Source organism: Alteraurantiacibacter palmitatis (assembly GCF_037154115.1).
Classification (GTDB): Bacteria; Pseudomonadota; Alphaproteobacteria; order Sphingomonadales; family Sphingomonadaceae; genus Alteraurantiacibacter; species Alteraurantiacibacter palmitatis.
In genome coordinates, this window is record NZ_JBANRO010000003.1 from 223,671 (window position 1) to 279,741 (window position 56,071).

The window sequence follows — 56,071 nt, forward strand, 5'->3', positions numbered from 1 at the left end:
GTGCCGGTCGAAACGCTCACCCCGCAGCCTGCACCAAACCCGCCCGGAACCCCGCAGCCATGAGCAACCCGGTCTATCTCGCGCTCGATCTGCCGCGCCTGGACGCGGCAAAGGCATTGGCCGAAAAAGTGCGCGGCCATGTCGGCGGCTTCAAGCTGGGGCTGGAATTCTTCTGCGCCCACGGCCACCACGGCGTGCACGATATTGCACAGGTTGGCCTGCCGATCTTCCTCGACCTCAAACTGCACGATATTCCCAATACCGTGGCAGGCGCAATGCAGGCGATCCATGTGCTCGAACCCGCCATCGTCACCGTCCACGCCAGCGGCGGGCGCGCGATGATGGAGGATGCGAAGGCCGCCGCGGGCGAGAATTGCAAGGTCGTCGCCGTCACCATGCTCACCAGTCTGGACGAGCGTGATCTGGCGCGCACCGGCGTCGCGGGCAGCGCGCATGACCATGTGCTGCGGCTGGCGGAACTGGCTGAGGCGGCCGGGCTGGACGGCATCGTGTGTTCGGGTCACGAGGTTGGCGAGGTGCACCGCCAGTGGAAGAAGGGCTATTTCGTCGTCCCCGGCCTCAGGCCCGCAGGCAGCGCCGTGGGCGATCAGAAGCGCGTCGTTACGCCCCGGCAGGCGCGCGATGACGGGGCAAGCGTGCTGGTGATCGGCCGCCCCATCAGCCGCGCCGAAGACCCGGTTGCCGCCGCCCGCGCGATTGAGGCGACGCTGTAGCCTTGGCCTCTTTGCCTTCGCGTCGTCCCACTTCGTTACCCCGGGCTTGACCCGGGGGCCAGCTTGGCCGAACGCACACGCCATGCCCACCCCGCTCATCAAGATCTGCGGCCTGTCCACGCCTGAAAGCATTGCCGCTGCCGCTGATGCGGGGGCAAGCCATGTGGGGCTGGTGCATTACGCCCCCTCCCCCCGCCATGTGGACATCGCGCGGGCTGCCGCATTGCGCCGCGCGGTGCCTTCCCATGTGAAAGCCGTGCTGCTGGTGGTGAACATGGCCGCAGATGCGCTGGCGCAGGCAGTCGAGGCCATACGGCCCGATGTGGTGCAATTCCACGGGCGCGAAACGCCGCGGGAATGCGCCGCCTTCCGCGCCGCCACCGGGCTGGAAGTGTGGAAGGCCAAGGGCATCAAGACACCGGCCGATCTGGCGCAGGCACAGGATTATGCGGGAGCAGTCGACCGCCTGCTTTACGATGCGCCTGCGGGCAAGCTGCCCGGCGGGCAAGGCATCGCGCTCGACTGGTCGCTTCTCGCCAGTTACCGCCACACAATCGCATGGGGGCTGGCCGGCGGGCTGAATGCCGAAAATGTGGCGCGGGCCGTGCGCCAGACCAAAGCCCCGCTTGTCGATACCTCCTCCGGCGTCGAAAGCGCACCGGGCATCAAGGATGTGGACAGGATTAAGGCCTTCTGCCAAGCCGCACTGCAAATCTGACACTTTCGCTCACCCTGAGCCTGTCGAAGGGTGAAAAGCGCAACAACCATGCTTCGACAAGCTCAGCATGAGCGGATTATCTGATGAACACGCAAACTGGTCAAAATTCCTTCCGCAACCAGCCTGACGAGCGCGGCCATTTCGGCGCGTTCGGCGGCCGCTATGTCGCCGAAACGCTGATGCCGCTGATCCTTGACTTGGAAGCGCATTACAAGGCGGCCAAGGAAGACCCCGCCTTCCATGCCGAGTTCGAGGATCTGCTGACGCATTATGTCGGCCGCCCCAGCCCGATGTATTTTGCGCCCCGGTTGACCGAGGAACTGGGCGGTGCGCAGATATGGTTCAAGCGGGACGAGCTGAACCACACCGGCGCGCACAAGATCAACAATTGCATCGGTCAGATCCTGCTCGCCATCCGCATGGGCAAGACAAAGATCATTGCCGAAACCGGCGCGGGCCAGCATGGCGTTGCCACCGCCACGGTCTGCGCGCGCTTCGGCCTGCCCTGCACCATTTTCATGGGCGCGACCGACGTGGCGCGGCAGGCGCCCAATGTGTTCCGTATGAAGCTGCTGGGCGCAGAAGTCGTCCCCGTCACCAGCGGGGCGGCCACGCTGAAGGATGCGATGAACGAGGCGCTGCGCCACTGGGTCGCCAATGTGCATGACACCTTCTACATCATTGGCACGGCGGCAGGCCCGCATCCCTACCCCGAACTGGTGCGCGATTTCCAAAGCGTGATCGGCAAGGAAGCGCGCGAACAATTGCTGGAGAGGACGGGCCGCCTGCCCGATCTGCTGGTGGCGGCGATTGGTGGCGGCTCCAACGCCATCGGCCTGTTCCACCCCTTCCTTGACGATCCCACGGTGAAGATGCTGGGCGTGGAGGCAGCCGGCCACGGCCTCGACAAGCAGCACGCGGCGTCGCTGGCAGGCGGCTTCCCCGGCGTGCTCCATGGCAACAAGACCTATCTGTTGCAGGACGAGGACGGCCAGATTGCCGAGGCGCATTCGATTTCCGCCGGTCTCGATTACCCCGGCATCGGCCCCGAACACGCCTGGCTGAAGGAAACCGGCCGCGTGGATTATACCGCCGTGACGGATGACGAGGCGCTGGAAGGCTTCAAGCTGCTCTGCCGCACCGAAGGCATCATCCCCGCGCTGGAACCCAGCCACGCCATTGCGGCGGTGGCGAAGGTCGCGCCCACCATGCCCAAGGACGCAATCATCTGCGCCAATCTGTGCGGCCGCGGCGACAAGGACATCTTCACCGTGGCCGAGGCGCTGGGAGTGGAGATGTGATCTAACGCGCTCTCACCTTCAGGGGAGAGGGTTGGAAGAGGGGCCATGCGCGACGCAGAACTCACCAAGCGAGCTCGCGACAATCGCAAGGTGATGACCGAGCCCGAAACCCGGCTTTGGCTGGCCCTGCGGGCGAAGCGTTCTGAGGCCTTCAAATCTCGACGCCAGAAGGTGACTGGCCAATTCATTGTCGACTTTGCTGCCAATGATCCCAGACTGGTTATCGAGATCGACGGGGATAGCCATTCGGCACAGGCGCAATATGACGCGGCAAGGACTCGCTTTCTGGAGCAACACGGCTATGCGGTGCTGCGATTTACCAATACGGATGTGATGACGAATATGGATGGGGTTTTGAGCAGGATCTTCGAGGTTGTGGCCGGGCTGCGATCCGCGCCCCCTCTCCCAACCCTCTCCCCTAAAGGTGAGAGGGCTTAAGGCATGACCCGCTTCCAATCCGCCTTTTCCAAACCGCACCCGGCCCTCGTCTGCTTCATCACTGCGGGCGATGGGGACACCGCCGCCAATCTCGACGCGCTGGTCGAAGGCGGCGCGGATGTGATCGAGCTAGGAATGCCGTTCACCGATCCGATGGCGGATGGCCCGGCGATTCAGGCGGCCAATCTGCGCTCCCTCGCCGCCGGCACCAGGACCGCTGATGTCCTGCGCATGGCCGAGGATTTCCGCGAGCGGCATCCGGATGTGCCGCTGGTGCTGATGGGTTATGCCAATCCGATGATTCGTCGCGGGCCGGAATGGTTTGCCGATGCCGCCTCTGCCGCAGGCGTTGACGGGGTGATCTGCGTGGACCTCGCGCCGGAGGAGGACGAGGATCTTGGCCCGGCCCTGCGCGCGCGTGGCATCTGCCCCATCCGGCTTGCCACCCCCACCACCGATGAAGCGCGCCTGCCGCGCGTGCTCGATGGCTCTGCCGGGTTCCTCTATTACGTCAGCGTGGCGGGCATCACCGGCAAGCAGCAGGCGGCCATCGAATCGATCGAAGCGAACGTGTCCCGCATCAAGCAGCATACCGATCTGCCCGTGGCGGTCGGCTTCGGTGTCCGCACGCCGCAGCAGGCGGCCGCGATTGCCAAGGTTGCGGACGGCGTGGTGGTCGGCTCTGCCCTCATCGATCTGGTCGCCGAACACGGCAACCACGCGCCCGATTATCTGCGCGAACTCACCGCGAGCCTTGCCAAAGCCGTGCATGATGCGCGAAAGGCTTCGGCATGAGCTGGCTATCCCGTGTCCGCAACGCCCTGCCCTTTGGCAACAAGCGCGAAACCCCCGACAATCTGTGGGTCAAGTGCCCGCGATGTCAGGAAATGCTGTTCACCAAGGAGTATGAGGCGAACCTTTCGGTCTGCACGCGCTGCGACCATCACGGGCGAATCGGCGCCGATGCGCGGCTCGATCAACTGCTCGATCCCGGCTTCACCCTGCTGCCCGATCCGGTGGTGGCGGAAGATCCGCTCAAGTTCCGCGATACCAAGCGCTATGCCGACCGTCTGAAGGCCGCGCGCGCCAATTCCACGCACAGCGATGCCTTCACCGCCGCATTGGGCAAGATCGAAGGCTACAAGGCCGTGGTCGGCGTGCAGGATTTCACCTTCATGGGCGGATCGATGGGCATGGCGGTGGGCAATGCCTTCTGCGCCGCCGCCCAGCGCGCGCTGAACGAACGCTGCGCCTTCATCTGCGTAACTGCTGCGGGCGGCGCGCGGATGCAGGAAGGTATCCTGTCCCTCATGCAGATGCCGCGTGCCACGGTGATGACGCGCCGCCTGAAGGAAGCGGGCCTCCCCTATATCGTGGTGCTGACTGATCCCACAACGGGCGGTGTGACCGCCAGCTATGCCATGCTGGGCGATGTGCATATTGCCGAACCCGGCGCACTGATCGGCTTCGCGGGGCAGCGGGTGATTCAGGAAACGATCCGCGAAAAGCTGCCCGAAGGGTTCCAGCGCGCCGAATATCTGCACAAGCACGGCATGGTCGACATGGTGGTTCACCGCCGCGACCTGCGCGAAACGCTGGCCCGCCTGCTCGGCTATCTCAGCCCGGCCAAGGCCGCCTGATCCCCGGCGGCGCACCGCGATGAAGGATTTCGCGTCATCGGGCGATCCCAAGGTGCAGGCCCAGCTTGATCGGCTGTCCGCCCTGTCGCTCCCGCAGGGGCGCATCGGGCTGGAGGTGATCCACACCATCCTCGAACGCCTCGGCAATCCGGAGCGCACATTGCCGCCCGTGTTTCATGTGGCGGGCACCAATGGCAAGGGGTCTACCTGCGCTTACCTGCGTGCCATGCTGGAGGCGCAGGGGCTGACCATCCATGTCGCCACCAAGCCGCATCTGGTACGTTACAACGAACGCATCCGCGTGGCGGGCAGGCTGATCGAGGACGATCTGCTGGCCGATCTGCTGAAAGAGGTGCTCGACCTGTCCGAGGATCTCGGCCCCAGCTTCTTTGAAGTCACCACCGCCGCTACCCTCCTCGCCTTTGCCCGCATCCCGGCCGATGCCTGCGTGATCGAAGTGGGGCTTGGCGGGCGGCTGGATGCGACCAATGTGATGGTGAGGCCCGCCGCCTGCGGTATCGCCAGCCTTGGCGTGGATCACGAAAGCTTCCTGCTGAACCCGGAAGAAGGCGCCCCCGATCCCGCCAACCCGATGGTGCGCATCGCGTTTGAAAAGGCAGGCATCCGCCGCGCCGGTTCGCCCATGGTCACGCAAGCTTACCGTGCGGACATGGAAGCCATGATCGAAGCGCTGTGCGCCCAAGCCGGCGCGCCGCTGTTCATGCGCGGGCGGGCGTGGGAGGCCGATGTGTCCGACACCGGCATCGCCTATCGCGACGCGCACGGCACCCTCACCCTGCCATTGCCGCAAATGCCGGGCCGCCATCAGGGCGACAACGCCGCGCTTGCCGTGGCGATGCTGCGCCATCAGGACGAGGTATTCGTCTCGCCTGAAGCCATGGCGACAGGTATCCGCACCGCGCACTGGCCCGCGCGCCTGCAACGGCTGGGCGACGGCCCGCTGACCCGCCTCATCCCCGGCGCGATGTTCCTGCTGGATGGCGGGCACAATCCCGATGCCGCGCTGGCCATGGCAAAGTTCCTTGAAACGCGCGCGGCAAAGCCCGTGCACGCGGTGGTCGGGATGCTCAGCGCCAAGGATGCGCGCACGACGCTCGCCACCATCGCCCCGCACCTTGCCAGCCTGACCGCGATACCGATCAGCGGCAGCGAGCATCACCCGCTGCTGGACCTTGCCATGATGGCGCAAGAGGCAGGCGTGCCGACAGTCCACACCTCGCCCGATGGGCTGGAGGCGGCGATCACCTGGATAGAACAGCGGCTCCGCCCCGGAGAGGAGGGCACAATCCTCATCACCGGCTCGCTCTATCTGGCGGGGCAGGTGCTGAAGGCGAATGACGAGATTCCGGACTAACCGCAGCTAGGCCGGCGGATCGCCCTTGCCCACCGAACCCGCGCTGCCCATGGCGGCATCGACCAGCCCGCTTTTCATCATCCACCAGAACAGCACGATGCCCGGCACGGCAGCGATTGTCGTCAGCACATAGAAGTTGAAATAGCCGATCGCCTCGATCAGCGCGCCCGCTGTTGTGCCGGTGAGAAACCGCCCCACAATGCTCGCACTTGCCGAAATCAGGGCATATTGCGCGGCGGTAAAGCGCAGGTCGCACAGCGCCGAGAAATAGGCCACCACCACCACGCCACCATATCCGCTGGCGAAGTTTTCGAAGCCGATGGCTGCCGCCATGCCCAGATTGCTCTTCCCCGCCGCCGCCAGGAAGGCAAAGCTGAGATTGGATACCGCCATCAGCACCAGGCTGATGAACACCGATTTCTTCAGCCCCAGCCGGGCATAGATCACCCCGCCGACGAACACGCCGATGATCAGCGCCCAGAAGCCGACGCCAATATCGTAAATGGCGATCTCGTCATTGGTGTAGCCCAGATCGTCGAACAGCAGGCGGAAGGTCAGATTGGCCAGCGTGTCGCCGATCTTGTGCACCAGGATGAACAGCAGCACGATCAATGCACCCGCCCGCGTGAAGAACTCGGCAAACGGCCCGGCGATGGAGGCCCACATTTCGGCCATTCCCTTGCGCGCGATTTCCACCTTGCGGCGCGGCGGTTCGCCCAGGATCAGCGCGGTCAGCATGGCCGGCAAGGCAAAAGCGGCGCAGGCCATGTAGGCGGCCTCCCAGCCGTAACGCGCCGCCACCACCAGCGCGAGCGCGCCCGCGCCCGCCGCGCCAATGCGCCAGCCATACTGGCTCATCCCCGATCCAGTGCCGAGTTGATAGGGCTTGAGCGTCTCGATGCGGTAGGCGTCGATCACAATGTCGAAAGTGGCACCTGCAATGCCCACCAGCACGGCAGCCGTCGCGGTCCACACGATATCCTCCGCCGGACGGGCAAGCGCCAGATTGATGACCGCGGCGATAACGAACACGCCGGTCACCAGCATCCACGAGACGCGCTGGCCGAGCCGGCCCAGCACGGGAATTCGCACGCCGTCGACAATCCAGGCCCACAGGAATTTCAGGTTATACACGAGGAAAGCCAGGCTGAAGGCCGTGACGGTGCTTTTCTGGATGCCGTCCTGCGCCAACCGCGTGGTCAGCGTGGCGGCGATCATCGCAAAGGGAAAGCCGGATGAAATCCCCAGAAACAGCGCCGCCAGCGATTCCTTTTCCAGATACGGGCGCACCGATTGCCACAGATCGCGCCGCGCGCCGGAACCCGCATCACCGGGATTGGCATTGCTTTCAACCATTTAGGATATTTCCTGCCTGCAAGAGGGAAAATTCACACAATCGACCCAAAACCACGTATAAATACCTATACACCAAAAGGCTTTCGGGGAACGGATGCGCTGAAACCGGCAAATTGGCGGAGAATGCTAGATGCTGGGAACACTGCTTTGCGCCATAATTGGACATAAAATCAACCGTCACCGTGTGTGGCATGACGGGCGCGATTTTCGTAGCCGATGCCGGCGCTGCAAGTCCGACATGATCCGGACCCGCGAAGGCTGGGAACGGTTCCGACCGGATATACACGGCACCGACCGCAAGATGGAACATCACGAAGGCGAAGGCTGAAGGCTTTCGTCCCCAGCCCAAGGGCGCTAAGGCGCGGGGCATGGGCCAGTCCGACAATCAGTCATCCGCCGAAAAGGGCGACCGCATCGCCAAGCTGCTGGCGCGCGCAGGCATTGCCAGCCGCCGCGAGGTTGAGCGCATGATCGAGGCCGGGCGCATCAAGCTGAACGGGCAATTGGTCACCACGCCGGCCACCATCCTGACCTCCCTGCGCGGCGTAACCGTGGACGACAAGCCGGTGGCCGCGCCCGAACGCACGCGCCTGTTCGCCTTTCACAAGCCGGCGGGCCTGCTGACGGCGGAGCGGGATTTTTCCGGCCGCCCCACCATCTACACCGCGCTGCGCAACGCCTTGCCGCAGGGCACGCCGCGCGTGATGCCGGTCGGCCGGCTCGACCTCAATACCGAAGGGCTGCTGCTGCTCACCAACGATGGCGAGCTGAAGCGAGCGATGGAACTGCCTTCCAGCGGGATCGAGCGCACCTATCGCGCCCGCACCTTTGGCGACATCAGCCAGAGCCAGTTGGAGGAACTGATCCACGGGATCACCATCGACGGCGTGCGCTATGGCAAGATCGACGCCAATCTGGAACGGCGCACAGGCCGCAACCAGTGGGTCGAAATGACGCTGACCGAAGGCAAGAACCGCGAGGTTCGCAATGTGCTCGAACATCTGGGCCTCGAAGTCAGCCGCCTGCTGCGCACCCGTTATGGCCCGTTTGAACTGGGCGATCTGGCGCGGGGCCAAGCGGTGGAAATCCGCAAGGAGCAGGTCGAACGATTCCGCGCCAGCCTGAAGCCCGGCAAATGAGGATCATTGCCGGCGAATGGAAGCGCCGCCCGCTGCGCGCGCCCGAAGGTGACGCCACGCGCCCCACCGCCGACCGGGTGCGCGAAACCTTGTTTTCCATGCTGGTCAGCCGTCTGGGCGATTTGGACGGGCTGAAAGTGGCCGATCTGTTTGCCGGTTCGGGCGCGCTGGGGCTGGAGGCGCTGTCGCGCGGGGCGGCAAGCTGCCTGTTTGTGGAGCAGGACGCCGCCGCGATCCGCGCGCTGCGCACCAATATCGCCGCCTTGCAGGCCGGGCCGCGCTGCGACGTGCGCGCCCAGTCGGTGATGCAAGTGGGGCCGGCGAAAGAGCCGCTCGACCTCCTCCTGCTCGATCCGCCCTATGGCACCGGTGCCGGGCAAGTCGCGCTCGACAAGCTGGCGCGGCTGGGCTGGATCGGCCCGCACAGCTGGATCAGCCTGGAAACCGGGCCGGGTGAAGAGGTGAACCTCAAGCGGTTCTCGATCGACACGGTGCGCCCGGTGGGCAAGGCGCGGCTGCACCTGCTGCGGCTGGCGGCGGAGTGACCCCGCACGCTTGCGCCAACGCGCTTTGTTCCCTAACTGTTCACTTGTGACCGACCACCCCCTCCCCGCCGCCGCCGTGCCCAACTGGCTCTCCCGGCTGAACGCGCCGCAGCGCGAAGCCGTGCTGACGACCGAAGGCCCGGTGCTGATGCTGGCAGGGGCTGGCACGGGCAAGACCGCCGCCCTCACCCACCGTCTTGCCCACCTCATCCGCGAACGGCGCGCCTGGCCCAGCGAGATCCTCTGCGTCACCTTCACCAACAAGGCCGCGCGCGAGATGCGGCACCGCGTGGGGCAATTGATCGGCGAGGCGGTGGAAGGGATGCCGTGGCTCGGCACCTTCCATTCCATCTGCGCCAGGATGTTGCGCCGCCATGCCGAACTGGTGGGCCTGCAATCCAGCTTCACCATCATCGATACGGACGACCAGCTGCGCGTGCTGAAAGCGCTGATCCAGGATCAGGGGCTGGACGAAAAGCGCTGGCCGCCGCGGCAATTGGCGGGCCTGATCGACGGGTGGAAGAACCGTGGCCTCAACCCCGATGATCTGACGCCCATCGATAACGAAGCCTATGCCAATGGACGCGGGCAGCAGATGTATCGCCTGTATCAGGACCGGCTCAAAGCCCTGAACGCCTGCGATTTTGGTGACCTGCTGCTGCATATGCTGAACATATTCCGCACCGATCGGAGCGTGCTGGAACAATATCAGAATCGCTTCAAATATGTGATGGTGGACGAATATCAGGACACCAACGCGGTGCAGTATCTGTGGCTGCGGCTGCTGGCGCAGACGCGCAAGAACATCTGCGTGGTGGGCGATGACGACCAGTCGATCTATTCATGGCGCGGCGCAGAAGTGGCCAATATCCTGCGGTTTGAAAAGGATTTTCCGGGCGCGAAAGTGATCCGGCTGGAACAGAATTACCGCTCCACCCCGCAAATCCTTGCCGCCGCATCAGGCCTTATCGCGGCCAACAGCCAGCGGCTGGGCAAGACGCTGTGGACCGAGCTCAATGCGGGCGAGAAAGTCCGCGTGATCGGCGTGTGGGACGCGCCCGAAGAAGCGCGCCGCGTGGGCGAGGAGATCGAACGGCTCGAACGCGAAGGCGCGCCGCTGGACGAGATCGCCATCCTGGTGCGCGCGCAATACCAGACGCGCGAGTTCGAGGACCGCTTCATCCAGATCGGCCTCAATTACCGCATCGTGGGCGGTTTCCGATTCTACGAACGCGCCGAAATCCGCGATGCGCTGGCTTATCTGCGCGTGATTGCGCAGCCGGCGGATGATCTGGCGTTTGAACGCATCTATAACCAGCCCAAGCGCGGGCTTGGTGCCAAGGCGCTGGAAGCCATGCACCGCCATGCGCGGCGCATGGGGATGCCGCTGGCCGCCGCCGCGCTCGACATTGCCGACAGCGACGAATTGCCCGCCCGCGCCCGCAACACCATCGGCGCGCTGATGGCCGATTTCCTGCGCTGGCGCGACATGGCCGAAAGCGTCACCCCGTCCGAATTGCTGCGCACCGTTCTGGCCGAAAGCGGCTATGACGCGATGTTGAAGGCCGATCGCAGCGCGGAAAGCGCCGGGCGCGCCGACAACCTTGTCGAACTGGCCCGCGCGATGGAGGATTACGCAACTCTACCCGATTTTCTGGAGCACGTGGCGCTGGTGATGGACAACGAAAACGCCAATGAGGGCGAGAAAGTCACCATCATGACGATGCACGCGGCGAAGGGGCTGGAATTCAACCATGTGTTCCTGCCGGGCTGGGAGGAAGGCGTGTTCCCCAGCCAGCGTTCGCTCGACGAAGGCGGCCTTGCATCGCTGGAGGAGGAGCGCCGCCTCGCCTATGTCGGCATCACCCGCGCGCGGCGGCGCTGCACGATCCTCCACGCGGCCAACCGGCGCATTTATGGCCAGTGGACCAGTTCCATCCCGAGCCGCTTCATCGAGGAATTGCCGGAAGAGACGATTGCGGTCGAAACCACGCTGACCGGCGGAGCCAGCCTGTGGCGCGCCAACTGGAGCGAGAGCGAAGACCCCTTCGCCCATGTCGCGCGCGACCGGCCCGACCGCAGCCAGCAACGCGGCCCCGGCTGGCAGCGCGCCCTGTCCACCGGTTACGAGACAAAGCCCGCGCGCGTGGCCGAAAGCACCCGCAGCGCGGCCAGCTTCGCCGCCAAACCGCGCACCGACATTACCGTTGGCGCCCGCGTCTTTCACGACAAGTTCGGTTATGGCGAAGTGGTGGCGCAGGAAGGCAACAAGCTGGAAATCGCCTTTGAACAGGCGGGCACAAAGCGCGTGATCGACAGCTTCGTGAAGCTGGCCTAGCGCTGCTTCCCTAGCGCTTCTTTTTGGTCAGGGTGGCGGTGAAATCGGGATCCTTGTTCGCCACCCAATCGACGAACTTCTTCACCGCCGGATTATCCAGCAGCACAGACGCATCCAAGCCGGCGCGCTGAAGCTCGGAATTGGTGAAATTGGCGATTACCGTTTGCTGGCAGATCGGATGCATCGGCACCACATCGCGCCCGCCCCGGCTCTTGGGCACCGGATGATGCCAGACGGTCGTCTCCCCCAAAGGCCTGCCGCAAAGCCAGCACGGCTCCCTTGGCGCGGCGTCCTCTTCATTCGGATCGCCTGCGTCGGGCCAGGGGCCGCCCTTGGGATGCTTGCGCGCCAAGGGCCTTAATCGAAGCCGACGGTGAGGAAAGACGGCATCGGGCCGTTCCATTCGCCCGGCTTGGTGGGCGGGTCGTTGTCCTGATAGCGCGGGCGCCGGTCATCACGCGGAGTGCGTTCGGCCCGTTCCGGGCGCCGCTCGCGGCGGGGGGTTTCTACGCGCTCCTCGGTCACCTCGGCAACCTCTTCGCGCTCTTCTCTCCGGGGGCGACGTTCGCGCTTGGGACGTTCTTCGCGCGCTTCGGGGCGCGCTTCCTCTGCCGGGGCTTCCACAGGCACCACCGCGCTCCAGTCGAAGGGGGGAACCTTGAACTTGGTCAGCTTCTCGACATTCTCCATTGCCTCGGCATCGGCGGGCGTCACCAGCGTGATGGAGCGGCCCTTGGCCCCGGCACGGCCCGTGCGGCCCACGCGGTGGACATAATCATCCGGATGCCACGGCGTATCGTAATTGAACACATGGCTCACGCCCTTAATGTCGAGCCCGCGCGCGGCAACGTCGCTGGCGACGAGGATGTTGATCGTGCCCGCCTTGAACAGTTCCAGTTCGGCAATGCGGCTGGACTGGTCCATGTCGCCGTGAATCTCGCCGCTGCGGAAACCGGCGCGGCGCAGCTTCTGGTTCAGCTCGCGCACCGTGGTCTTGCGGTTGGCGAAGATGATCGCGGTCTGCACATTGTCGACTTCAAGCAGGTATTTGAGCGCATCGAACTTCTTCTTCGCGCTGATTTCCACCTTGAACTGGGCGATATTCTCGTTGCGGCTGGCGGCGCGGGCCACTTCCAGCTGCTTGGGATTGGACAGAAACTTGTCCGCCAGCTTCTTGATCGGCGGAGGCATGGTGGCCGAAAACAGCAAGGTCTGGCGCTGCGCGGGCAGCTTTTCGCAGATGAACTCGATATCGGGAATGAAGCCCATGTCGAGCATCCGGTCCGCCTCGTCGATCACCAGCAGATCGCAGCCCGTCAGAAGGATCTTGCCGCGTTCGAACAGGTCCATCAGACGGCCCGGCGTGGCGATAAGCACATCCACCCCCGCTTCCAGCGCCTTAACCTGATCGCCCATCTGCACGCCGCCAATCAGCAGCGCCATCTTGAGATCGTGGTTCTTGCCGTATTTCTCGAAATTCTCGGCCACCTGCATCGCCAGTTCGCGGGTGGGTTCAAGTATGAGGCTGCGCGGCATCCGCGCGCGGCGGCGCCCATTGGCGAGGATGTCGATCATGGGCAGCACGAAGCTGGCGGTTTTGCCCGTCCCCGTCTGCGCGATGGCGATCAGGTCGCGCATCATCAGCACCTGGGGGATCGCCTCGGCCTGGATCGCGGTCGGCTCGGTATAGCCGGCGTCAGAGACGGCCCGCAGCAATTCTTCGGATAGGCCGAGATCGGCAAATGTCATAGGCTGTTGAATGTCCGGTAAGTGGCCCGGCTTGTGGCTGGGCGGTGAATGGGGCCTGCAAAGGCTTGCCACAACTCGCCGCGCCCCTTGCACCGCACGGCGAAAAAGTCAAGGAAAGGCGGCAGGGCGCGCCCGTTAATCGCCCGCGGGAACCAGCCGGGTCAACTGCTCCATCGCGCAGGATGCGCCAGCGCGCGATTGCAGATGGTCACGCCGCACGCACAGACGCCCATCGCTGGCCCGCTCAACATAAAAGCCCGAATAGAAAGCCTGCGCCGCGCAGGCCCGATCAAGTTCCGCCGCCAGCACATTGCGGTTTTCCATAAACAGCAGCAGGCGGTTGTCGCCTGTCGGCTGAACGCCCACGATATTGTCCACCCGCACGCATCCGTCATGCGGCACTTCGCGGTAGGGTGGGGATTGCGGAGTAGGCGTGGACTGGCGCGCCCGAAGCGCGGCAAAGCGCTCCTCCTCTGCCCGCGTGCTGGGCGCAATGCGCACGATCACGCGCTGCTGGATGCGCACCTGACCGAGCGGGGAAGGGTCGCGGGCATCTTCCAGCACCCGCAGGGGCGGCGTGGCAATCCCATCGAGCGAAAGCACGGGGCCGCCCCGTCCCTCGCGCGCCATCAGGGGCCCGCCCCCCGCCACCAGGCCGAGCGCAAGCGCGGTTCCTAAAAGGGTTGTCAGTAGCCGTTGTTTCACAGGTGCAGTGCTCGCAGTACCGCCAGCCCCTCATGACCAGCGGATGTCCCAGCCATAGTGGCACAGGTTGAATAGCGGCTTAACCCCGGCGGAGTTTGCGGCAATACCGCCCAATTGCCCTTTGCAAGCGCGCAGGCGTGCTGGCATTAGCGCAGGCCATGAGCAGGAACGACGATTTTTGCGCCGCTGCCCGCAGCCTTCTGGGCGAACGCGGCTTCACCACCGATCCCGAACTTGTCGATCCCTGGCTGACCGACTGGCGCGGGCGCTACACCGGTCGGGCCATTGGCATGGCCTCGCCTGCCTCCACGGCGGAAGTCGCGGCCTTGGTCAAGCTGGCGCGTGAACAGGGCGTGCCGATTGTGCCGCAGGGCGGCAATTCGGGAATGTCGGGCGGGGCCACGCCCGATGCCAGCGGCGATGCGCTGGTGCTGTCGCTCAGGCGGATGAACCGGATCACCCGGCTCGACCCCGATGCGCGCGAGGCGGTGTGCGAAGCAGGCGTGATCCTGCAGACGCTGCACGAAGCGGTGGCGCCGCACGGCCTGCGCTTCCCGCTGACGCTGGGCGGCAAGGGATCGGCCACGATCGGCGGGCTGATTGCCACCAATGCCGGCGGCACGCAGGTGCTGCGGCACGGATCGATGCGTGCGCAGGTGCTGGGGCTGGAGGCGGTGCTGGCCGACGGTTCGGTGTTTGATGCGCTGGTTCCGCTGAAGAAGGACAATCGCGGCTTTGACCTCAAGCAGTTGCTGATCGGTTCGGAAGGCACTCTGGGCATCGTGACCGGCGCGACGCTGCGCCTGCTGCCCGCGCTGGCCGACCGGGTAGTGATGTGGGCGGGCCTGCCCGATGTGCGCACCGCACGCCGCCTGCTGATCCATGCCGAAAAAATGGCGGGCGATGCGCTGGAAGGCTTCGAGGTCATGCCGCGCCACTCGCTGAATGCCGTGCTCGCCCACAATCCGCGCGCCCGCGCACCGCTGGCGCAGCCGCATGAATGGAACGCGCTGATCGAACTGGTGGCTGACAGCGCCACCGCCGCGACGCTGGCAGACCGCGCGCAGGCCGTGCTGGAAAGTGCATTCGAAGCGGGGCTGGTGGAGGACGCCGCCATCGCCATGAACGATGCGCAGGCCGAAGAATTCTGGGCGCTGCGCGACGAGATCGCGCCCGCCGAACGCGCCATCGGCCCGGCGATGCAGCATGACATTTCGGTGCCTGTTGCCAGCATGGCGGATTTCGTGGCCGAAACACTGCCGCTGGTCGAGGCGCGCTTTCCGGGCTGCACGGCGGTCGCCTTCGGTCATTTGGGCGATGGCAATGTGCATTACCACGTGCTTGCGCCAGCGGGCGCCCCGCGCGGCGAATGGGAAGCCACACAAGGCAAGGAAATCAGCCAGTTCGTACACGATCTGGTCACGCAATGGGGCGGGTCGATCAGCGCCGAACACGGCATCGGCCAGATGAAGGTTGGCGAACTGGCGCGGCTGGGCGATCCGGTGCATCTGGCGATCCTGCGCAATGTAAAGCAGGCGCTGGATCCGCAAGGTCTGCTCAATCCGGGCAAGCTGGTGCCGCTTGCGCCCGCGCCCGCCAGCCACTAAAGCCCCCGCGCAGCACGGCGGCACTTTCGGCCTCCGATCACAAAGACGACCTGTTTTGGAGGGATGAAGAATGGCCAGCGCGCCGAAACCCGGTTTGCCCATCATGTATAACGACCTTGCCCCGCTCAACAGCACCGAGCACGGCAATTGGAAGGCCATTTCGGTGGACAAGGCCAGCTGGGTCGCCGGCGTCAACGCCATTCCGCTGACGGTGGAGGAATTCCCGCAGGCGCAGCGCCATTTCCCCATCGTGTTCTCCACCGGCGACAACCCTGTTCCGCTGGCGCTGATGGGTCTGAACGAAGGCGTGAACGTCTTTTTCGACGATGAAGGCGCGCCAACCGAAGCGGCCTATGTCCCCGCCTATATCCGCCGTTACCCCTTCCTGCTGGTCAAGCTGGAGCAGAACACGGACAATCTGTCCTTGTGCTTTGATCCCACCAGCAATCTGGTTGGCCCCTTCGACGAAGGCCAGCCGCTGTTTACCGCCGACGGCCAGCCGAGCCAGCACACGCAGCAATTGCTCGATTTCTGCCAGAAGTTCGAGGAAGCCGGGCTCAAGACGCGCACCTTCATGGATGAACTCGCCAAGGCGGATCTGCTGATGGACGGCGAAGTCGCCATCAATCGTCTGGATGGCAGCGGCCAGCCCTTCGTCTATCGCGGCTTCAAGATGGTGAACCAGGAAAAGCTGCGCGAACTGCGCGGCGATCAGCTGCGCAAATGGAACGAGAGCGGTCTTTTGCCGCTGCTCTATTCGCATCTGCTGTCGCTTGACCTCATGCGCGATATCTTCGCCAAGCAGGGTGCGCTGGGCAAAGGCCCGGCTCCGGCCGAAATGTTCAACACGGCCGCGGTGCAGGCGTAATCAATCGAAATTGAATGATGGGAAGGCCGTTCCGGGCATCCGGAGCGGCCTTTTTCATATGCCGGTGGCAAGGCAGGTGCGAAGGCCTTGAAACCGGTTAAGGTTTTGCCTACCTATTAGGTGTCGGGCAGGCTCCCCTCATGGCTTGCCGGGCAGGTGCACAACTCGTGCACTTCCTCCCTGAACCTTGGCCGCCTCGTGCCGTAAAGCGCGAGGCGGCATTTTTTAAGCTATTCCGCCGCTTGCGCAAATCCGCGCGGCATGGGGGTCAGATCGGCTGCCAGACGCTGCACCATGGCAGCCAGCGAAACCGCCACCGCATCGAAGCCCTCGCCCGGATCCTGCAATTGCGCATCGAGATAGACCGCGCGGCAGACTTCCACCTGCATGGCATGGATGCCCCGTTGCGGCGCCGCGTGACGATCCAGCACATATCCGCCGGCATAGGGCCTGTTATGCGCCGCGCGCCAGCCCGCATGGCCCAGATGCCCCAGCGCCGCATGGCTGAGATGCGCAGCGCAGGATGCGCCAAACCTGTCACCCACGACAAAATCCGCCGCCGCCTCTGGCCCGGTCTTGGGACCAAGCGGAGGCATCGAATGGAGATCCACCAGCAGCGCCGCGCCCCACGTGTCACGCAAGGTTTCCAGCGTCCGCGCCAGTGCGGCGTGATAGGGCGTGTGCACCGCGCTAATCCGCGCATCGAGTTCCTCGCGCGGGAGCCGGGCGTGCCAAAGCTCCCCCAATCCAGCCAACCGGCGCGGCACCAGACCCAGGCCAGTGCGCGCGCGCCGTCCTGCGCCCAGCCGGGCAAAGGGGCGCGTCCCTCCGTCCGCCACCATGTCCCAGTCCATATCGTCAGGCGCGCGGTTCAGATCGATCATTGCGCGCGGCGCATGAGCCACCAGCAGTGCTGCCCCGGTCGCATCGGCCAGGCGCGCGGCGATCTGGTCCACCAGCCGATCCTCCAGCCGCAAAGGGGCATCTGCGGGATGGCGCAGGGCAGAAAGCAGCCCGGCGGGGTAGGCGCGTCCGGCATGGGGCACGCTGATCAGCACGGGAATCGCGGCGGCCGCGGCATTGGTAAGCGTGAAGGCAGGCGTTTCAGGCAGGCCGGGGACATATCCGCCCTGCTGTGCCCGGCCCCTTGCCCGGTTCGTGCCCCGATTCGCCGTCCGACTCGGGCCTCCGCCCTGCCCTGTGCTGCCTTTCATGTGCCCTTGCTGGCCGCAAGCGTGCACGAAGTCAAAGACTGGTGTTTCAAACGGGGCCACTGCGAAAACGGCACGAGATATTTACGCCTTTCTGGTTTAGGGCACGGCCAAGCAAACCAAAAAAGGGGGCACTCCATGATCCGAATCCTGCTGGCCGAAGATGATGCAGCCATGCGCGGCTACATCACGCGCGCGCTGGAAAATGCAGGCTATTCGGTTGTCGCCGTGTCCAGCGGCGAGGAAGCGCTGCCTCATCTCAAGACCGAGATCTTCGACCTGCTGCTGTCGGATATCGTGATGCCCGAAATGGACGGGATCGAACTGGCGCAGCACTGCAACGAGATCAGCCCGTCCACCAAGGTGATGTTCATTACCGGCTTTGCCGCCGTCACGCTGCGCGCCAGCCGCGATGCGCCGCACGCCAAGATGCTGTCCAAGCCCTTCCACCTGCGCGACCTCGTGCTGGAAGTGGAACGCATTTTCGAAGACGCCGCCGCCGTCCGCGTTTGAGCTTCTGCCAAGGGACTTGCAAGGATCGGGTCGCGGCGCTATCTGGCGCCCCTGCCTCGCGGATCACTCTGCAAGGGCAAGCCGGATGGTGCGGGCGTATAGCTCAGTGGTAGAGCACTATGTTGACATCGTAGGGGTCGCAAGTTCAATCCTTGCTACGCCCACCACCGGCCTTCTTCCCCGCCTCTGACGCCAGCCGCTGTCGCGCTTGGACATCGGGGAAACTACCGCCCTTTAGGAACTATCGCCGCTTTCGTGGCTTGCTATGCTGCAACCATGGCAGCATCGCGCCCTATCCCGCGCATCGCAGCGCTCGCCACGGCGCTGCCTTCCGGCCCGATCGAAGGGCATTACCGCCTGTGGGCCGAGGCGCAGATCACCGATCCGCACCAGCGCGACCTGTTCCGGCGGATGGCCGACAGGGCGGGAATCACGCAGCGCCACAGCGTGCTGGACGGGGCGGAGGGGCGCCCCGATGCGGGGCAGTTCTACGATCGTCCACCCTTTCCCTCCACCGCCGCACGCATGGCCCTGTTTGCACAGACCGCGCCCGGCCTTGCCTTGCAGGCCATTCATGGCTTGCCGGAATTGGGAGCGATTACGCATCTGGTGCTGGCCTGCTGCACCGGTTTCATGGCCCCCGGCCTCGATCAGGTGATTGCCCGGCGGTTGGGGCTGGCGGCGGATGTGGAGCGGATCTCGCTCGGCTTCATGGGTTGCTATGCCGGGGTCACGGCGCTGCGCAGCGCGGGCCATATCGTCCGCTCCCTGCCGCAGGCGCGCGTTCTGGTGGTGACGGTGGAATTGTGCACGCTGCACCTGCAACAGACCGGTGATCTGGAGGCGCTGCTGGCAATGCGCCAGTTTGCCGATGGCGCCGCGGCGGCCCTTGTGACAGCCGAGGGCCCAGGCCTTGCGCTGGGTGATGGCCTGTCGCGCGTGCTGGATGACAGCGGCGAACTGATCACCTGGACGATTGGCGACACGGGCTTTGCCATGCACCTCTCCGGCGCGGTTCCGGCACGGCTGGCGGCGGCGCTGGAACAGCGCGATATCGTCGCCAGCATATCCAACGGTGCCCCGCCAAGCGCCGTGGCGGCATGGGCCGTGCATCCCGGCGGGCGCTCCATTCTCGACGCGGTGGAGCGCGGGCTGGGCCTGCAAGGCGGCATACTGGATGCCTCGCGCGGCGTGCTGGCGGATTGCGGCAATATGTCGTCCGCAACGGTCATGTTCGTGCTGCAACGCCTGTGGGATGCGCGCCCACCCAGCGGCATGGCGCTCGCCTTTGGCCCCGGCCTTGCGCTGGAAGGGCTGCGGTTTGGCTGGATTGACGGCGATGCTGGCTGAACGGCGCATCACCGAGGAACTGATGGATGACCCGGCCCTGCCGGAAGCGACCTATCGCGCGGTGCTGGCCGATCTGGCGCGGGTGAACGCGGCAACGCTGGCGGCGCGTCCCACCCTCGCCTTTCTGGATCGCGCGCTGGCCGGGCGCGACAGCTTCGCGCTGCTGGATGTGGGATTCGGCCATGGCGATATGCTTCGCCGCATTGCCCGCTGGGCTGCCGCGCAGGGAAAACAGGCGCGACTGGTGGGCGTGGACCTCAATCCGCGCAGCCTGCCCTGCGCTCTTGCCGCGACCGATCCGGCGCTGCCGATCACTTATGTCACGGGCGATTATGCCGATCTGGCCGGTGAAGGGTTCGATTGCGTTGTGTCCAGTCTGGTGGCGCACCATATGACGGGCGATCAGCTGGCGGCCTTCCTGCGATTCATGGATGCAGAGGCGCAAGCCGGCTGGCTGGTCAACGATCTGCACCGGCACACCTTCAGCTATCTTGGCTATCCGCTGCTGGCCCGCCTTCTGGGCGCGCATCCCATCGTGCGCAAAGACGGGCAGACATCGATCGCCCGCGCCTTCCGCCCCGCCGAATGGCACTCCATGCTGGATATGGCAGACATCCAAGGCGCCCGAGTCCAGCGCTTCTTCCCCTACCGGCTATGCGTATCGAAGATCCGCTGATTCTGGGCGCCGGGCCTGCCGGATGCGCTGCGGCGATCGTGCTGGCGCAGGGCGGCGCACAGCCTGTGCTGCTGGACCGGCAGGCAGAGGTGAGCGATACGATCTGCGGCGGATTCCTCAGCTGGCGCACCGCAGCGCAGCTGCTGGCGCTGGGAATCGATCTGCCAGCGCTGGATGCCCACCCTGTCACGCGGCTGCGGCTGATTGCCGGAAGCCGCATCGCGGAGGTGAACCTGCCCGGCACGGCCTGGGGCCTGTCGCGCCGCACCCTCGACACCGCCATGCGTAAGCGGGCAGTAGAAGCGGGGGCAGTGCTGGAAATTGACACGATCCGCAATCTGGCTGGGACACTCGCAGTGGGCCAGCGGCAGGAATGGCACGGCTCCGCGCTGTTCCTGGCGAGTGGCAAGCACGATGTGCGCCGCGCCCCGCGCCCACGCTCCGCCGCTGATCCGGCCATGGGCTTGCGGCTGCGCACCCGCCCCTCGCCTGCACTGGCACAGGAACTGGCGGCGACTATCGAACTGCATCTGTTTGCAGGTGGCTATGCCGGGATCGTGATGCAGGAGGACGGGACGGCCAATATCTGCCTTGCCCTCAGAAAATCGCTGCTGACCGGGGCCGGGGGCGATCCGCGGCAACTGCTGGAACAATTGAGCACGGCCAATCCGGCACTTGCCCGGCGGCTGGAGCCCGGCTGGCACGCGGCGCGCATCGATTGCATCGCCGCCGTGCCCTACGGCTGGATTGCGCGCGAAACACAGCACGGCCTCTTCCGGCTGGGCGATCAGGCGGCGGTCATCCCCTCTCTGGCAGGAGAAGGCATGGGCATTGCGATTGCCAGCGGCACGGCGGCAGCCGCCCGCTTCCTTGCCTCCGGCCCAGCCGCCGCGCCCGCTTTCCAGCAGGCCTTTGCCAGCGCCGCTGTTCGCCCGGTGCAGATGGCGCGCCTCGCCCGAAGACTTGCCGAAAGCCCGCTGGGCCAGCGCGCCGGGCTGGCGCTGGCAGCCGCTCTGCCAGCCTTTGCCGGCCTGCTAATGGACAGCACGCGCATTGCCCTGCCCGAAACGAAGCCCCCGCTCTCTTGCACCTGACCATTCCCCTGCTAAGACCCCGGCAAGCGCCTGCAAGGGTAACCACTCAGCCAAAGGAATGCCGGGATGGCCAAGATCAAAGTATTGAACCCGATTGTCGAAATCGACGGCGACGAGATGACGCGGATCATCTGGGAATGGATTCGCGAGCGGCTGATTCTTCCCTATCTCGATGTCGATCTGAAGTATTACGACCTCTCGGTGCAGAAGCGCGACGAGACGGACGACCAGATCACCGTCGATGCCGCCAACGCCATCAAGCAGTATGGCGTGGGCGTGAAATGCGCCACCATTACGCCTGACGAGGCGCGCGTTGCCGAATTCGGCCTGAAGCAGATGTGGAAGAGCCCCAACGGCACGATCCGCAACATCCTGGGCGGCACGATCTTCCGCGAACCGATCGTGATTTCCAACGTGCCGCGCCTCGTGCCCGGCTGGACGCACCCAATCGTGGTGGGCCGCCATGCCTTTGGCGACCAGTATCGCGCCACCGATTTCCTGGTGCCGGGGCCAGGCACTTTGCGCCTCGTCTTTGAGGGCGAGGACGGCAAGGTGATCGACCGCGAGGTCTATCAGTTCAAGGCGCCGGGCGTTGCCATGTCGATGTACAATCTCGACGATTCGATCCGCGATTTCGCCCGCGCCAGCTTCAATTACGGCATTGACCGCGGCTGGCCGGTCTACCTGTCGACCAAGAACACGATCATCAAGGCCTATGATGGCCGCTTCAAGGATCTGTTCGAGGAAGTGTTCAACACCGAAGGCTTCAAGGAGAAGTTCGAGGAGCTGGGCATCATCTACGAACACCGTCTGATCGACGACATGGTGGCGTCCGCGCTCAAGTGGAGCGGCAAGTTCGTGTGGGCCTGCAAGAATTACGACGGCGATGTGCAGTCGGACGTGGTGGCGCAGGGCTTCGGCAGCCTTGGCCTGATGACCTCGGTTCTGATGACGCCCGACGGAAAGACGGTGGAAGCCGAAGCCGCGCACGGCACCGTTACCCGCCATTACCGCCAGCACCAGCAGGGCAAGGCAACCAGCACCAACCCCATCGCCAGCATCTTCGCCTGGACGCGCGGCCTGATCTATCGCGGCCGGTTTGACAACACACCCGATGTGGTCGCCTTTGCCGAAACGCTGGAACGCGTCTGCATCAAATGCGTGGAAGACGGCAAGATGACCAAGGATCTGGCGCTGCTCATCGGCCCGGATCAGGCCTGGATGACCACTGAACAGTTCTTCGAGGCCATCCGCGTGGCGCTGGAAGAAGAAATGGCCGCGCAGGGCCTTGGCTGATCGCAGTGTCTGATTGAGGATTTCGGACGGGGCTGGCAGCGATGCCGGCCCCGTTCTGCATGAGGCCTCCTGTTGGGCAGCCGGGTTAATTGTGCACTGCGCAACAAACAGGATTGCCGCCGCGCGCAAGGCTCTGACATACCTTGCTCATGCACGGAGCCCCGCTTTCGCCTCTGATGGCCGATGCCCTGGTGATTCTGGGGGCGGCAGGAATTGTCATTCCGCTGTTCGCCCGGTTCCGCATCACCCCGATCATCGGTTTCATCATGGTGGGCCTGCTGGTTGGGCCCTATGGGCTGGGGCGGCTGGTCGATGCGCAGCCATGGCTTGCCCATGTCACCATTACCGATGCCGAAAGCCTTACGCCCTTTGCCGAATTCGGCATTGTGTTGCTGCTGTTCACCATTGGCCTTGAACTCAGCTTCAACCGCCTGTGGGATTTGCGGCGGCTGGTATTCGGCCTGGGCGCGCTGGAACTGATCGTGATTGGCGGGTTGCTGGCGGCAATCCTCAACCTGACAGGAATGTCCTCAACCGGCGCGGTGGCGCTGGGGCTGGCGCTGGCCTTTTCCTCCACCGCGCTGGTTCTGCCGATTGCCGGCACCACCACGCCGGTAGGCCGCGCGGCGCTGTCGATGCTGTTGTTCGAGGATATCATGATCGTGCCGATCATCTTTATCCTCGCGGCGCTTGCCCCCTATGCCCAGGCGGATGGGTGGACCGGCCTGTTCGACACGTTGTGGCAGGGCGCGCTGGTAATCGCAGTGATGATGGTGGGCGGGCGCTATGCGCTGCCGCGTCTGTTTGCCCTCGCCGCCCGCGCAAAGAGCCCGGAACTCTTCCTCGCCGCCAGCCTGCTGGTCGTCATCGGGGCCAGCCTGGCCACCACGGCCGTGGGCCTCTCGCCCATTGTCGGTGCGCTGGTCGCAGGCCTGCTGATCGCGGAGACCGAATACCATACCGAGGTGGAAGCCATCATCTCCCCGTTCAAGGGGCTGGCACTGGGTGTGTTCCTCATCACCATCGGGATGGGGATCGATCTGGGCAGCATCTGGGCCAATCTGTGGGCCATAACCGGCGCGGTGATCGGCGTTCTGCTGCTGAAGGCAGTTGTTACAGGCGTATTGTTGCGGCTGATGGGCGCACGGCGCGGCACCGCTACCGAAACCGGCATCATGATGGCGAGTCCATCGGAAACCACGCTGATCGTGCTTGCCGCCGCCACCCAGGCCATGCTGGTGGATACGGCCACCGCGCAATTCTGGCAGATCGTCACCGCCATCGGGCTTACCGTCACCCCGCTGCTGGCCAAGATCGGCAATATGATGGGTCGCCGGGTGGAGCCGGCCCCGCCGCCGGACGAAACGGGTGAAAAGGACGATATTCCCCGCGTGATCGTGATCGGGCTTGGCCGTGTGGGACGGCTGGTGGCGCAGATGCTCGACCGGCACGGGCAAGCCTATATTGCCATCGATTCGGATTCCGACATGGTGGAGAAGGCACGGCGCGAAGGATACAAGGCGCTGTTCGCCAATGCCGCGCGCGGCGATGTGCTCGACCGGTTGGTGATGCCGGGTTGCCCCGCCGTAATCCTGACGATGGACGAACACGTTCTTGCCCAGCGCATCGTGCGCCGCCTGCGCGCCGCCAATCCGGACCTGCCCATTATCGCCCGCGCACGGGACAGCGTGCACGCCGCCGAGCTCTATCGCAACGGTGCCAGCGTGGCGGTGCCCGAAACGCTGGAAAGCAGCCTGCAACTCTCCGAAGCCGCGCTGACCGAACTCGGCGTGGCGATGGGCCCGGTGATCGCCAGCATCCACGAGAAGCGCGACGAAATGCGCGAGCGGATCATGCGCGAAGGCGGTCTGGATGAAAAGCCGCGCCTGCGCAGCCTGTCAGTCAAGCCAGAGGGTTGAATGCGGGCCTTGGACGGGCACGATTGCGCCTCTCGCGCATTGGTTAGGGGAAGGAGACGCAATATGAGCAATCCCGCCAACACCAATCGACAGCCCGCCAAGAGCAAGGCTGATTTGCGCGATGTGGCCAATGCCGGGCCGGACAAGGGCCGCAAAAGCCGCGATATGCAGAACACGGCGCGCGGCAGCGAAGGCGATATCCGCCGCGCTTCGGGCATGAAGCGCTAGGCAGTTATTCGGCCAGCACCCACCGCGTTGCAAAAGCAAAGGGGCGGCTGTCGGGCGGATTGGAAAGCCGCGCGACCCGCCGCACTTCGTAACAGGTTTCATAGGCAAGACGCGCGGTGTTGTCGGAGCGGATCGGGCGGCACGTTTCCACGCGCCCGGCTTGGTTGAAGGTAATCAGGACCTCCACCCGCCCCTCCGGCCCCTCGCGAAGGGCCGCGGTGGGATATTCCAGGCCCGCCAACTGCACATCGGAGAGGGAAATACCCTCCTCCACCGGCGGCAGATCGATCAGGCCGAACCGCACCGCCAAGCCCTGATAGGGAAAGCCGGTGCTTGCATGGAATTCCGGTGCTCCGGCTCGTGCGCGGTCGCTGCTGCGGCGCACCGTCAGGCGATAGGTCGCAGCCGTGTAATCGAGAACCAGCACGGGGTTCGGTGCAAAGCGTCCGTTCGCCAGGGCATGGGCGCACAAAGCCTGCCCCGCCAGTGCAAGCCGGGGCGGGCCATGCACGGCACAGCCAATCACCTTTCCTGCAGCATCGACCGTCAATTCCAGCGGCAGCCGCTCCAGCCCATCGTCAAAATCGCGGCGGAACGGCGCCAGCACCGTGTCCAGTTCACCCAGATCAAGCGCCCCTGCCCCGGTCACATCGAACAGGTCTTGCACGAAAAGCAGCGATTGCGGCGCAGCCGGAGGCGGCGGAGATGGCCGTGAAATGAGGGGAGCCTTCGCAGCCCGCTCCTGCGCCTGCGCGAAAGAGGCAAGACAGGAGATGACCGCCCCCGCCGCCATAGCGAGCGCGGCCAAGCGCCTCACCCCAACAAGGCCTTTGCCGCGGCAATCGCCGCTTCGGCCTTGTCGCCATCGGGCCCGCCGCCCTGCGCCATGTCAGGCCGGCCGCCGCCGCCCTTGCCGCCCAGCACGGCAACGCCCGCGCGCACCAGATCGACGGCGGAAAATCGCCCTGTCAGATCGTCGGTAACGGCAGCGGCAAAGGCCGCCTTGCCATCGTTCACCGCGCAGATCGCGGCGACCCCGCTGCCCATGCGCTTCTTGGCTTCGTCGAGCAGGCCGCGCAGCTCCTTGGGATCGAGCCCATGCAGGACCTGACCCGAGAACTTGACCCCGCCAATTTCCTCGTCCGCTGCCGGGGCCGCACCGCCGCCGCCACCCAGCGCCAGCGCCTTCTTCGCCTCGGCCAGTTCGCGTTCCAGATTGCGCCGTTCGTCCACAAGAGCGGCAACGCGCTCCAGCACCTCGTCGGGCGCAGTGCGCAGCGTGGCGGCAACCGCCTTCAGCGTTTCCTCGCGGCCCACGACCCACTGCCGTGCAGCCTCTCCGGTCAGCGCCTCGATACGGCGCACGCCGCTCGACACCGCGCTTTCGGACACGATGCGCAGCAGGCCGATATCGCCGGTGGCGCGCACATGGGTGCCGCCGCACAGTTCGACCGAATAATGCCGCCCGCTGCCAGCGCTACCCATGCTGAGCACGCGCACTTCCTCGCCATATTTCTCGCCAAACAGCGCCATGGCGCCTGCGGCAATCGCATCGTCCGGGCTCATCAGGCGGGTGGTGACTTCGGCATTATGGCGGATTTCGGCGTTCACTTCGGCTTCGATCGCTGCGATGTCTTCCGCCGTCAGTGGCTTGGGATGGCTGAAATCGAACCGCAGCCGGTCATCCGCGACAAGGCTGCCCTTCTGCGTCACATGATCGCCCAGCCGGTTGCGCAAAGCGGCGTGCAGCAGGTGCGTGGCGGAGTGGTTGGCGCGGATGCGGTCACGCCGTTCGGCATCGACCTTCAGGTGCACCGTATCGCCCACTTCCACCGATCCGGCGACAATACGCCCGTGATGCGCGTGCAGGCGGCCAAGCGGCTTGGAAGTGTCCACCACATCCATTTCCAGCCGCCTGTCACCCGTGATGCGCCCGGCATCGCCGGTCTGCCCGCCGCTTTCCCCGTAAAACGGCGTCTGGTTGGTGATGACGATCACATCCTGCCCGCTATCTGCGCGGGTTACTTCCTTGCCGTCCACCACCAGAGCCACCACGCGGCCCTCGCCTTCGGTGCTGGCATAGCCTGTGAATTCGGTCGCGCCTTCGCGCTCTGCAATATCGAACCACACTTCCCCGTCGGCAGCGGCCCCGCTGCCCTTCCACGCGGCGCGAGCGGCAGCCTTCTGCTGCGCCATGGCGGCATCGAAACCGGCCTTGTCAACGCCAATGCCCCGCGCGCGCAGCGCATCTTCGGTCAGGTCGTAAGGGAAACCGAACGTGTCGTAGAGCTTGAAGGCGGTTTCACCCGGCAGGCTGTCGCCTTCGCCAAGGCTGGCGGTTTCCTCGTCCAGCAGGCGCAGGCCCTTGTCGAGCGTCTGGCGGAAGCGGGTTTCCTCGCGCTCCAGCACTTCCTGGATCAGCGCCTGGGCGCGCGGCAATTCAGGGTAGGCCTGCCCCATTTCCTGCACCAGCGCGGGCACCAGACGGTGCATCAACGGCTCCGCCGCACCCAGCAGATGCGCATGGCGCATGGCGCGGCGCATGATCCGGCGCAGCACATAACCACGGCCTTCATTGCTGGGCAGAACGCCATCGGCAATCAGGAAGCTGGTGGAACGCAGATGATCGGCAATCACGCGGTGGCTGGCGGCCTTGTCACCCTCGGCCTTGGCGCCGCTCTTGTCCTCGCTCGCAGCGATCAATGCGCGGAATGTATCGGTCTCGAATACCGAATGCACGCCCTGCATCACCGTGGCGATGCGTTCCAGCCCCATGCCGGTATCGATGCTGGGGCGCGGCAGATCGCTCACGATTTGGTCGGCTTCCTGCAAATGCTGCATGAAGACGAGGTTCCAGATCTCGACAAAGCGGTCGCCATCCTCGTCCGGCGAACCGGGAGGGCCACCGGCAATTGCGGGGCCGTGATCCCAGAAGATTTCCGAACACGGGCCGCACGGGCCATCCGCACCCATCGCCCAGAAATTGTCCTTGGTGGCGATGCGGATAATGCGATCATCCGGCAGGCCCGCGATCTTCTTCCAGAACCCTGCCGCCTCGTCATCGGTATGGTAGACGGTAACGCACAGGCGATCCTTGTCCAGCCCAAGTTCCTTGGTCACCATGCCCCAGGCAAGCTCGATCGCGCGTTCCTTGAAATAGTCGCCGAAGCTGAAATTGCCGAGCATTTCGAACAGCGTCAGGTGACGCGCAGTATAGCCCACATTGTCCAGATCGTTGTGCTTGCCCCCGGCGCGCACGCATTTCTGGCTGCTGGCGGCGCGCGGTGCGGGCGGGGTTTCCAGCCCCGTGAACACGTTCTTGAACGGCACCATGCCCGCATTCACGAACATGAGCGTGGGGTCATTATACGGCACCAGCGGAGCCGAAGGCATGACCTGGTGATCGTTGGCCGCGAAATAATCGAGAAAGGCCCGGCGGATGTCGTTGGTGGATTGCATGGCAGTTGCGATTAGTTTGTGCGCGCGCGCGGGACAAGCGGATTAAGATGCGCTCTGTGATCGGGCGGGTGCATGACTGGCGTTCTCTCGGCTCCGCTGCGGCTCAGGCCTTGCGCGCCGAAACGATCCACCCGGCTGCGGGCATGGCAACGAGCCCATCGGCAAGGTTGGCACGGGCAAGTTGGCCCACCCGGTTGAAGAAGGCGGCGCGTTCCTCGTCCGTCATGGCCTGCGCCGCCTTGGCTGCCGGGCCGATATTGGCAAAGTAATCCACCGCATCGCTGACAGGATCATCGCCCGCGCCGACAATCATCGGAAAATCGAACGGATCGATGGCCACCGCCTCCCAGCCCGCGGTTTGCAGAATACCCGCCACCCGCGCCCGATCAGCGAAGGCAAAGGGGCCAGGTGCTTCGGGAGGTGCAGGCGGCAGAGGTTGCGGCAGCAGGCGCGCAATATCAGCGAAAAAGGGATTCTCTGCCGGAGAGCGGAAGCAGGAAAACAGGAGATGCGCGCCGCTGTCGGCAAGTGCGGCCAGATGACGGAAGGCGGCCACAGGATCCTCAAAGAACATGACCCCATGGCGCGACATCAGCAATTGCGGGGCAAAGCCCTGCGGCGCCTCCCACTGCGCTGCGTCGGCCAGTTCAAAAGAGGCATTGGCAAGGTTTGCGCCGCGATCGCGTGCCGCTCCCACCAGTTGAGGCGAGATATCCACGCCGATCACCCGCACCGGGGCCCGCCCGCGCGCTACCGCCAGCGCCAGTTCGCCGGCGCCGCATCCGATATCCAGCACCTGCGCAAAGGCCAATCCGCGAAGACGCTGAAGCAGCTTTTCGGTGACGGCGGTAAAGCTGCGGTCGGTCCGCCGCCATTCCGCAGCCCAGGTCTGCCCCTGCCCGCCTTGCCAATCGCTCTTGTCCATCCCCGCCCCCGTGCTGATTTTGCCGTTATCGGTTTGAGGAGATAGGGACCACGTAGCGGCACGGCAAGCGCGCCGGCAAAGCCCCGAACCATGCAAAAGGCCGGCACTCCGCGAGGAGCGCCAGCCCTTTGTCTGCAGAAGCGCTGCAAATGGCAGCGCGGCAGATCAATCCTCCGAAATGTCATCCTCGGCATCGGGGCCGGTCATCATTTCCTCGGCCACCTTGTCGGTGCGGGTACGGATGGCAGCTTCCAGACGATCGCAGACTTCGGGATTATCCTTCAGGAACTGCTTGGCGTTTTCCCGGCCCTGCCCGATGCGGATCGAATCGTAGCTGAACCACGAGCCGGACTTCTCCACCAGGCCCGCCTTCACGCCCAGATCGAGAATCTCGCCAATCTTGGAAATGCCTTCGCCATACATGATGTCGAATTCGACCTGCTTGAACGGCGGCGCGACCTTGTTCTTCACCACTTTCACACGGGTGGTGTTGCCAATGATATCGTCGCGGTCCTTGATCTGGCCGGTGCGGCGGATGTCGAGACGCACCGATGCGTAGAACTTGAGCGCATTGCCGCCGGTAGTGGTTTCCGGATTGCCATACATCACGCCGATCTTCATGCGCAGCTGGTTGATGAAGATTACCATGCACTTGGACCGGCTGATCGAACCGGTCAGCTTGCGCAGGCTCTGGCTCATCAAACGGGCCTGCAGGCCAACATGGCTGTCGCCCATTTCGCCTTCGATTTCCGCGCGAGGGACGAGCGCGGCGACCGAATCAACCACCAGCACATCGATGGCGTTGGACCGCACCAGCGTATCGGTGATTTCGAGCGCCTGTTCGCCCGTATCGGGCTGCGAGACGATCAATTCGTCAATGTTTACGCCCAGCTTCTTGGCATAAACGGGATCAAGCGCGTGTTCGGCATCAACAAAGGCCGCGGTGCCGCCGGCCTTCTGCGCCTCGGCAATGACGTGCAGGGCCAGCGTGGTCTTGCCGGAGCTTTCCGGGCCATACACCTCGATCACGCGGCCCTTGGGCAGGCCGCCCACGCCCAGCGCGATGTCGAGGCCCAGCGAGCCGGTGGAAATCGCTTCCACCTGCATCGCTTCCTTCTGGCCCAGCCGCATGGCCGACCCCTTGCCAAATGCGCGGTCAATCTGCGCGAGAGCTGCGTCCAGAGCCTTCTGACGGTCCACCTTGGATTCCTCTACCAGTTTCAGACTTGCAGCCATGACACGGCCCCCTTCCGGTTAACAAGAGTTGCGATCAACTTTCCAACTGGAATGCGTTGTATCTGCTTTGTTCTACAAGAACAAGGGGGGAACACGATTTTATCGGAGAGGCCGGAAACCCGCAGAAACCGGCGCTAACGCGCTGTTGCGGGGCGCATTTCCCATTCCACCGTGCGCGTCCCGTTGGCCGGAACGGTGACTTCGGTGATTCGCTCGCCATCCTTCAAGCTTCCATCCCCACCGCGATAGGCCCATTCCGCAGGGGCACCCTGTTGCAGCCGCACGGTAACGGGATGCGGATTGGCATTGGTGAGCGCGGCGCGCATCCGCGTCCAACCGCCCTTTTCGTCATGCGGATCGTGCGCGGTCAAGCGGGTGCACTGGTGCAGCACCTGCGCGGATGACCCGACGGAAAATTCCACATCCTGCCCGCTGGCATAATCGCGGAGGTTCTCCTCGCCCACCAGCAGGTCGCCGCCCGCTGCCGGTTCGAAAAGCGCGAGGGGGCCGGACGGCAAGGCCACACCAAGCCCGTGCGCACGATCATTCACGGTGGAAAACCGGATCAGCGTTTCGCCAAAACCGCTCGTCTCGCCCCATGGCCGACAGGACACTTCATAGACATAGCGACCCCGCACCTCCCCCCGGTCGAGGAAAGCGATCTGCTTCAGCCCTTGGGCCGCCACGGTGACCTGTCCGGGCACACGGTAGAGTTTGAGATCGCCCAATTGCTCCTCTGTGGCCAGAATCCCGATGTCTTGCGCCGTGATGCTGTCCACGAACGTCGCTTCCATCCGCATCATCATCAGCTCGGGGGGCCGTGACGGAAGCGCGACCCCGCCGTCGCTGTCATAGGATGGCACAGGTGAACCCGCCGCCGTGCTGCCGAGCGGATAGCAGGTCAGTTGCAGCGGCTGCGCTTCGGGCGGCTCGCTCAATTCTTCAAAGTCGCTCACCACGTTCAGCGTGCCGGCCACCGCCATCAGTTCCGCGTTTTCAAAACCTTGCGCGTTATCATTGAGGATTGTCAGCCAGCTCATCAACCGCAGCCGCACATCATCGCTACCGCGACCCTGTTGCAAGGTGGCAACGTAATTGGCCTGCCAGTCAAACCCCCAGGCAAGGTAAGTGAGCGTGACGGTGTAGGTTCCCCCCGCCTCGTCACGCGTATCGATCGAAAATACAGGCTGCGCCGACAGTCCCGCAGGCGCGCGGTCGAAGGACAGGCGTTCGGGCAGGCCGGCACAGCGCACCGCTTCGAAGCCCTGTTCCGTTTGCAGCACCAGCCCGCCATCGGCACGGGTGCGGATCACGGCGGTTTCGGCTACCTCCTCCCCGGTGGCCGGATTGGTGCGGGTGATGCGCACACGATTGCCCAGCGTCCCGTCCACCAAAGCGGCAGGGCTGAGCAAATTGGCGTTGCGGTTCTTCTCGATCGTGCCGCCGGGAAGGCCGGTGACGATGGCGGATACGGCCACCATCCCTTCGGCCACCCCTTCAAAGCGGATCGTCGATTCACCCGGTGGCAGGGTGACTGTGCGGGTTTCGGAAATCATCGCGAAGCCTTCGGGCCAATTGCGATACATCGCCCGCCCTTCACCCCTGTTGGGGTCGCGGTAGACGGTGACGGCCAGCGCCTGCGGGGCGGAGGCATCCACGGAAGCGCGCTGCTGCGCGGCGGCGGGGTTAACCAAGAGGGCAAGAAGCAGCCCCACCCCCAGCCCCTCCCGCAGACAGGAGGGGAGTTTGTCACGCTTCATTTTCCCTTCCCCCTGCGGAAGGGGGTGGGGACGAGTGGGCAGCACGACCACCGGCCGCGCTCTCAATACTTTGTCTGATAGGTGACGCGCACCACGCGGCTGCCATTCGCGGGCACGCTGACGCGGTAGAGGCGATCGCCCGCGTTAAGCTGTTCGCCCGGCACATCTTCCGCCGTCACGCGGAAATCGCGTGCCCACCAGCCGTAATCGAGACCGCCCTGCGTCAATTCCACCTCGACCGCTTCGGGTTTGGCATTGGTGAAAGTATAACGCATCGTCGTCTGGTAATAATCGACAGCGCGCTCGACCTCGACTTCGCGCGTGACCTCGCCAGCAGTGAGGACGCGGAAACGCGCGCTGCGTTCATATTCGGCAGCGGTGATGCGGTTGCGGCTTTCGACCTCTGCCTGCACCAACACATCGAAGGCGTCGCCGGTGCGAAGCGAGAGCAGGCTGCCCATCGGCGTGTGGCCGATCTGGTTCTCGCCCACGAATTGCGGATTGCCCTGTGTGTCGCGCTGGTAAAAGCGCACCGTGCCTGCAGGCAGCGCATCGCCCAGTCCGCCTTCGCGGCTGGTCGAAAAGCTGATCGCGGCAGAGGCGTTGACCGGATTCGAATCGCTCACCAGCCAGCTGACCGCGCGCGAATAGACCCGCCGGGCCGGCACGGCCTGCACATCGAGAAAGCTGACCTGCTTGGTCTGGTTGTTGGCAATCGTGGTGCGGCCGGCGATGGGATACAGGTAAAAATCGCCCAGCCGTTCGCGATCCGCCGTCTCTGTGCCGGGGGCCACCATGTCGCGCCGGGGTTGCGGCGAATAGGATGGCTGCGCGAAGCCCCGGTTGGGATTGCCGGCCACCAGCAGCGTGTTCGCCTGATGGAAAGTGGTGCCGGTGGTGTTGGTCAGCGTCACCCAGCCCTGCATATCCACCGCGCCGCTCTGTTCGTTGAACAGCGCGACATAGTCGGCCGACCAGCTCAGCCCTTCGGTCAGATAGCGGATCGAAGCCGGGCGCGTGCCGCCGCGCGTGCTGTCGAGCGTGACCGAAAGCGTGGGCCGCGCGCGCAGATTGGCGGGAATCCGGTCGAAGATCACCCGCACGGGGAGGCCATCGTCGCGCAGCACCTCGATCCGGCCGTTCACGCGGATAACGACCCCGCCCATGACCGAAAGCACTTCGGCACGGCTGGTGGTTTCTGCGCCGGTCGCCGGATTGGTGCGGATAAGCGTGACTTCCTGCCCCACCGCCTTTTCCATCAGCTTTTGCGGGGTGAGCAGATCGAAATCGAAATTCTGCTCCACAATGCCGGTATTGGGAGCGTTGAAGCTGAGCGTTTCGGGGCGGATCATGGCCGAAACATCGGGAAAAGGCACGACCGAACGGCCAGCCGCAATGTTCAATTGGCGCACATCCTGCACCAGACTCTGCCCGTTATTGTAAATCGTAACCGCGACATCGCCCTGCGCGGTTTGCTCCACCCCGGGATCGGCAAGGGTGGCGTCCTGCGCCCCTGCCTGCACCGCCAGTGCGCCGGTTGCAGCTGCGGCAAAAGCCAGCTTTCGAAGCATCATAATCCCATTTCCCCTCAACCCTTTAGCGCCTTCTTCGTATCCTATCATGACGCCTTACTGACTGGCAGATGAATGGCCCTGCCTCCATCATCCAGACGGAGTCAGCCGCCGCGGGCCTTGCCTGCCAGAATGCCTGCCACCTTGTCGGCGATTTGCTGCACGCTGAAGGGCTTGGGCATGAAATGCATCGCCTCGATATCAATCTGGTTGCGCAATTGCTCCTCGGCATAGCCGGACATGAACAGGATCGGCAGGCGCGGCTGCAATTTGCGGATCTCGCGCGCCATGGCGGGGCCATCCATCGCGGGCATCACCACATCGCTGACCACCAGGTCGAACTTCGCGCCGCCGCGCACCAGTTCCAGCCCTTCATCGCCGTCGGACGCGGTGACGATATCATAGCCTTGCCGCGCCAATGCGCGTTCGGCCACGGCGCGCACCATGTCCTCATCCTCGACCAGCAGGATGCGCCCGCCGCCCGACCAGTTGCGCGCCTCCTCCTCGATCTCGGCCCTTGCCAGCTCGTCCTCGGTCACATTGTGCACTGGCAGGTAGATGGTGAAGCGCGCACCCTTTACCTGCCCATCGGGCGCCTTGGCGTTGCTGGCAAAGATGAAACCGCCCGATTGCTTCACGATGCCATAAACCGTGGACAGGCCAAGGCCCGTGCCTTTGCCCACTTCCTTGGTGGTGAAGAAGGGCTCGAAAATCTTGCTCATCACCGCCGGCGGAATGCCGCCACCGGTATCCTCCGCCACCAGCACGGTGTAATCGCCCGCAGGCACGATCTCGCTGCCCATGCGGCGGATATCCTGCGCCGCCACCCGGCGCGTGCTAAATGTCAGCGTGCCGTTCGCGCCTTCGCCGCCGCCATTGGCCTGAATCGCATCGCGCGCATTGACGGCAAGGTTGATGATGACCTGTTCCAGTTGCCGCGGATCGGCGCGCACCGGGCCCAGATTGCGATCGTGATGCACCTTCAGCGTGATCTTCGCGCCCAGCAGCCGCTTGAGCAATTGCGACACTTCGGACAGGATATCGGGCAGTTGCAGCGTTTCGGGCTGCAAGGTCTGCTGGCGGCTGAAGGCCAGCAATTGCCGCGTCAGGCTGGCCGCGCGGTTTGAATTGGCCTTGATCTGCTGGATATCGTCATAGTCGCTGTCGCCCGGCGTGTGGCGCAGCAACATCAGGTCGCAATAGCCGATGATGGCGGTGAGCACATTGTTGAAATCATGCGCAACGCCGCCTGCCAGCTGGCCCACCGCCTGCATCTTGGTTGCCTGCGCGACCTGCCGCCTGAGGCGCGTTTCCTCGCTGGTGTCGGCCAGGCTGAGCAACACCGCCGCCTCGCCCAGCCCGCGAACCCCGGCAAGGCCGAGGCTGACAGGCTCGTCCGGTTCGCTGCGCAGGCGCACGGCAATATCGCCGCTATTGGCCGGCCCCTGCCCAAAACGGCGCACCGCATCGGACATCGCCGTCTTGTCGCGCGCAATGACCAGATCGGACGGGTAAGGCGGCAATGGCCTTCCTTCGATGCCTGCCGCGCGCATGAAGGCCGGGTTGGCGAACAGGAAATGCCCGTCGCGGTCGGTCATGGCGAGGCCGAGCGGCAATTGTTCGAGCAGGGCTTCGAGCTGCGGCGCCTGCCCGCCCTTGTCCCCGGCCAGCCCGCCCAGCGCGGTTCCCGCATCAAGAAGCAGCATCAGCACGGGTTCCTGCGTCGCCGCCTCGCTGCCGGGTGCAAATTCCTGCGGATCGGCCAAGGGCACGTGGATGAGAGTCTGCGCGGCCCCCTTTCGGCCCTCGCGGGCGTAATAGATGCGGTCGCGCTCATCCGTCAGCAACAGCGCGGCAAAGTCCATCCCCACCATACTGGCGCCATCGTCGCCCCCCGCCCGCCGGGCGAAGGCAGGATTGGCCGCCCGGACGGCACCATCGGCCCCCACCAGCGCAGCGGCGATCCCGGCAGCGCTCAGCATACGGCCAAAGGCGCCGGTCAGCTGCCGCGTGATCGCCAGCAGCGGTTCGTGCCGCAGGATCGCGGTAAAGCGCCAGATCAGGTAATCATCCGCCCGGCCGCTGCGCACCGCTTCGGCTGTCCACGAACGGTCCTCGGCAGTCAGCGTGGCGACTTCGCCGCTGCTCCCGTCGCGCCAGGCCGCGCGCGCCATGCGGGCCAGCAGTTCGGTAGACGGGGCATCGACCGGCAGGCGCGGCGGCGCAAAGGCGGATCCGAACCAGCTTTCATAGGCGGCATTGGCGCAGACAAGCCGGTTGGCGCGGTCGGTTATCGCCACGGCCACGCCCGGCTGCTCGATCGCGGCCACGGTAACGGTCCAATCGGGCACAGCCGGTTCGATCTGTGCGGATGGCATCGCCTGAAAGCGCGAGGCGGCAAAGACGATCAGCCCCAGCACAGTCAACCCGCCGGCAAAAGCCAGCGTCACCACCGGACTGCCGCTGACCAGCTGAATCGCGGCGATGCTGGCAAGCACGGCAGCGGCAACCGACAGCGAATCAGTCAGCGAGCTGGCGTTCGGCCGCGCACGGTTTGCGGATTTCGGGCCGTTCATTGCGTCGCCCCGTTGTGATGGTTCATTCGCTGCCGTCCGCTCATTCAGCGGGCTTTAGCACTTTCGTCCGCCCCGGTCGCCTGGTCCATTTGCGCGCCACCAGAAAACGCCACAGCACGCCGGACAGGAAGTAACCCAGCGCTGCGCTCACGATCGACAGCACGACAAAGCCGAACGCGGTGGCGCCCACGCCTTCGAGCACCTGGAACCAGCCAAAATCGCGCCAGCGGCCGCTGGAGATCTCTGCCGTGGCCGTGCCACCCGCCGCCGCATCCAGCTTGAGCATGAAGCGGCCGACCTTGTTGGCGATCACCAGCCAGAATGGCAGAGTGAAGGGGTTGGTCACAAAGGTGATGAGGGCTGCGACCGGCACATTGGCACGCAGCGGCAGGGCCAGAAAGGCGGCAAGAAAAATCTGCCCCAGCGGAATGATGAAGCCGGCAAACAGGCCAAGCGCCACCCCGCGCGGCACCGACCGGCGGGTGAAACGCCACAATTCCGAATGACCAAAGCGGTGGGCGATCGGCGCAAGATATTTGTTGCGCACCATCTCCTCGCGCGTCGGCATCTTCGGCCGCTGGCCCTTCAGCCATGTCTTGAGCTTGCCTGTCGCCATTAACCCTGTCGCCGCCTCGGGGCCGTCACATACACCTTTTGCGCCGCCAATATAGTGACGAATAGCGTCAGATCGACGAACAGGCGCTTAACAGCGGCCAGAGTGATTTGCCGTCCTGATTTTCCCGGCTGGAGCCTGCCGGCAGATTTTCAGAATTCAGGACTTTTCGCGCATCAGCCGCGCCTTGTCGCGCTTCCAGTCGCGCTCCTTGATGCTGGCGCGCTTGTCGTGCGTCTGCTTGCCCTTGGCCAGCGCCAGTTCCACTTTCGCCCGCCCGCGCGAATTGAAGTAGACCGACAGCGGCACCAGCGTCATGCCCTTGCGCTCCACAGCGCCCAGCATCTTGTCGATCTCACGCTCGTGGAGCAGCAGCTTGCGCATCCGCTTGGGTTCGTGATTCAGGCGGTTGCCGTGGCTGTATTCGGGGATATTGGCGTTGATAAGCCACACCTGCCCGTCGCGCACTTCGGCATAGCTTTCGGCAATCGTGCCCTCGCCGCCGCGCAGGCTCTTCACCTCGGTTCCGGTCAGCGCCAGCCCTGCCTCGAACACATCCTCGATCGTGTAGTTGAACCGCGCCTTGCGGTTTTCCGCGACGATCTTCTTCTTGTCGAATGTGACGGGTTTGGGGCGAGCCATGGTGGCGGGCGATGTAGGCGTTCTGCGCGCAAATGCAAATCGCGGTGACTAGACCAGCCCCAGCCCCTCCATCGCCGCATCCACAGCCGCCTTCGCGGCGTCTGAACAGGCGACGAGCGGCAGGCGCACTTCGGGCGAAAACCAGTCGTGCAGTCGGCTGAGCGCATATTTGGCCGGCGCAGGGCTGGCATCGGCAAACATCGCACGGTGCAGCGGATAGAGCCGCTCGTTCAGCTCTCGCGCGGTTTCGTAATCGCCCGCCAGCGCGGCAGCGTGGAAATCGGCGCACAGGCGCGGCGCGACATTGGCCGTCACCGAAATGCAGCCGCGCTGCCCCAGCACATAGCCTGCCAGCGCCAGCGGATCATCACCGGAAAGCTGATTGAAATCCGGCCCTGCTCCCATGCGGTGCGTCACCACGCGGCTCAGATCGCCGCTCGCATCCTTGATGCTGACGATGCGGTCCGGAAAGCGGCGGTGCAGTTCGATCACCGTATCGGGCAGCAGATCGGTCACCGTGCGGCCCGGCACGTTATAAAGCACGATCGGCAATTCGCTGCGTTCGGCCAGATAGCTGTAATGCGCCAGCAACCCCGCCTGGCTGGGCCGGTTGTAATAAGGTGCGACCAGCAGCACCGCATCCGCGCCCGCGATCTGCGCTTCCTTGATGTGCCACAGCGCGGTTTGCGTATCATTGCTGCCCGCGCCGGCAATCACCGGCACGCGGCCGGCGGCGGCTTGCGCACAGGCGCGGATGATCGCGTGATGCTCGTCATTGTCGATTGTGGCGGATTCACCCGTCGTGCCGCAGGGAACCAGCGCAGAAGAGCCATTTTCGATCTGCCAGTCGACAAAGCGGCGAAACGCCTCCTCGTCAAACGCTCCGTCGCGAAAAGGAGTCGCCAAAGCGGGAATCGAGCCTGAGAACATGGTCATACCTCTTGCAATGTCCCGGCAAAAACGGGACTCATGGGCGGGCCGGTGCGATTGCGCCCACCGCGTTCAGGGCCTGATAAGGAGGAGGCCGCCAGAATGTCCAGCATGACTCGTGCCCCTTTCCTTGCTTTTGCACCCGTTCTCGTCCTGGTCGGCGCAGCCGCGCTGCCCGCAGCAGCAGGCGCGCAGGATGCGGCCGAGTGGGACAATGCCCGCGCCAGCCTGGTGGCACAGGGGCCGGGGCCGATGGCGGGGGAAATCAATCGCTGGCAGGCGCTTTACGAGGATCGCAGCGCGCAATTGCCGTTCGAACGCTATTCCAGCTTCCTGCGCGCCAATCCCGGCTTTCCGGATGAAACCACGCTGCGCACCCGCGCCGAACAGCGCCTTATGCGCGAATTCGTGAGCAATGAGGCGCTGCTGGCCTATTTCGACCGTTTTCCGCCGCTGGGCAATTTCGCCAAGGCGCATTACGCGCTGGCGTTGGCCGGGCGCGATGCGGAGAGCGCGGCCAATCTGGCGCGCGAGGCGTGGCGCGGCGGGGAAATGAGCGAAGTGGCCGAGGCCACCATCGCAGCTACCTATGGGCAGAATTTCACGCCCGACGATCAGGATGCGCGGATGGATGCGCTGCTCTGGCAACGTGATGCCGCTGCCGCTGCGCGCCAGATCGCGCGCACCAGTGATGCACGGCGCGGCGTATTCCAGGTGCGGCTGGCGATTCTTCAGGGCGGTGACGGAGCGACTGGCGATCCGGCAGCGCTGACCGATCCGGGCTATCTCTACAACCGTTCGCGTGAACTGCGGCAAAAGGGCCGGCAGGGCGAAGCGATTGCGCTGCTCGCCAACCGCGCACCGCTGGCCGCGCGCCCGCGCGATCCTGCCGCCTGGGTGGGGGAACTCCTCGCCGTGGCGCGGCTGGCCGACAACCGCAATGCGGTGCGGATTGCAGCAAGCGTGGACGATGCCTTCGCGCCGGACGAGGATATCTCGCAAGGTTCGTTCCGCCTGCGTGATGACTACACCTCGCTGATGTGGCTGGGCGGCACCAAGGCGCTGTGGGAACAGGGCGATGCCGCCCGCGCCGCGCCGCTGTTCTACCGCTATGGTGCGGCCGCGCGGACGCCGCAGACCCGGTCCAAGGGCTTTTGGTGGGCCGCCCATGCCGCCGCTCGCGCCGGGGACAGCGCCGGGGCCACCCGCTATTATGAAATGGCCGCGCAATATGCGGACCGCTTCTATGGCCAGTTGGCGCTGGAGGCGCTGGGTCGTCCCATGCCCACTTTCGCCGCCATGCCCGAAGCCGCGATTTCGGACGAGGCGCGCGCCGCGTTCCGTGCGCAGCCGATCACCCGCGCCGTGGCCGAAGTGGCGCGCGATGCGCCGTGGAGCGTGGGCATCCGTTTCTACCGCGCCATTGCCGAACAGGCCGAAGGGGTGGAAGGCCACCTGCTGGTGGCAGAATTGGCGCGCGAAATCGGCCGCCGTGATCTGGCGGTAAACCTTGCCGATGCCGCCGGTGCGGACGGGCTGGACGGATTTACCGCGATCGGCTTCCCCCGCCTGCAACATCCGCCGGGTACCTATTTCACCATGATCCACGCCATCGCGCGGCAGGAAAGCCAGTTTGCCCAGAACGCGATCAGCCATGCCGGCGCAAGGGGCCTCATGCAGTTCATGCCTGCTACCGCGCAGGAGGAATCGCGCCGCGCCAATTTGTCCTATTCGGCCAGCCGGTTGATCGACGATCCAACCTATTCGATGCAGATCGGATCGAACCATATCGAGCGGCTCTTGCGCACCTATAACGGATCCTACCCGCTCGCGGCGGCGGCCTATAATGCCGGGCCGGGCAATGTGAACCGCTGGCTGCGCGAGAACGGCGATCCGCGCACCGGGGCGATCAGCTGGGTCGAATGGATCGAGAAGATCGGCTTTTCCGAAACGCGCACCTATGTGCACCGGGTGCTGGAAAACGCGGTGGTGTACGAGCATCTCTACCCCGACCAGTCGAACGGGCGCAGCCGCCGCATCAACCAGTTCCTGCGCTGATCGCCGCTGCATGACCTTTACCCTTTCGGCCTTTCGCGATTCGCCAGACAGGGGGCGCGGTCTGGCACGCGATATGCGCGTGCGCTGGGCGCTGGAAGAGCTGGAATTGCCGTATGAAGAGCGGCTGCTGACCTTTGCTGAACTGGAAAAGAATGCGCATCTGGAGCGCAACCCCTTTGGCCAGATTCCCACGTTGGAATGCGATGGCGGCCTGGTGCTGTTTGAATCGGGCGCAATCGTGCTGCATCTGGCAAGCGAAAGGCCCGGCTTGCTGCCCGCAGACGCGGACGCCCGCGCCCGAGCAATCGCGTGGATGTTTGCTGCGCTGAACACGGTGGAACCGCCTATCTGGGAACGCGCCATGGCGCAGATGACCGAAGCGGGCGAACCATGGCACACGGCACGGCTTCCCATGCTGACTGAACGCGTGCGCCGGCGGCTTCGCCAGCTTGCCGCCCATTTGGACGCGAAAGTCTGGCTTGATGGCGCTTTTAGCGCAGGTGACCTGTTGATGGTGTCGGTGCTTATGCGGATTGAAGGGTCAGACCTGCTCGACGCCGAACCGGCGCTTGCCGCTTATCTGGCGCGCGGAAAGGCACGTCCCGCCTTCCAGCGGGCATTCGCCGCGCAATATGCGGTGTTCGAACAATCGCGCAGCGGCTAGAACCCGGCCATGTCCTCTGATGCCAAAACCAACCCGATCACGCCCGCCGGCCTTGCCGCGCTGAAGGCGCGGTATGACCACCTGCTTGGCACCGAACGCCCCGCAATCGTCGAAATCGTCAGCTGGGCGGCGGGCAATGGCGACCGCAGCGAGAACGGCGATTACCTCTATGGCCGCAAGCGGATGCGGGAGATTGATCGCGAACTGGCGCATCTGGCGCGCCGGATGAAAGCGGCCAAGGTGATCGACCCCGCCGCGCAAGTCGACCGCAGCCGCGTCTGGTTCGGCGCCACGGTGACGCTGGCGGACGAGGACGACAACCAGCGCCAGATCACGCTGGTGGGCGATGACGAGCAGGATGCTTCTGCCGACCGCATCGGCTGGAGCGCGCCGATTGCGCGCGCGTTGCGCGGCGCAGGCGTGGGCGATCTGCGCACGGTGCGCCTGCCCGGCGGCGAGAAGGAATGGGAAGTGGTCGCCATCACCTACCCCGAAAGGGTGCCCGCCTGATGGCCGAAGTGGTCAATCTGCGTCTCGCCCGCAAGGCAAAGGCCCGCGCCGACAAGGCCCGCTCGGCAGAGGCCAACCGCGCGTCCCACGGTGAAACCAAGGCGGCCAAATCCGCGCGATTAGCCGATGCGAAGCGCACCGCCGCGCTGCTGGATGGCGCGAAAAGGGAGCGCGACTGATGCGCAGCACCTACGCCGAGGCGAGCGTGCGGCTCTATTTTCTCGACAGCGAAGCCGAGGGTGGCGGCGCGCATACGCTGTTCTACGGCCCGCTGTCCGAAGCCATGCGCTTGGCCGAGCAGCAGCCCGAAGAGGTGCAGGCCGGCCTGTTCCTTGCCACCGACAACGATGTGGTTGCATGGCTTGACCTGATCGGGGAAGCGGAGTGACCTTCCGCCCCCTCGCCCTTCCTCTCATGGCCCCAGCCCTTGTTCTCTCGCTGATCGCCGCGCCGGCTCTGGCGCGCGACAGCCTTGGCGTGTTCGGCCAATGGGGCGCGTTCCGCGATCCGGAAGTGCCGCGCTGTTACGCCATCGCGCAGGCCGAAGGCGACACCGCGCAAGGCGGCACCGGCTTTGCCACGGTCAGCCACTGGCCCGACCGGCAGGTGCGTGGACAGGTGCATATTCGCCTCTCGCGCGCGATCACAGGCCAAGAGGCAGCGCGGCTGGTGGTAAGCGGCGAGCGGTTCGAACTTGCCGGATCGGGCCGCGATGTCTTTGCCGCAGACCGGCAGATGGACGCGCGCATCGTGGCCGCCATGCGCTCAGCCCGCAGCATGACGGTCAGCGCGCGCGACCGGCAGGGCCGGCTGTTCACCGATCGCTATGCGCTGGACGGCGCGGCCACCGCGATTGACGCGGCAACGGTGGGTTGCGCGCGCACTGGCTAAGGGCCGCGCTTTGCGTTATAGGGCCGCGCAATCATGCCAGACACTGCCCTCATGCCGATCCCCGGACAGATCGATCCGGTTCCGCTCCCGCGCGACATCACCCCGCGCGAAGATGGCCGCATCGACCTCATCGGTCTGCCGAAAAAGCGCATCGCCGAACTGTTCGAAGCCGCCGGCCTCGATGCCAAGGCGGCCAGATTGCGCGCCAAGCAGGTGTTCCACTGGCTCTACCACCGCGGCGTCACCGATTTCGAGGCAATGACCGATATCGCCAAGGCCATGCGGCCGTGGCTGGCGGAACGCTTTGTCATTGGCCGGCCGCAGATCGTGGAGGCGCAGCATTCGGTGGACGGCACGCGCAAATGGCTGCTGCGCACCGATGACGGGCATGATTACGAGATGGTGTTCATCCCCGATGCGGATCGCGGCACGCTGTGCGTGTCCAGTCAGGTGGGCTGCACGCTCAATTGCCGGTTCTGCCACACCGGCACGATGCGCCTTGTCCGCAATCTGACGCCGGGCGAGATCGTGGGCCAGGTGATGCTGGCGCGCGATGCGCTGGGCGAATGGCCCAAGGGGCGGATGGACTTCGTGGTTGCCGAGGATGAAGGTGAGGAGGCATCCGAATACACCTCTGACGGTCGCCTGCTCACCAATATCGTCATGATGGGCATGGGTGAACCGCTGTACAATTTCGACAATGTGAAGGGCGCGCTGCAACTGGTGATGGACGGCGATGGGCTTGCATTGTCCAAGCGGCGTATCACGCTGTCCACCAGCGGCGTGGTGCCGATGATGGCGCGCTGCGGCGAGGAGATCGGCGTGAACCTTGCCGTGTCGCTGCACGCGGTCACCAAGGAAATCCGCGACGAGATCGTGCCGATCAACCGCAAATACGGGATCGAGGAATTGCTGGCTGCCTGCGCCGCCTATCCCGGTGCCTCTAATGCGCGGCGCATCACCTTCGAATATGTAATGCTGAAGGACAAGAACGACAGCGACGCCGATGCGCGCGAACTCGTGCGCCTGATCCGGCACTACAAGCTGCCTGCCAAGGTGAACCTGATCCCGTTCAACCCCTGGCCCAGCGCGCCCTATGAATGTTCCACGCCTGAACGGGTCAAGCGCTTCTCCGATATCGTGTTCGAAGCGGGCATTTCCGCACCGGTGCGCACCCCGCGCGGGCGCGATATCGATGCCGCCTGCGGCCAGCTAAAAACCAGTGCCGAACGCAAGAGCCGCGCTGAACTCGACCGGTTGGCCGAGGAAAAGCAGGCGGCTTTAGGGTAGCTGCGCCCCCGCAGCCACCATGCTGCATTGCCCGCCAATCCAGACTTGCCCGTTTTCATCCTGCTCGCACAGCACGCGCCCGTCCGCGCCGGTCAACTGCCCCTGCGCGGCAACATAGCGGCCCTTGACCAATCCGCTGGCGAACAGGTGCATGGCAAGCCCGGCATTGAAACTGCCTGTCACAGGGTCTTCGACCACCTGCCCGTGCTGATTGGCGAAAAAGGCGCGCACTTCCCAATCCACGCCCGATCCCGGTGCACCCGGTGCGGCAAGGCCAATGTCGGTGCCCGATGGCGCGCGCGCCTTGGGGACCGCCGCCAGCACCTCTTCGGCGGAAGCGAGCCGCAGCAATTGCCAATTGGGGCCGTTGGCAATGTGCACTGCCTCCACAATCTGCGCAGGATCAACCCCGGCGATGCGCGCGGCTTCGTCCCGCTCCGGCGCACCGAGCGGGCCGTAGCGGGTCATCGGCGGCGCGGCGAAGGCGAGCGTGTCGCCATCGACGCGCACCTCCACCAGCCCCGCCCCGCATTGCTGCACCACCACGCCGCCGCGCTGGGGTGTTCCCCCGGCGGCAAGCCATGCATAGGCGCTGCCCAATGTCGGATGCCCGGCAAAGGGCAATTCGCCGGCGGGGTAGAAGATTCGCACACGGTAATCCGCCTCAGGCTCTGTCGGTGGCAGCAGGAAGGTCGTTTCCGAAAAGCCGAGCCACTGCGTCAGGCGCAGCATGGTCGGCGCATCCATCCCTTGCGCAGCGTGCACCACGGCCAGCGGATTGCCGCTGAGCGCGCCATTGCCAAAGACATCCACCAGATCGAGCTGCATCGCGCGCCTTTCCAATCCTGCTTGCACCCGACCAGGCAAGGTTCCATTCTCACCCGGCATGAGCGACCCCGATACCCTCGCCTTCTACAACCGCGAAGCGCCGCGTTACACCATCAGCGGGCGCGATGGCCCTTCGCGCGATCTGGATGCCTTTCTGGCCCGGCTTGATCCCGGCGCGCGGATTCTGGAACTGGGCTGCGGGGCGGGCAAGGATGCCGAGCATATGATAAAGCGCGGCTTTGTCGTGGTGCCGACCGATGGTTCCCGCGCGATGGCAAAGCGGGCGGAGGAACGCCTCGGCATACCGGTGCAGGTGCTCAGCTTCGACCAGCTGGATGCAGTGGAAGAATATGACGCGGTCTGGTGCCATGCCTCCATCCACCACCAGCCGGGCGCGGGCCTGCCCGATGTGCTGGCCCGCATTGCCCGCGCGCTGAAGCCCGGCGGCTGGCACTTTGCCAATTTCAAGCTGGGTGATGGCGATGCGCGCGATATGTTCGGCCGCCTCTACAATTTCCCCACAGCAGACGCCTTGCGCGCCGCCTACCTCGCCGTGCCCGGCTGGCGAATCGGTGAAGCACGCACCTATCAGGATGGCGGGCTGGACAAGGTGCTGCGCGACTGGATGGCAGTGACTATGCAGAAGGATCCTGCGTGAACCCTATCGTCCAAGCAATCTGTGCCGGACAGCCGGCCCCCTTTCGCGGCGAGGAAGCGAGCGCGATTGCCAAACAGCCGCTGGATGGCCCGGCACGGATCACGCCGACAGGTGTCGCAGGCGATGCACAGGCCGACCGCAAGCACCATGGCGGGCCCGACATGGCGCTGCATCTCTACCCCCTCGACCACATGGCCTTCTGGCGCGGGGAGCTGGGCGATCATCCCCTGCTGGCCGAACCGGGCAGCTTTGGCAGCAATATTGCCGTGCACGGGCAGGACGAAATGCAGGTGCATATCGGCGACCGCTTTCGCCTCGGCACCGCGCTGATCGAGGTGAGCCAGCCGCGCCAGCCCTGCTGGAAGATTGCGCACCGCTTTGGCGAACCCAAAATGGTGCGCCGAATCGTGCAAACCGCACGTTGTGGCTGGTATTTCCGGGTGCTGGAGGAAGGCACGGCGCAGGCGGGCGATGTGCTGCAATGTGTGCAGCAGGGACAGGGCACCATGACAGTCGCGCGCTGCTTTGGCGCCATCTGGGGCCATCCGCGACAGGATCGCGCCGACACGCTGCGCGCGATCGTGGCCCTGCCTGCACTGGCGGACAAGTTGCGCGGACAGGTCGCGGATATTCTGGCCGGCCGCTGACGCTTCGTCGCGTCCACGAAACGGCCTGTCCTGCCTTTCAAAAGACAACAATCCGTTCAGCTTAGGTTGGGGAACAATGAACGAGAACGGGCATTGCCACTCATATCCAGACGGCAACGAAAGGACCGAACAATGCGCAAGACCATTCTCACATTCGCCGCCGCGATGCTGGCGATCCCGGCTGCGCCCGCCATGGCTGGTCCGCCCAGCTGGGCTCCGGCGCACGGCTACCGCGACAACCATCCGCAGGCGCAGTATTACCATGTTGCCGATCGGCGCGATTACCGCCGCGACAACCGCCGCATCTACGATGACCGCGGCCGGTATGTCGAGCCGCGCCGCGTCACCCGGCAGGATCGCATCTGGCGCGGCAATGATGGCCGCTATTACTGCCAGCGCAGCAACGGCACCACCGGCCTGATCGTGGGTGCGGCCGGCGGCGCACTGGTTGGCCGGGCGATTGACACGCGGGGCGAGCGCGCCACGGGCACGATCCTGGGCGCAGCGCTGGGCGGCCTGCTGGGACGCGAGATCGATCGCGGTGAAGCGCGCTGCCGGTAAGGCCAATTGCGGCCGCGCGGGCAAATCCGCCCTCAAAGGCCACAAAATCGCTGCAATTCCGGGGCACAAGGGCCCGGATGGCGCGACAGCCACCGTCCCGCTCCCCCTTCGCGGGACAAGCGATGCCGTCCTTCCTTGCAGCGGAAGGGCGGCATTGTTGCTTTGGGCACAACCGCCTTTGTGAGGCATGGCCAAGCCTTGCCCGATCCGTTATGGACAAAGTCAACAGGCCGCAGCGCCCCTATGTGCCATCCGGGAGAGCCCCATGATCGAAACCGCACTGGTTTCCTGCGACGACCATCTCGACCTGAATATGCTGCCTGCCGATGTGTGGACGCAGCGCATGGCATCCAGCTGGGGCGAACGCACTCCGCGCCCGATGGAGCAGGAAAACGGCAGCGCGCTGTGGATGGCAGATGGGCAAAGCTGGGGCTTCTGGTCGGGCCGTCCTTTCCCTTTCACGGGGCCGAAGCCGATCCATACTGCCTATGATCGCGGCGGGATTGAAGATCTCTCCGAACTGCGCGCAGGCCACCCGCATTTGCGCCTTGCCGATATGGACCGCGATCAGGTGTGGGCGCACGTGATCTTTGGCCCCGTTACCTCCATCGTCACCCCGGACGATGCGTTCATGCGCGCCTGCTATGCTGCCTATAACGACTGGCTTTACGAGGATTTCTGCACCGCCGCGCCCGACCGGTTGCTGGGCGTCGCCATGTTGCCCCCGCATCCCGAAGCCGCGCTGGCAGAGCTGGAGCGTCTGGCCAAGGGCGGCAAATGCCGGCAGGCCAACCTCCAGATCGCTGTGTGCGAGCCGCGCCTTGAGGATGCACGATGGAACCCCTTGTGGCGGCTGCTGGAGGAAAGCGGCATTGTGCTGTCCTTCCATGTCACCGTGTTCCCCGGCGTGACCAAAGCATTCGACAAGTACAAGGGATCGCCCGGCGCGACCTTCCTGCACGCCAAGATGTTTATCGAGCAGTTCCTCGATCCGTTTGTCGATCTGTTCGCCTGGGGCATTCTGGAACGGCATCCCGACCTGAAGATCGTGATTGCCGAATGCGGCGCAGGGTGGGTTCCATGGGTGGTGGAGGAACTGGATTACCGCCACCATCGCCTGTGGGAATGCGCCGATTACTGGGACGACAAGGGCGGCATCCCGCACCAGATGAAGCCGTCCGAACTGTTCAAGCGGCAGGTTTACGGCACCTTCCAGCAAAGCGCGACGACGATGGCGCTTACCGATTTCTGGGGGCCGGAGAACCTGCTCTGGGCCAGTGATTATCCGCATCCCGACAGCATCTGGCCCAACTCCGTCGCCAAGATCGCGGAGCATATGGGGCATATGCCCGCCGATCAGGTGCGCGGCATCGTCGGTGGCAATGCAGCAAAGCTTTACGGGCTGGATCTGGCCAAAGCCACGGTCCGCGCCAAGCTGCCCATCGGCAAGGATCGCGCGGCGGCCTAGGTTGTTGCTAGCCCGCTTCGTGCGCGGGCATGGGCAGCACCCGGCCCAGCAGTGGCAAAGCGATCATGGCCGCGCCTGACGCGGCCAGCGCCGTGCCGACGCCGAAATCCTGCGCGACATGGCCCCACAGCCAGCTTCCCAACGCCAGACCGCCAAAGGTGAGCGCGCTGGCCATGGCGACAATGCGGCCCACCGCGTGGCGCGGCGCCCATAATTGGCTGGAGACCGAAAAGCCCGACAGCGCCTGCACCCAGCCTGCACCGGCCACCACCAGCAGCGCCAGCATCACGGCCAGCCCCGGTTGCGCCGCCACGCCAAGGCACGCCGCGCCATAGACCAGCCCCGCGCCGCCGGTAATCGCCTCTGCCGAAAGGCGCTGGCGCAGCCATGTCGCACTGGCCGCGCCGATCACCGCGCCCAGCCCCAGCGCGCCCAGCAGAATGCCATAAGTCGACGCTCCCCGCCCGAGCATCTGTGCCGCGACCAGCGGCATCAGCGCCCAGGCGGCAGCGCCCGCCAGCGTGAACAGAGATGCGCGGGCGAGGATCGTGCGGATCTCACGCGACTGCGCGGCAGCGCGCAGGCCTTCGCCTATCATCGCAGCCAGGTTGAGCCGCGTTTCAGGAGGCGGGGAACTTCCGCGCCATCTGATGTAGAGAGCCAGTGCGGCGACATAGAAGACCGCAGCCCCGCCAAAGGCCGCCTGCGCCCCGCCCGCGCTCACTATCGCACCACCCAGTGCCGGGCCAATCGCACGTGCAGCATTGAATATCAGGATGTTGAGCGCCACAGCTGCCGCCAGTTCTGCGCCGGGAACCACGCTGCGGATCGATGCACCCATGGCGGGGCCAAAGCAGGCCGCGCTGCAGGCGATCACCCCGGTCAAGACGATCACCGGCGCGGCCCTCGCCATGCCCAGCCCTGTCAAGGCGATCAGCAACGCGCATCCCGCCAGCATGGTAAGGTGTGCACCGATGATGATACGCCGCTTGTCATGCATATCCGCCCATGCGCCTGCGGGCAGCGCCAGCAGCAGGATCGGCAGGTTGAGCGCGGTCTGCACCAGTGCCACGACATCAGCAGGTGCGCCGCTGGCGGTCAGATGCCAGGCTGCCCCAACGCCTTCCACCGAATGGCCCAGATTGGTCAGCAGCACCCCGCCCATCATCAGCGCAAAGGCGCCGTGGCGAAGCGGGGCAAAGCTGCGGGGCCAAGGGGACGTCATCGTCGCCGATCTGCGCCTACCCCATCGCCAAGGCAAGCGCGATTGATTGCTTGTGTTAAGTATCCTTTTGGGATACCTCTGCGCCCATGCACAAGGCCGGTCAGAAAATCCGCGCCTGGCGCGAAGGCCAGGTGCCGCCCCTTTCGGCGGAGGAATTCGGCGCGGTTTACGGCGCGCCCGATGGCTGGCCCAGCCGCACCGTCTATGGCTGGGAAGTCAAAGGCAAAATCCCCCGCCCGCCTGTTCAACGCCGCCTTGCCCAACTGGGCATTTGCGATCCGGCCGACTGGCTGGAGCCCGCTCCGCCCGCGACTCCCTCCTTTCTGGATGATGATCCTGCCATGACCCCTGCCGCCCAAGGGCCCGCCACCCACCCCTTTTTCGCGCTGCATACGCACGGCTTTGTCCGCGTGGCGACCAGCACGCCCGATGTGCGCACCGCCGATATCGCCTTCAACCGCGACGCGATCCTGGCCGAGGCGCGCCGGGCGCATGACGCCCATGTCGATTTGCTCGTCTATCCGGAAATGTGCCTGTCCTCCTACATCCTCGATGATCTGGTGATGCAGACCGCCTTTCTGGAAAAGGTGCAGGCCGCGCTTGCCGAGATTGCCGAGGCGAGCCGCGATCTGACGCCGGTTCTGGTGATCGGCGCGCCGCTGATGGCGCAGGGCCAGCTTTACAATTGCGCGGTGGTGATCGCGGCGGGCGAAATTGTAGGCGCTGTGCCCAAGAGCTTCCTGCCCAATTACCGCGAATTTTACGAGAAGCGCTGGTTCGCGCATGGCCGCAATGTGAAGGGCGCGACCATGCACGCGGCGGGGCGCAGCTTCCCCTTCGGCACCGATCTGATCTTCCAGAGCAGCGCGATTGCCGATTTCCGCCTGCATATCGAGATTTGCGAGGATATGTGGAGCCCGGCCCCGCCTTCCATCGAAGGCACGCTGGCAGGCGCCACGGTGTGCGCCAATCTGTCCGCATCGAACATCGTGATCGGCAAGGCGGACAAGCGGCATCTGCTGGCGCGCGCCCATTCGGCGCGCACCTCTTGCGCCTATGTCTATTCCGCCGCCGGGCACGGGGAAAGCACCACCGATCACGCGTGGGACGGGCAAGGCTTCATCTACGAGCTGGGAAGCCTGCTGGCGGAAAGCGAGCGCTTTGCCCTGCATCCCGAACTGGCGGTGGCGGATGTCGATTGCACCGCAATCATGGGCGACCGCATCCGCAACAAGACCTTTGACGATGCAATAGAAACGGCAGGACGCCCGGCCGACCGCTTCCGCACCGTCGCGCTGGTGCACCATCCGATGCGCGGCAATATCGGACTTTGCCGCCCGCTCGCCCGCTTCCCCTTCGTGCCCGCACGCCAGCACAGGCTGGACGAGGATTGCTATGAAGCGTTCAACATCCAGGTCGACGGCCTGATGCGGCGGATGGAGGCGACCAAGCCGGAAAGTCTGGTGATCGGCATATCGGGCGGGCTGGATTCCACCCATGCGCTGATCGTGGCGGCCAAATGCTGCGACCGGCTCGGCCTGCCGCGCACGATGATCCGCGGCTATACCATGCCCGGCTTCGGCACCACCGATCACACCAAGGGCAATGCGTGGAAGCTGATGCAGGCGTTCGGCATCACGGCGGAAGAGATCGACATCCGCCCTGCCGCCACGCTGATGCTGCGCGATATCGGCCACGCCTTTGCCGATGGCGAGCCCGTGTATGACCTCACCTTCGAGAACGTGCAGGCGGGCCTGCGCACCGATTACCTTTTCCGCCTTGCCAGCCAGCACAAGGGCTTTGTGATCGGCACGGGCGATTTGTCCGAACTGGCGCTGGGCTGGTGCACTTACGGTGTTGGCGATCATATGAGCCATTACGCGGTGAATGCGGGCGTCCCCAAGACGCTTATCCAGCATCTCATCCGCTGGGCGATCCGGTCGGAACAGTTCAGCCATGATACCGATGCCGTGCTGCAGGCCATTGTCGATACCGAGATCAGCCCCGAACTGGTGCCGGTGGGGGCCGATGGCGCGGTGCAGAGCACCGAGGGCACCGTTGGCCCCTATGCGCTCAACGACTTTTTCCTGCATCACATCATGCGCTGGGGGCAGAAACCGTCCAAGGTCGCTTTCCTCGCCTGGCACGCCTGGCGCGATGCGGCGGCAGGGGAATGGCCGCCATTCTTCCCCGAGAGCGAACGCACAGAGTATGAATTGCGAACCATCCGCCTCTGGCTGGAAAAGTTCCTGTGGCGCTTTTTCCAGACCACGCAGTTCAAACGCAGCGCGATACCCAACGGCCCCAAGGTGTCGAGCGGCGGCGCGCTGTCCCCGCGCGGAGACTGGCGCGCGCCCAGCGATGCCGTGGCCGCCGTATGGCTGGAGGAACTGAGTGCCAATGTGCCAGACAGCACAAACGAAGGCTGAGGGGTTGCTTCAGCCCCCGGGCGTCACCCGGATCACCGCGCCATCGGCCTGATCAGTCAGCAGATAGAGCGCACCGTCCGGCCCGGTGCGCACATCGCGCCAGCGCTGGCCCAGTTGCCGCAACAGATGTTCGGGTCGGCCGATCGGGTGCCCGGTCGCATCGGTTTCATACCGCAGCACGCCTTGGGTGAAGCTGGCAAGGAACAGGTCGCCGCGCCATTCGGGAAACAGGTTCCCGCTGTAGAAAGACAGATTGCCGGGATTGAGCGAAGGCGGGCCGAAGTTCAGCACCGGATCAACCTTGCCCGCCATGCCGCGCACCGCTTCCTGCTGCTGCCCGTTGTAATGGAAGCCTTGCGTGACGCCCATCCAGCCGTAATCGCCCCCGCGCATGATGCGGTTGACTTCGTCCCCGCCGCGCGGGCCAAACTCGCTTTCCCACAGCTCGCCGGTAAAGGGGTTGATGGTGAGGCCCAGCGGGTTGCGGTGGCCGGTGGACCAGACTTCGGGCGCGTGCCCTTCGCGCCCCACCCACGGATTGCCCGGCGGCACGCTGCCATCATCGTTCAGGCGCAGGATCTTGCCAAAATGGTTGGAAGGATCGGCAACCATCTCGCCGTAATTGCGATCGCCGCTGGTGACGAACAGGTATCCATCGGCGTCGAACAGGATGCGCCCGCCAAAACTGCCAAAAGCGGGGCCCTGACCGCAGCAGCGTTCCGGCTGCGTCATCGCGCCATACCACGGGGCGGCGGTGAAAATGACTTCCCAGCCCGTCAGGCTCGGCCCGCCATCCCAGCGCGCACGGGCGACCATCAGCGCCTGCTCGTTCTCATTTGCGGGATTATTGCCCGAATAGGCAAAATATATCAAACGGTTGCTGGCAAAATCGGGGTGCAGCGCAATGTCATTCAGCCCTGCAATGCCCAGCGTGTACATCGCCGGCAAGCCTGCAATCGGATTGGGATCGAGCACGCCATTGCGGATCACGCGCAGGCGGCCGGGCCGTTCGGTCACCAGCATTGCCCCTTCCGGCGTGAACACGAAGCCCCAGGGATTGGCAAGGCCGCGCGCCACCACTTCGGCGCGGATTGGCCCGTGTTGCGTGGCCATATCCCACGGCCCCGCGGCGAGCGGCCCGCCTTGAAACGGCGGCGCCATGGCCGGGCGGGTAGGCGGCGCAGGGGCCGTGCTTTGCGCCAATGCCGGGCCGGCAGTGGAAAGAGTGCACAAGGCCAGCGCCGCCACAGCGGACACCCACGGCAAAAGCTTCATGATGTAGTCCCTTCCTCCCGAAAGCAGCGCCGCGACACAAAGGCTGTATGGCGATGCCATGCTTTTGCCTTATCCTATTGCCGGGTCAGTCATCGCACAATGACTTTGTCCGAAATTTGCTGGAACTGTCGCCGGGTCATTGCTGGAGGCTAAGACGGGAAGCCCTATGTCTCTGGATCACATCAATAAAGCGGTTCTCGTCACCGGCGGTGCGCAGCGATTAGGGGCCGCCATCGCGCGCGGTTATGGCAGGGCGGGTTGGCACGTGGTGGTGCATTACCGCGCCTCGGGTGCAGCCGCCGAATCCCTCGCCCGCTCGCTTCCTTCGGCCGAGACGGTGCAGTGCGACCTCTCAGACAGCGATGCCGCCATTGCCATGGTGGAGCAGCTCGCCACGCGCCTGCCCGATTGGCGGGTGCTGGTGAACAATGCCTCCACCTTTGCCGAAGACCGGTTCGACGCGCTCGACCCGCTGGTGAATGCCGCCGCCACCCGCGTCAACGCCGTTGCCCCCGTGCGCATGGCGCAGGCCTTTCTGGCACGCGCCCGATCGGCAGCCGGACGCCGGGTGATCCAGCTGACCGACCAGAAGCTGCGCAATCCCAATCCCGATTTCTTCAGCTACACGATGAGCAAGCACGCGGTGGATGCGGCAGCCGTGATGCTGGCAATGACCTGCAAGGGCGCGGACAGGGTCTACCGCCTCGCTCCCGGCGCGATCCTGCCCAGCCATGACCAGACCGATGCAGAGGCCGAGATTTCGCATCGCATGAACCCGCTTGCCCGCCGCACCGGGGCGGACGAGGTCGCCGATGCCGCGCTGTTCCTCGCCACTGCCCCGCTCGCCAGCGGACAGGCGCTCTACATCGATTCGGGCCAGCACCTTTTGTCGCAGCCGCGCGATGTGCTTTATCTTGCCCGCTCACCGGATGCAGGCCGAGGCTGAACAGCTCTCGCTCAATCGGGCCGACACAGCGGGTCCTGCGCGAAACACTCGGCGAGGAAATCCAGAAATATCCGCGTGCGGGCCGAAATATGGTGGCCGCTGGGAAGCACCGCGTGGATCGGCATGGGCTCAGGCTCGAAATCGGGCAGGACCGGCAGCAGGCGACCCGTCGCCAGATCATCCTCGAACAGCCAACGTGCGCTTTGCACAATATCCGCCCCCGCCAGCGCGGCGGCGCGCAGCGTGCTGGGGCAATTGGCCCGCAGGCGCCCGTTCACGCGAACGCTGCGCCCGCCGGTGAAGCGCCATTCGTTGCCTGCGCCCAGCAGCGAAAACAGCACGCAATCATGATCTTTCAGGTCAGCCGGGATAACAGGCACCCCCGCACGCGCCAGATATTCGGGCGATGCTGCCAGCATCCGCCGCGCCACGCCGATACGCCGCGCGATCAACTGCGAATCCACCAATTGCCCCACACGGATGGCCATATCCAGATTGTCGGAAACCAGATTGAGCGCGCGGTCGGAAATCACCAGTTCGACCGCAATACCGGGGTGGCAATCGAGGAACTGCTTGACCATAGCCGCCACCTTTCGTTCAGCCAGCGATTGCGGACAGGTTACGCGCACCAGCCCCTTGGCCTGCGGTGCAGCGCTGATCCGGGCCTTGGCCTCGTCAATCGCCGCCAGCGCCTGTTTGGCGGCATCGTAGAATCGCTGCCCCTCCTCTGTCAGCGCCAACGAGCGGGTGGTGCGCTGGAAAAGGCGGGCTTCCAGATGGCTTTCGAGCGCAGCCACCTGCTTAGACACGGTGGATTGCGTCACGCCCTGGCCGGTGGCTGCAGCGGAGAAGCTGCCGGCTTCGGCCACGGCGACAAAGGTCTGCATCCATTCGGCGATCATTCATGCGCCCTTTGAATAGGTTATATTCGCATTTGCCAGCTTATCTTCGAGGCATGAATAAGTATAGTTGGCGGGGCGTGCCGCTATCGGGCTGCCGCTGAAAGGGCCAGAAGGGGTTGAAATGGCCACGGACGCATCTGCAATTCGAGATCAAGCTGCTGTTTCCGAAGAGGAATTTTCCTCGACCGTCCGGAAAACGCGCAAGCGGCACGCGCTTGCTACGCGCATCTGGCACTGGGTGAACCTTGCCAGCGTGGTGATCCTGTTCATGTCAGGCCTGAACATCTCCAACGCGCACCGCTATCTCTATTGGGGCGACTGGGGCTTTTCGCCCGATCAGGCATGGTTGGCGGTGCCACGCTTTCCGGGCTGGATGACGATCCCCGATTATTACAGCCTTGCCATCGCACGCGATTGGCACGTGCTGTTTGCCTGGGTGTTCGCGCTCAACATCACGCTTTTCATGATCGTGTCGCTGGCGAACGGGCATTTCGTGCGCGACCTGTTCACGCGGGCGGCGGAATGGAGGCCGGCGCATATCTGGGCCGATATCCGCGCCCATCTGCGCCTGCAATTCGATCATGCCGGGTCCAAGTTCAATTTCCTGCAGAAGGTCGCCTATTCCAAGGTCATCTTCCTGCTGCTGCCGCTGATGATCTTCACCGGCATGGCGATCAGCCCCGGCATGAACGCGGCCGCGCCGTGGCTGCTCGACATCTTCGGCGGGCGGCAGAGCGCGCGTTCGATTCATTTCCTCTGTGCGTGGGCATTGATGGCGTTCCTGCTACTGCATCTGGCACTTGTGCTGCTGTCCGGCCCTGCGAAGCAATTGCGCGACATGATCACGGGAGGGCGCGAAGATGCGGCGGCGTAATTTCCTGGCAGCAGCGGGCGCGGCTTTCCTTGCCGGCTGCAACAAGGTCGGTGAAAGTCAGGTGTTTGGCGCACTGGTGGATGGCGCGGAAAGCTGGCACCGCGGCATCCACCGCGCGCTGGGCATGGGCCGCATCACTATGGCGCCTGAATATACAAGCGCCGATGTCAGCCCTTTCTTCCGCGGCAACGGCACAACCGAAGTCGGCACGCCCGAATACAACGCCGCACGCGAGGCCGGCTTTGCCGATTGGCGCGTGGCGGTTGGCGGGCTGGTGGAAACGCCGCTGTCGCTCTCGCTCGACGATCTGCGCAGCCTCCCCCAGCGCACGCA

At 64.8% G+C, this 56,071-nt stretch carries 54 protein-coding genes and 1 tRNA gene (2 of these 55 only partly in view); 36 read left to right on the forward strand and 19 right to left on the reverse strand.

What is annotated here, in order from left to right:
- From WFP44_RS04950 to WFP44_RS04985, 8 genes are all read left to right on the forward strand, one after another.
- On the forward strand, positions 1-63 hold the 3' portion of the coding sequence (locus tag WFP44_RS04950; RefSeq protein WP_336925271.1) for a LapA family protein. It extends 309 nt beyond the left edge of the window; 63 of the gene's 372 nt are visible here — the last part of the coding sequence; its start codon lies off the left edge, out of view; the stop codon is at positions 61-63.
- On the forward strand, positions 60-734 hold the full coding sequence (gene pyrF / locus WFP44_RS04955; RefSeq protein ID WP_336925272.1) for an orotidine-5'-phosphate decarboxylase: 675 nt from the start codon (positions 60-62) through the stop codon (positions 732-734). Before WFP44_RS04950 ends, pyrF begins: the two co-directional genes overlap by 4 nt.
- Before the next feature lie 82 nt (positions 735-816).
- Complete coding sequence (locus tag WFP44_RS04960; RefSeq protein WP_336925274.1) at positions 817-1,452, forward strand: phosphoribosylanthranilate isomerase; 636 nt, start codon at positions 817-819, stop codon at positions 1,450-1,452.
- Between the two features lie 83 nt (positions 1,453-1,535).
- Positions 1,536-2,753 carry a tryptophan synthase subunit beta gene (gene trpB, locus WFP44_RS04965; protein WP_336925275.1) on the forward strand — a complete coding sequence of 406 codons (1,218 nt, stop codon included), beginning with the start codon at positions 1,536-1,538 and terminating at the stop codon, positions 2,751-2,753.
- A 45-nt stretch (positions 2,754-2,798) separates the two neighbouring features.
- A complete protein-coding gene (locus WFP44_RS04970) occupies positions 2,799-3,191 on the forward strand; it encodes an endonuclease domain-containing protein (RefSeq protein ID WP_336925276.1) in 393 nt (130 codons plus the stop codon).
- A 3-nt stretch (positions 3,192-3,194) separates the two neighbouring features.
- Complete coding sequence (gene trpA, locus WFP44_RS04975) at positions 3,195-3,986, forward strand: tryptophan synthase subunit alpha (protein ID WP_336925277.1); 792 nt, start codon at positions 3,195-3,197, stop codon at positions 3,984-3,986.
- Complete coding sequence (gene accD, locus WFP44_RS04980) at positions 3,983-4,831, forward strand: acetyl-CoA carboxylase, carboxyltransferase subunit beta (protein WP_336925278.1); 849 nt, start codon at positions 3,983-3,985, stop codon at positions 4,829-4,831. Before trpA ends, accD begins: the two co-directional genes overlap by 4 nt.
- A gap of 19 nt (positions 4,832-4,850) precedes the next feature.
- The gene (locus tag WFP44_RS04985; RefSeq protein WP_336925279.1) at positions 4,851-6,206 is read left to right on the forward strand and encodes a bifunctional folylpolyglutamate synthase/dihydrofolate synthase; all 1,356 of its coding nucleotides are present in this window, start codon (positions 4,851-4,853) and stop codon (positions 6,204-6,206) included.
- A gap of 6 nt (positions 6,207-6,212) precedes the next feature.
- Here the strand turns inward: WFP44_RS04985 and WFP44_RS04990 are convergent, their stop codons facing one another.
- Positions 6,213-7,562, reverse strand: coding sequence for an AmpG family muropeptide MFS transporter (locus WFP44_RS04990; RefSeq protein WP_336925280.1), 1,350 nt, complete (start codon positions 7,560-7,562; stop codon positions 6,213-6,215).
- Positions 7,563-7,930: 368 nt separating this feature from the next.
- Between WFP44_RS04990 and WFP44_RS04995 the strand changes: the two genes are divergently transcribed.
- Genes WFP44_RS04995 through WFP44_RS05005 form a run of 3 tightly spaced genes read left to right on the forward strand, consistent with a single transcriptional unit; the run spans position 7,931 to position 11,584 of the window.
- Positions 7,931-8,701, forward strand: a complete 771-nt coding sequence (locus WFP44_RS04995) for a pseudouridine synthase (protein WP_336925281.1) — start codon at positions 7,931-7,933, stop codon at positions 8,699-8,701.
- Positions 8,698-9,246 (forward strand): 16S rRNA (guanine(966)-N(2))-methyltransferase RsmD, encoded by a 549-nt coding sequence (rsmD, locus tag WFP44_RS05000; protein WP_336925282.1) that lies wholly within the window; start codon positions 8,698-8,700, stop codon positions 9,244-9,246. Before WFP44_RS04995 ends, rsmD begins: the two co-directional genes overlap by 4 nt.
- Positions 9,247-9,292: 46 nt before the next feature.
- Positions 9,293-11,584: an ATP-dependent helicase gene (locus WFP44_RS05005; RefSeq protein ID WP_336925283.1), complete on the forward strand. Its 2,292-nt coding sequence runs from the start codon at positions 9,293-9,295 to the stop codon at positions 11,582-11,584.
- Between the two features lie 10 nt (positions 11,585-11,594).
- Here WFP44_RS05005 and WFP44_RS05010 read toward each other — a convergent pair whose 3' ends face one another.
- The 3 genes from WFP44_RS05010 to WFP44_RS05020 form a co-directional block, all read right to left on the reverse strand.
- On the reverse strand, positions 11,595-11,936 hold the full coding sequence (locus WFP44_RS05010) for a hypothetical protein (RefSeq protein ID WP_336925284.1): 342 nt from the start codon (positions 11,934-11,936) through the stop codon (positions 11,595-11,597).
- A 5-nt stretch (positions 11,937-11,941) separates the two neighbouring features.
- Complete coding sequence (locus WFP44_RS05015; RefSeq protein WP_336925285.1) at positions 11,942-13,333, reverse strand: DEAD/DEAH box helicase; 1,392 nt, start codon at positions 13,331-13,333, stop codon at positions 11,942-11,944.
- Positions 13,334-13,468: 135 nt separating this feature from the next.
- Positions 13,469-13,963 (reverse strand): hypothetical protein, encoded by a 495-nt coding sequence (locus WFP44_RS05020; protein WP_336925286.1) that lies wholly within the window; start codon positions 13,961-13,963, stop codon positions 13,469-13,471.
- 233 nt (positions 13,964-14,196) lie between these two features.
- On the opposite strand from WFP44_RS05020, the gene WFP44_RS05025 reads away from it, so the two are divergent.
- Both WFP44_RS05025 and WFP44_RS05030 read left to right on the forward strand, forming a co-directional pair.
- Entirely contained in the window at positions 14,197-15,645 is a 1,449-nt protein-coding gene (locus tag WFP44_RS05025; RefSeq protein ID WP_336925287.1) for an FAD-binding oxidoreductase, read from the forward strand.
- Between the two features lie 70 nt (positions 15,646-15,715).
- Positions 15,716-16,513 (forward strand): SapC family protein, encoded by a 798-nt coding sequence (locus tag WFP44_RS05030; RefSeq protein WP_336925288.1) that lies wholly within the window; start codon positions 15,716-15,718, stop codon positions 16,511-16,513.
- Between the two features lie 230 nt (positions 16,514-16,743).
- On the opposite strand, the gene WFP44_RS05035 is transcribed toward WFP44_RS05030, so the two are convergent.
- Positions 16,744-17,727: an N-formylglutamate amidohydrolase gene (locus tag WFP44_RS05035; protein WP_336925289.1), complete on the reverse strand. Its 984-nt coding sequence runs from the start codon at positions 17,725-17,727 to the stop codon at positions 16,744-16,746.
- Positions 17,728-17,862: 135 nt separating this feature from the next.
- On the opposite strand from WFP44_RS05035, the gene cpdR reads away from it, so the two are divergent.
- From cpdR to WFP44_RS05075, 8 genes are all read left to right on the forward strand, one after another.
- A complete protein-coding gene (gene cpdR, locus WFP44_RS05040) occupies positions 17,863-18,237 on the forward strand; it encodes a cell cycle two-component system response regulator CpdR (protein ID WP_336919602.1) in 375 nt (124 codons plus the stop codon).
- A gap of 92 nt (positions 18,238-18,329) precedes the next feature.
- A tRNA-Val gene (locus WFP44_RS05045) sits at positions 18,330-18,404 on the forward strand.
- Positions 18,405-18,513: 109 nt separating this feature from the next.
- A complete protein-coding gene (locus tag WFP44_RS05050; protein ID WP_336925290.1) occupies positions 18,514-19,587 on the forward strand; it encodes a type III polyketide synthase in 1,074 nt (357 codons plus the stop codon).
- The gene (locus tag WFP44_RS05055) at positions 19,577-20,263 is read left to right on the forward strand and encodes a methyltransferase domain-containing protein (protein ID WP_336925291.1); all 687 of its coding nucleotides are present in this window, start codon (positions 19,577-19,579) and stop codon (positions 20,261-20,263) included. Before WFP44_RS05050 ends, WFP44_RS05055 begins: the two co-directional genes overlap by 11 nt.
- A complete protein-coding gene (locus WFP44_RS05060) occupies positions 20,242-21,357 on the forward strand; it encodes an NAD(P)/FAD-dependent oxidoreductase (protein ID WP_336925292.1) in 1,116 nt (371 codons plus the stop codon). Before WFP44_RS05055 ends, WFP44_RS05060 begins: the two co-directional genes overlap by 22 nt.
- A gap of 66 nt (positions 21,358-21,423) precedes the next feature.
- Entirely contained in the window at positions 21,424-22,653 is a 1,230-nt protein-coding gene (locus WFP44_RS05065) for an NADP-dependent isocitrate dehydrogenase (protein ID WP_336925293.1), read from the forward strand.
- Positions 22,654-22,802: 149 nt separating this feature from the next.
- Positions 22,803-24,572 carry a cation:proton antiporter domain-containing protein gene (locus WFP44_RS05070; protein ID WP_336925294.1) on the forward strand — a complete coding sequence of 590 codons (1,770 nt, stop codon included), beginning with the start codon at positions 22,803-22,805 and terminating at the stop codon, positions 24,570-24,572.
- A gap of 63 nt (positions 24,573-24,635) precedes the next feature.
- On the forward strand, positions 24,636-24,800 hold the full coding sequence (locus WFP44_RS05075; protein WP_336925295.1) for a hypothetical protein: 165 nt from the start codon (positions 24,636-24,638) through the stop codon (positions 24,798-24,800).
- 4 nt (positions 24,801-24,804) lie between these two features.
- Here WFP44_RS05075 and WFP44_RS05080 read toward each other — a convergent pair whose 3' ends face one another.
- The 10 genes from WFP44_RS05080 to dapA form a co-directional block, all read right to left on the reverse strand.
- Complete coding sequence (locus tag WFP44_RS05080) at positions 24,805-25,608, reverse strand: energy transducer TonB (RefSeq protein WP_336925296.1); 804 nt, start codon at positions 25,606-25,608, stop codon at positions 24,805-24,807.
- Positions 25,609-25,613: 5 nt separating this feature from the next.
- Positions 25,614-28,259, reverse strand: a complete 2,646-nt coding sequence (alaS, locus tag WFP44_RS05085) for an alanine--tRNA ligase (RefSeq protein WP_336925297.1) — start codon at positions 28,257-28,259, stop codon at positions 25,614-25,616.
- Between the two features lie 103 nt (positions 28,260-28,362).
- A complete protein-coding gene (locus WFP44_RS05090; protein ID WP_336925298.1) occupies positions 28,363-29,184 on the reverse strand; it encodes a class I SAM-dependent methyltransferase in 822 nt (273 codons plus the stop codon).
- Between the two features lie 165 nt (positions 29,185-29,349).
- Positions 29,350-30,420, reverse strand: a complete 1,071-nt coding sequence (gene recA, locus WFP44_RS05095) for a recombinase RecA (protein ID WP_336925299.1) — start codon at positions 30,418-30,420, stop codon at positions 29,350-29,352.
- Positions 30,421-30,554: 134 nt separating this feature from the next.
- The gene (locus WFP44_RS05100) at positions 30,555-32,180 is read right to left on the reverse strand and encodes a DUF4139 domain-containing protein (protein WP_336925301.1); all 1,626 of its coding nucleotides are present in this window, start codon (positions 32,178-32,180) and stop codon (positions 30,555-30,557) included.
- A gap of 62 nt (positions 32,181-32,242) precedes the next feature.
- Positions 32,243-33,751, reverse strand: a complete 1,509-nt coding sequence (locus WFP44_RS05105) for a DUF4139 domain-containing protein (protein WP_336925352.1) — start codon at positions 33,749-33,751, stop codon at positions 32,243-32,245.
- A gap of 104 nt (positions 33,752-33,855) precedes the next feature.
- A complete protein-coding gene (locus WFP44_RS05110; RefSeq protein WP_336925302.1) occupies positions 33,856-36,327 on the reverse strand; it encodes a hybrid sensor histidine kinase/response regulator in 2,472 nt (823 codons plus the stop codon).
- Positions 36,328-36,367: 40 nt separating this feature from the next.
- The gene (locus WFP44_RS05115; RefSeq protein ID WP_336925303.1) at positions 36,368-36,943 is read right to left on the reverse strand and encodes a DUF2062 domain-containing protein; all 576 of its coding nucleotides are present in this window, start codon (positions 36,941-36,943) and stop codon (positions 36,368-36,370) included.
- A gap of 156 nt (positions 36,944-37,099) precedes the next feature.
- Positions 37,100-37,582: an SsrA-binding protein SmpB gene (gene smpB, locus WFP44_RS05120; protein WP_336925304.1), complete on the reverse strand. Its 483-nt coding sequence runs from the start codon at positions 37,580-37,582 to the stop codon at positions 37,100-37,102.
- A gap of 48 nt (positions 37,583-37,630) precedes the next feature.
- The gene (gene dapA, locus WFP44_RS05125) at positions 37,631-38,512 is read right to left on the reverse strand and encodes a 4-hydroxy-tetrahydrodipicolinate synthase (RefSeq protein WP_336925353.1); all 882 of its coding nucleotides are present in this window, start codon (positions 38,510-38,512) and stop codon (positions 37,631-37,633) included.
- Positions 38,513-38,614: 102 nt separating this feature from the next.
- Between dapA and WFP44_RS05130 the strand changes: the two genes are divergently transcribed.
- From WFP44_RS05130 to rlmN, 7 genes are read left to right on the forward strand one after another with little or no spacing between them, the layout of a single operon-like run.
- On the forward strand, positions 38,615-40,570 hold the full coding sequence (locus WFP44_RS05130) for a lytic transglycosylase domain-containing protein (RefSeq protein ID WP_336925305.1): 1,956 nt from the start codon (positions 38,615-38,617) through the stop codon (positions 40,568-40,570).
- A gap of 10 nt (positions 40,571-40,580) precedes the next feature.
- Entirely contained in the window at positions 40,581-41,234 is a 654-nt protein-coding gene (locus WFP44_RS05135) for a glutathione S-transferase N-terminal domain-containing protein (RefSeq protein WP_336925306.1), read from the forward strand.
- Positions 41,235-41,243: 9 nt separating this feature from the next.
- Complete coding sequence (greB, locus tag WFP44_RS05140; RefSeq protein WP_336925307.1) at positions 41,244-41,744, forward strand: transcription elongation factor GreB; 501 nt, start codon at positions 41,244-41,246, stop codon at positions 41,742-41,744.
- Positions 41,744-41,923, forward strand: coding sequence for a DUF4169 family protein (locus WFP44_RS05145; protein WP_336925308.1), 180 nt, complete (start codon positions 41,744-41,746; stop codon positions 41,921-41,923). Before greB ends, WFP44_RS05145 begins: the two co-directional genes overlap by 1 nt.
- Positions 41,923-42,132 carry a hypothetical protein gene (locus WFP44_RS05150; RefSeq protein ID WP_336925309.1) on the forward strand — a complete coding sequence of 70 codons (210 nt, stop codon included), beginning with the start codon at positions 41,923-41,925 and terminating at the stop codon, positions 42,130-42,132. The genes WFP44_RS05145 and WFP44_RS05150 overlap by 1 nt, the downstream gene beginning before the upstream one ends.
- A 26-nt stretch (positions 42,133-42,158) precedes the next feature.
- Positions 42,159-42,635 carry a hypothetical protein gene (locus tag WFP44_RS05155; protein WP_336925310.1) on the forward strand — a complete coding sequence of 159 codons (477 nt, stop codon included), beginning with the start codon at positions 42,159-42,161 and terminating at the stop codon, positions 42,633-42,635.
- A 33-nt stretch (positions 42,636-42,668) separates the two neighbouring features.
- The gene (gene rlmN / locus WFP44_RS05160; RefSeq protein WP_336925311.1) at positions 42,669-43,925 is read left to right on the forward strand and encodes a dual-specificity RNA methyltransferase RlmN; all 1,257 of its coding nucleotides are present in this window, start codon (positions 42,669-42,671) and stop codon (positions 43,923-43,925) included.
- Here the strand turns inward: rlmN and WFP44_RS05165 are convergent.
- Positions 43,917-44,753, reverse strand: coding sequence for a PhzF family phenazine biosynthesis protein (locus WFP44_RS05165; protein ID WP_336925312.1), 837 nt, complete (start codon positions 44,751-44,753; stop codon positions 43,917-43,919). The two genes, rlmN and WFP44_RS05165, sit on opposite strands and share 9 nt — an antisense overlap.
- A gap of 58 nt (positions 44,754-44,811) precedes the next feature.
- Here WFP44_RS05165 and WFP44_RS05170 point away from each other — a divergent pair, with 58 nt between their 5' ends.
- The 4 genes from WFP44_RS05170 (at position 44,812) to WFP44_RS05185 (ending at position 48,087) form a co-directional block, all read left to right on the forward strand.
- Positions 44,812-45,411: a class I SAM-dependent methyltransferase gene (locus WFP44_RS05170; protein ID WP_336925313.1), complete on the forward strand. Its 600-nt coding sequence runs from the start codon at positions 44,812-44,814 to the stop codon at positions 45,409-45,411.
- Positions 45,408-46,058 carry an MOSC domain-containing protein gene (locus WFP44_RS05175; protein WP_336925314.1) on the forward strand — a complete coding sequence of 217 codons (651 nt, stop codon included), beginning with the start codon at positions 45,408-45,410 and terminating at the stop codon, positions 46,056-46,058. The genes WFP44_RS05170 and WFP44_RS05175 overlap by 4 nt, the downstream gene beginning before the upstream one ends.
- Positions 46,059-46,190: 132 nt before the next feature.
- Entirely contained in the window at positions 46,191-46,619 is a 429-nt protein-coding gene (locus WFP44_RS05180) for a glycine zipper 2TM domain-containing protein (RefSeq protein WP_336925315.1), read from the forward strand.
- Positions 46,620-46,884: 265 nt separating this feature from the next.
- Complete coding sequence (locus tag WFP44_RS05185) at positions 46,885-48,087, forward strand: amidohydrolase family protein (protein WP_336925316.1); 1,203 nt, start codon at positions 46,885-46,887, stop codon at positions 48,085-48,087.
- Between the two features lie 7 nt (positions 48,088-48,094).
- Here the strand turns inward: WFP44_RS05185 and WFP44_RS05190 are convergent, their stop codons facing one another.
- Positions 48,095-49,312 carry an MFS transporter gene (locus WFP44_RS05190; protein WP_336925318.1) on the reverse strand — a complete coding sequence of 406 codons (1,218 nt, stop codon included), beginning with the start codon at positions 49,310-49,312 and terminating at the stop codon, positions 48,095-48,097.
- Between the two features lie 341 nt (positions 49,313-49,653).
- Between WFP44_RS05190 and WFP44_RS05195 the strand changes: the two genes are divergently transcribed.
- Entirely contained in the window at positions 49,654-51,741 is a 2,088-nt protein-coding gene (locus WFP44_RS05195; protein WP_336925354.1) for an NAD(+) synthase, read from the forward strand.
- Positions 51,742-51,750: 9 nt separating this feature from the next.
- On the opposite strand, the gene WFP44_RS05200 is transcribed toward WFP44_RS05195, so the two are convergent.
- Positions 51,751-53,016 carry a PQQ-dependent sugar dehydrogenase gene (locus tag WFP44_RS05200; protein WP_336925320.1) on the reverse strand — a complete coding sequence of 422 codons (1,266 nt, stop codon included), beginning with the start codon at positions 53,014-53,016 and terminating at the stop codon, positions 51,751-51,753.
- A gap of 166 nt (positions 53,017-53,182) precedes the next feature.
- On the opposite strand from WFP44_RS05200, the gene WFP44_RS05205 reads away from it, so the two are divergent.
- Positions 53,183-53,962 (forward strand): SDR family oxidoreductase, encoded by a 780-nt coding sequence (locus WFP44_RS05205; RefSeq protein ID WP_336925322.1) that lies wholly within the window; start codon positions 53,183-53,185, stop codon positions 53,960-53,962.
- An 11-nt stretch (positions 53,963-53,973) separates the two neighbouring features.
- Here the strand turns inward: WFP44_RS05205 and WFP44_RS05210 are convergent, their stop codons facing one another.
- Complete coding sequence (locus WFP44_RS05210; RefSeq protein WP_336925324.1) at positions 53,974-54,864, reverse strand: LysR family transcriptional regulator; 891 nt, start codon at positions 54,862-54,864, stop codon at positions 53,974-53,976.
- A gap of 121 nt (positions 54,865-54,985) precedes the next feature.
- Between WFP44_RS05210 and WFP44_RS05215 the strand changes: the two genes are divergently transcribed.
- Positions 54,986-55,738, forward strand: coding sequence for a cytochrome b/b6 domain-containing protein (locus WFP44_RS05215; protein ID WP_336925326.1), 753 nt, complete (start codon positions 54,986-54,988; stop codon positions 55,736-55,738).
- Positions 55,725-56,071, forward strand: the 5' end (the start) of a protein-coding gene (locus WFP44_RS05220) for a molybdopterin-dependent oxidoreductase (RefSeq protein ID WP_336925328.1). 397 nt of this gene lie beyond the right edge of the window; only the first 347 of its 744 coding nucleotides appear in the window; it begins with the start codon at positions 55,725-55,727; its stop codon lies off the right edge, out of view. Before WFP44_RS05215 ends, WFP44_RS05220 begins: the two co-directional genes overlap by 14 nt.

What these genes read in the sequence shown, in the direction of transcription:
- trpB (WP_336925275.1), top strand. Translation starts at nt 1,536, where the DNA reads ATGAACACGCAAACTGGTCAAAATTCCTTCCGCAACCAGCCTGACGAG.
- WFP44_RS05020 (WP_336925286.1), bottom strand. Translation starts at nt 13,963, where the DNA reads ATGGCGCGCGAGGGACGGGGCGGCCCCGTGCTTTCGCTCGATGGGATT.
- WFP44_RS05110 (WP_336925302.1), bottom strand. Translation starts at nt 36,327, where the DNA reads ATGAACGGCCCGAAATCCGCAAACCGTGCGCGGCCGAACGCCAGCTCG.
- WFP44_RS05130 (WP_336925305.1), top strand. Translation starts at nt 38,615, where the DNA reads ATGTCCAGCATGACTCGTGCCCCTTTCCTTGCTTTTGCACCCGTTCTC.
- WFP44_RS05055 (WP_336925291.1), top strand. Translation starts at nt 19,577, where the DNA reads ATGCTGGCTGAACGGCGCATCACCGAGGAACTGATGGATGACCCGGCC.
- WFP44_RS04970 (WP_336925276.1), top strand. Translation starts at nt 2,799, where the DNA reads ATGCGCGACGCAGAACTCACCAAGCGAGCTCGCGACAATCGCAAGGTG.
- WFP44_RS05205 (WP_336925322.1), top strand. Translation starts at nt 53,183, where the DNA reads ATGTCTCTGGATCACATCAATAAAGCGGTTCTCGTCACCGGCGGTGCG.
- WFP44_RS05180 (WP_336925315.1), top strand. Translation starts at nt 46,191, where the DNA reads ATGCGCAAGACCATTCTCACATTCGCCGCCGCGATGCTGGCGATCCCG.
- trpA (WP_336925277.1), top strand. Translation starts at nt 3,195, where the DNA reads ATGACCCGCTTCCAATCCGCCTTTTCCAAACCGCACCCGGCCCTCGTC.
- WFP44_RS05030 (WP_336925288.1), top strand. Translation starts at nt 15,716, where the DNA reads ATGGCCAGCGCGCCGAAACCCGGTTTGCCCATCATGTATAACGACCTT.
- WFP44_RS04985 (WP_336925279.1), top strand. Translation starts at nt 4,851, where the DNA reads ATGAAGGATTTCGCGTCATCGGGCGATCCCAAGGTGCAGGCCCAGCTT.
- WFP44_RS05185 (WP_336925316.1), top strand. Translation starts at nt 46,885, where the DNA reads ATGATCGAAACCGCACTGGTTTCCTGCGACGACCATCTCGACCTGAAT.
- WFP44_RS05190 (WP_336925318.1), bottom strand. Translation starts at nt 49,312, where the DNA reads ATGACGTCCCCTTGGCCCCGCAGCTTTGCCCCGCTTCGCCACGGCGCC.
- WFP44_RS04990 (WP_336925280.1), bottom strand. Translation starts at nt 7,562, where the DNA reads ATGGTTGAAAGCAATGCCAATCCCGGTGATGCGGGTTCCGGCGCGCGG.
- WFP44_RS04960 (WP_336925274.1), top strand. Translation starts at nt 817, where the DNA reads ATGCCCACCCCGCTCATCAAGATCTGCGGCCTGTCCACGCCTGAAAGC.
- WFP44_RS05195 (WP_336925354.1), top strand. Translation starts at nt 49,654, where the DNA reads ATGACCCCTGCCGCCCAAGGGCCCGCCACCCACCCCTTTTTCGCGCTG.
- WFP44_RS05145 (WP_336925308.1), top strand. Translation starts at nt 41,744, where the DNA reads ATGGCCGAAGTGGTCAATCTGCGTCTCGCCCGCAAGGCAAAGGCCCGC.
- WFP44_RS05090 (WP_336925298.1), bottom strand. Translation starts at nt 29,184, where the DNA reads ATGGACAAGAGCGATTGGCAAGGCGGGCAGGGGCAGACCTGGGCTGCG.
- recA (WP_336925299.1), bottom strand. Translation starts at nt 30,420, where the DNA reads ATGGCTGCAAGTCTGAAACTGGTAGAGGAATCCAAGGTGGACCGTCAG.
- WFP44_RS05015 (WP_336925285.1), bottom strand. Translation starts at nt 13,333, where the DNA reads ATGACATTTGCCGATCTCGGCCTATCCGAAGAATTGCTGCGGGCCGTC.
- WFP44_RS05115 (WP_336925303.1), bottom strand. Translation starts at nt 36,943, where the DNA reads ATGGCGACAGGCAAGCTCAAGACATGGCTGAAGGGCCAGCGGCCGAAG.
- WFP44_RS05065 (WP_336925293.1), top strand. Translation starts at nt 21,424, where the DNA reads ATGGCCAAGATCAAAGTATTGAACCCGATTGTCGAAATCGACGGCGAC.
- accD (WP_336925278.1), top strand. Translation starts at nt 3,983, where the DNA reads ATGAGCTGGCTATCCCGTGTCCGCAACGCCCTGCCCTTTGGCAACAAG.
- pyrF (WP_336925272.1), top strand. Translation starts at nt 60, where the DNA reads ATGAGCAACCCGGTCTATCTCGCGCTCGATCTGCCGCGCCTGGACGCG.
- WFP44_RS05210 (WP_336925324.1), bottom strand. Translation starts at nt 54,864, where the DNA reads ATGATCGCCGAATGGATGCAGACCTTTGTCGCCGTGGCCGAAGCCGGC.
- WFP44_RS05170 (WP_336925313.1), top strand. Translation starts at nt 44,812, where the DNA reads ATGAGCGACCCCGATACCCTCGCCTTCTACAACCGCGAAGCGCCGCGT.
- WFP44_RS05150 (WP_336925309.1), top strand. Translation starts at nt 41,923, where the DNA reads ATGCGCAGCACCTACGCCGAGGCGAGCGTGCGGCTCTATTTTCTCGAC.
- smpB (WP_336925304.1), bottom strand. Translation starts at nt 37,582, where the DNA reads ATGGCTCGCCCCAAACCCGTCACATTCGACAAGAAGAAGATCGTCGCG.
- cpdR (WP_336919602.1), top strand. Translation starts at nt 17,863, where the DNA reads ATGATCCGAATCCTGCTGGCCGAAGATGATGCAGCCATGCGCGGCTAC.
- WFP44_RS04995 (WP_336925281.1), top strand. Translation starts at nt 7,931, where the DNA reads ATGGGCCAGTCCGACAATCAGTCATCCGCCGAAAAGGGCGACCGCATC.
- alaS (WP_336925297.1), bottom strand. Translation starts at nt 28,259, where the DNA reads ATGCAATCCACCAACGACATCCGCCGGGCCTTTCTCGATTATTTCGCG.
- WFP44_RS05215 (WP_336925326.1), top strand. Translation starts at nt 54,986, where the DNA reads ATGGCCACGGACGCATCTGCAATTCGAGATCAAGCTGCTGTTTCCGAA.
- WFP44_RS05100 (WP_336925301.1), bottom strand. Translation starts at nt 32,180, where the DNA reads ATGAAGCGTGACAAACTCCCCTCCTGTCTGCGGGAGGGGCTGGGGGTG.
- WFP44_RS05105 (WP_336925352.1), bottom strand. Translation starts at nt 33,751, where the DNA reads ATGCTTCGAAAGCTGGCTTTTGCCGCAGCTGCAACCGGCGCACTGGCG.
- rlmN (WP_336925311.1), top strand. Translation starts at nt 42,669, where the DNA reads ATGCCAGACACTGCCCTCATGCCGATCCCCGGACAGATCGATCCGGTT.
- WFP44_RS05075 (WP_336925295.1), top strand. Translation starts at nt 24,636, where the DNA reads ATGAGCAATCCCGCCAACACCAATCGACAGCCCGCCAAGAGCAAGGCT.
- WFP44_RS05035 (WP_336925289.1), bottom strand. Translation starts at nt 17,727, where the DNA reads ATGAAAGGCAGCACAGGGCAGGGCGGAGGCCCGAGTCGGACGGCGAAT.
- WFP44_RS05060 (WP_336925292.1), top strand. Translation starts at nt 20,242, where the DNA reads ATGCGTATCGAAGATCCGCTGATTCTGGGCGCCGGGCCTGCCGGATGC.
- WFP44_RS05200 (WP_336925320.1), bottom strand. Translation starts at nt 53,016, where the DNA reads ATGAAGCTTTTGCCGTGGGTGTCCGCTGTGGCGGCGCTGGCCTTGTGC.
- WFP44_RS05165 (WP_336925312.1), bottom strand. Translation starts at nt 44,753, where the DNA reads ATGCAGCTCGATCTGGTGGATGTCTTTGGCAATGGCGCGCTCAGCGGC.
- rsmD (WP_336925282.1), top strand. Translation starts at nt 8,698, where the DNA reads ATGAGGATCATTGCCGGCGAATGGAAGCGCCGCCCGCTGCGCGCGCCC.
- greB (WP_336925307.1), top strand. Translation starts at nt 41,244, where the DNA reads ATGTCCTCTGATGCCAAAACCAACCCGATCACGCCCGCCGGCCTTGCC.
- dapA (WP_336925353.1), bottom strand. Translation starts at nt 38,512, where the DNA reads ATGTTCTCAGGCTCGATTCCCGCTTTGGCGACTCCTTTTCGCGACGGA.
- WFP44_RS05025 (WP_336925287.1), top strand. Translation starts at nt 14,197, where the DNA reads ATGAGCAGGAACGACGATTTTTGCGCCGCTGCCCGCAGCCTTCTGGGC.
- WFP44_RS05135 (WP_336925306.1), top strand. Translation starts at nt 40,581, where the DNA reads ATGACCTTTACCCTTTCGGCCTTTCGCGATTCGCCAGACAGGGGGCGC.
- WFP44_RS05155 (WP_336925310.1), top strand. Translation starts at nt 42,159, where the DNA reads ATGGCCCCAGCCCTTGTTCTCTCGCTGATCGCCGCGCCGGCTCTGGCG.
- WFP44_RS05050 (WP_336925290.1), top strand. Translation starts at nt 18,514, where the DNA reads ATGGCAGCATCGCGCCCTATCCCGCGCATCGCAGCGCTCGCCACGGCG.
- WFP44_RS05070 (WP_336925294.1), top strand. Translation starts at nt 22,803, where the DNA reads ATGCACGGAGCCCCGCTTTCGCCTCTGATGGCCGATGCCCTGGTGATT.